Here is a 53,996-nt window from a genome sequence, read left to right on the forward strand (position 1 = left end):
GCAAGGGCGAGGGTGACCTGGCGGCCATCAAGGAGGCGCCGATAGAAACGCGCCTGGCGTGACGGGAGGATCGTAGAAGCTTGCGGCTTCGGCGCGGGCCCTGGGTGAGGAATTGCCTCGACCCGTTCCCAAAGGGACTCGAAATCGGCTGTCATCGTTTCTCTGGGCGGCTGGATGCTCTGACGAAGCGGAAGGGCCTGGGATGAGGCCTTAATGGAGGAACGCCAGTGGCGGGGTTGCCTCCTGTAGTTCGGCTGCCCCTGCGATCAGCATGACTTCCGAACTAACCAGCGTGCGAAAGCTGACAAGTTCCTCATACAAGGCTCCAGCTCGGAGGAACGCCCGTTCCCATGCGGCGTCGTTGTTCCCGGCGCTTCTGAGACGGGAGAACGTGGTCACTATCTCGTCCCGCAACTCCTCAGTCCGTGTTTCTAACATGTGGGTTTCGGCGCCCATGTCTTCGGCCGCCTCGATTTGCTCATCGATTTCGTCGAGGATGCCGATTTGAAGCCCCCAGAGCGTTTCGATCTCATTCATCAGGATGTCGGATGAGAGCGGAGCAATGTGAAGGTCTGTCACGGGAGGGAGGGTATTCATCGAATTTTCCTATTAACCGCGGCAGTTAGTGACATGACTTAGTGTCAACTGCACTGTCGTGCTGTTGGATTCCAGTAAGCCACTCCTTAAGCGCTTTGGCACGCTCGGGCGCTTGCCGAGCAATTTCCGCTTCAATGCAATCAACGAGCCGAAGATATTTCGCGCCTAAGAGGTTTGCGTGGTTTACGACCAATCCAGCAAGAGAGTTTGGACCGCTCGCTGCTTGGAGGCGGTTGTGCAATGTTGTGATCTCCTCCCGTGTCCAGTCGAAGTCCGACCTGTCGAAGGGAGCTTTAAGGTTCAACTCCTCCATCATGGCGTACAACGCCTCGTTTCGGGCAAGCATTTCGCTCAAGGTTTGGTTGATCTCAGCTATTCTTGAGCCGAGAGGCCGATTGCTTTCAGGTGAGTTGATCATTTTCTTCTCGCTTCGAATTGTGAAGGGTTGTGAGACTAAATACGTCTAGGGAAGCGCCTCGCGGGCTACGGATGCGAAGCACCGCCGCATGCTATTGAGCACCTTCAGCAGCTCTTTCCCGGTCTTCGTCGTATAACTTCGATAATGGGCTTCGAGGCCATCCATTAATTGGGTGTACAACTGGCTGATCGCAGCAGCCATCTCTTTGCCTGCAGCGATGTCCGGCATCGGATTATCCGCAGCGAGTGCGCCTTGCTGGAGGACTAAGAACTCTCGGCGAAGCCGCGTTAGCTTTGATCGTCTGAAGGGACGTTGAACTTTCAACTTCTTCATTGAATCAAAACCGTCCTCGGTCATCTCCAGCATTGCCGAAAGGACAGCCGTGAGGTTGTCGACTTTCTTCCGGATCGAGGCACGAACTCTGGGGGAGGGACTCAAGGCTGATCTCTTGTTCGTTGAGGCGCAACGTTATAATTTCGCATAAGATACGTTATGGAACCTGTTCGGAGATTCCGCATGCGATTTCAATATGTTGGGCCGGCCCATCTGCGTTACCTACAGGTCGATTTTCACCAGCGAGGCCTTGGACATGACGCGGTAGACGCCATCGGCCATTTTCTCTGGGTCGGCTCGCCACTCGTCGATCGGGATGCGGCAGAGCTGCCATCCAGCGTCCTTGATGCGAGCAATGTCCGAAGCCTCTTGCAGAGGCGAATGAAGTCCCGTGATGTAGAAGCTTATGACGTACCGCTGTGGGTCATCTTTTTCGAATCCAGCCAAGAAGCGCGGGAACTTGTGAACGAAGTACCGTTCGAACTTAAGCCGCTTCTGCATCAGGCGGAAAGCTACCTCGAGATCATCACTAGGATCGTTAGCTTCGAGGGGAAGAATGGCTGGATCGATAACCGAGCCGTTTTGACATTCTTTCCAGTAACGCCTCAGTGCCCGGGCGCCATCACTGTTGGCATCGTCTAGCAACTCCAAGTCGAATGAATGGTAGACAACTGTCTTCCATTTCGAGCGGGTCGCAAGCACGTTGACTCGGTTCGCAGCCCCAGGCTGTGAGAGTACGCCAAGATTGGCGATGAATCGTTGCTTCCGGTCTCGGCCATAAGTTGTTGAAACTAGAACAATGTCGCGCTCATCGCCTTGGACATTCTCAAGAGCTTTGACGAAGTGCCTCTCGTGCCCGTTTGTTCCGGCTAGGTCGAGCTCGGATAGGCCCTGTCCTTCCAGCGCTTCCGGAAGCTGGGTAAGGATAAGATCGCGCTGATTTTCATTCAGCGTGATAATGCCCACAGAGCGAGGCGTGCCCCCCAGTGGATTTCTCCTTCGGAAGTTGTTCTCCTTCGCGATCTCTAGTGCATCCGAGATCAAGGCATTTGCTTCAACAACGTTATCGCCGGCTCCGCCTCGGTCGTAGATCGCGTCGGGTACGAATTTAAAGGTAGTTCCGAGGGATCCGTTGCGCAGTGGAGACGGAATGATATCGAGCTGGCCTCCATAGTAGTTCTTGTTCGAGAAGAGGATGAGGCTCTCGTGCTTGGAGCGGTAATGCTGTTTGAGGACCCGTGACGGCATGTTTGAGGCGACGGCGTGATCCAGGAGACTACGGATCATGGTTGCCGAAACTTGGGTCTGGCCGACACGTGCGAACAGGTTGCTCGGCGCCATCTGCTGTGAGTCACCAATAACGATGATCTGGTCCGCCAACGCGGCGACGACAGCGGAATGAGCTAGCCTCATCTGAGATGCCTCATCAACGATCAGGGTGTCGAATGAGACGCCAGGAGGAATTTTCAGGGCTGCGACTGCTGGGGTTGCGACGGCGAACTGAGCTTCGGGTCCCAATGGTGTTCCTCCCTCAGTGAGAAGGACTGGGCCCACAACGTTTTGAGCGTTCTTCGGCCAGCGATCGGCAATGACTTCCAATGCGGCGGTTTTCTCGGCCGAGACAAGGACGCGCTTCCCGTCATTAAGCAGATTAGCAACGACGTTGACGATAGTTTGCGACTTGCCTGCTCCGGGCGGGCCCTGAAGGACGAAGGACTCCCCTGCCCTGGCGGCAGTGACGGCCTCGTCCTGGCTTAAGTCGGCATCGACGATATGCAGGTTTGATGTTTCGAGATGATTTCTCGGGCTCGCTGCATGTAGGCCTGCAAGAATACGAAGTGCACCAACTTCGGCCAAGTGCGGCCGAGCGGAAAGATCCACGGCTCGGTGCATCGCCGCGCTTTTGCCAGCATAGAGGTTAAGGTTCACACGCGCCTTATACCCCAGAACTGCTATGCCACCGGCTTTTACTGGTTCGACCGTGTGGGCCTTCACTGCCAATGCGCGAGAGGGAAGTTTTGTTGGGTCGATCCCAACCGTACATCCAAACGAAGCTGCGAAGAGTGGAAATGTCTCGTTCGGCTCTAAAGGTCCAGCCTGAGCAATCGTGAGGTCGTTTGCGACCGTTACTGGCATGGTAAACAAAGGAGCCATTCGGATCTCACCATCGGCGTCCTTCCACTCGATTGCTCCTATGCCCAGCCGGCGGGTTTCGATGCCTTGTTCGCTGGCGACGATCTCCGCATCGGCTATCAACGATATGATCGAGCGGCGAAGCTCCGCCGCTGAGCGTTGGGACTCTCGAGCCAGCGGCAGTTGGTCAGATCCGATTTTCCAGCGAGTCTCTTGCTGTGAGAGTAGTGAGACCAACGAGTCTGGATCAACGGCGAGGTCAATCGAACGCCCACGTGAGCTCGCGGCCGGAAGCGAAATCATCTTATTTCGCAATCCGAGATCCGTCAGGGCCCGGTAGGCGTCGGTGATAAATGTCACAACGGGATCTGCGGGAGAAGCGAGTTCTGCCTGTTGCATCGGCGTGAAAGGCCCCTGAATTTCGTTTCTGAAATCAGAAATGATTTGCGTACTTTCCACCTTTTATAGCAGACCCTCGCCCAGTTGGCACGGTGTCTCCGCGATTTGGCGACCGCTGAGTTAAGGGTAAACAAATCATGGATGATCCTGATTTGTTCACGCTATTCACAGGACTGACTCCTGTTCAAAGGGATCCTATTCCTCGCCTCCGACGTTCGCCTTATGTTCCGCGAAACTGGAGTGAATCGGCCGCGTAGTGCCGATCCTCCTGTCGGGATTGCTTTGTCTGAAGGTTGGCGCAGGGGGTTTGAATGAGGCGGATGGTGTCCGTGTATCTTCCGACCTGGTCAACAGATCGGGTCAGGCGGCATGGTGGCCCTCCTCCCGACGAGCCTCTGGTCACGGCCGTATCAATCGGATCAGCCCGGCGGATCGGGTGCGCCTGCCCCAAGGCATTGGAGTTGGGTCTCGGTCCAGGACTTCCCATTGCCCAGGCACAAGCCCGTGTTCCGAACCTCCATGTGGTTGATGCCACGCCAGAGGAGGACAGGGCCGCATTGGAGCGGTTGGCACGGTGGGCGATCGCCTTTTCACCGGTCGTCGCCCTCGATCCGCCGGACGGAGTTTGGATCGACATCGCGGGTGTGGCCCATCTCTTTGGCAGCGAGGAGAAGCTGCTTGAGCACCTCTTGGGTCGTCTGTCGGGTCAGGGGATCAACGCGAAGGCTGCGATTGCCGATGCGCCGGGGACTGCATGGGCAGCCGCCCGCTTTCGAGGCGGAGGGATTATTCCAGTGGGCCGAAGTGTCGAGGCCGTAGCAACCTTGCCGGTCGCCGCCTTGAGGATCCCTTCCCAGACCGTGGCCACGATGCAAAAGCTTGGGGTCGATCGTGTCGGTCAGCTTGCGGCCATGCCCCGGGCGCCGATGGTTCGCCGCTTCGGGAAAGACGTGGCGCTCAGGCTCGACCAGGCGCTGGGTCATGCCTTTGAACCGATCAACCCGCTGATCCCGCACGAAACGGCAATGGCGAGCCGCGCCTTTGCGGAGCCGATTGGCCGGCTGGAGCATCTTCAGCAGGTGGTCAGGCATTTGGCCGAGGACCTGTGCGGCCAGCTTGTCAAACGAGGTCAGGGTGTGCGGCGATTGGATTTGATCCTCCGCCGGGTCGACCAGAAGGGGGCCTCGCTGCGGGTTGGCACGGCCAAAGCGACCCGGGAGTACGCCCACCTTGCGAAACTCTTTGATGAGCGACTGGAAACAATCGATCCAGGCTTCGGCATTGAGGAGATGGTTCTTGTGGCGAGCAAGGTCGAGCCATTCGCCGAAGCGCAGGTGGAGGCCAGGGGCATCGATGCCGCTGAAACGCAGGATGTGGACCTGAGCCGTCTTGTTGACCGGCTCAGCGCGAAAGTGGGCAGCGCCCGCGTCTATCGCCTGGCCCCTGTTCAGACCCTGGTGCCTGAGCGGATGGTAAAGCGGATCTCACCGCTCGCTCCGCCGACTGGGGAAGTCTGGCCCGAAAACTTGCCGCGACCGCCCCGTCTGCTCGATCCGCCGGAGCACGTGGTGGCGACGGCACTTGTCCCGGATCACCCCCCTGCCCTCATCGTCTGGCGCAAGGTCCGGCATAAGGTGATCCATGCTGATGGTCCGGAACGGATCGCGCCGGAGTGGTGGGCCGGAGATAAGGATGGCCCCTCTCGGGACTATTATCGCATCGAAACCGATCGGGGCGGCCGGTTCTGGATCTTCCGCGATGCCCCTATGGCCGAGGGCGGTCGCTGGTGGATGCATGGGTTCTTCGGCTGATGTACGCCGAGTTGCAGGTCACCAGCCACTTCAGCTTTTTGCGAGGAGCCTCCAGTCCGGCCGAATTGTTCGAGCAGGCGAAGCTCCTTGGGATCACCGCGCTGGGAATTGTCGATCGCAACTCGCTTGCCGGGATCGTGAGGGCGTATGAGGCCTCACGGGAAACGGGTCTCCGGCTTGTCGTGGGTTGCCGACTGGATCTGACAGACGGGACCTCGCTGCTGGTTTATCCGACGGATCGTGCCGCTTATTCGCGCCTCTGCAGGCTGCTGAGCGTCGGCAAGAGCCGGGCCGGCAAGGGGCGATGCCTTCTCACCTGGGAGGATGTCACCGCGTGGCAGGAGGGGCTTTTGGCCATTCTCCTCGGCGACGATGCGGATGAAGAGCTTAAATCGAACCTCGCGCGGCTGAAGGCGACCTTCGGGGATCGAGCCTATATGGCTCTCATCCGCCGTTTTGCGCCCAACGAGCACGCGCGCCTGTATTATGTGGAGCAAGCGGCCCAGGCGGCGAAGGTGCCGACGGTTGCCATGGGTGACGTACTCTACCATCACCCCTCCCGCCGTCGCCTGCAGGATGTGGTGTCCTGCATCCGCCAGCGGTGCACCATCGATGAAGCCGGGTTTCGGCTGGATCGCCATGCCGATCGATTCCTCAAGGATCCGGCAGAGATGCAGCGCCTCTTCGAGCGTCATCCAGAGGCGTTCTGGCGTATCGGTGAAATCCTGGACCAATGCACCTTCTCCCTGGACGAGCTGCGGTACCAATATCCCTCGGAGACGGACCCCGGCGAGACCGCCCAGGAGAAACTCGAGCGCTTAACCTGGGAGGGTGCGGCCAAGCGCTATCCGGAGGGTGTCCCTGACGTAGTGGCGGCGACCTGCCGTCATGAGCTCCATCTGATCGAGGAGTTGGGGTATGCCCCTTACTTCCTGACGGTCCATGCGATCGTGAGCTTTGCGAAGTCTCGGGGGATCTTGTGTCAGGGGCGGGGCTCGGCTGCGAACTCCGCCGTCTGCTACGTCCTCGGCATCACCTCCATCAATCCCACCGAACACGATCTGCTCTTTGAGCGGTTCGTGTCTCAGGAGCGCCGGGAGCCACCGGACATCGACGTGGATTTCGAGCATGAGCGTCGTGAGGAGGTGATCCAGTGGATCTATGACACCTATGGCCGGCACCGTGCGGCCCTGACGGGCGTCGTGATTACCTACCGCGCCCGTGGCGCCGTCCGTGAGGTCGGCAAGGTGCTGGGCGTGCCGGAGGATGTCACGGCAGGATTATCCGGTCTTGTCTGGGGTTGGGGCAACGAGGGTGTGACTGACAAGGAGGCGAAGGAGCTCAATCTCAATTTGAGCGACCCGCGTCTTCGGATGACCCTGGAACTCGCCTCCGAGCTGATCGGAGCGCCGCGCCATCTCTCCCAGCACCCGGGCGGCTTTGTCCTGACGCAGGAACGTCTTGATGACTTGGTGCCGATTGAACCGGCAGCGATGGAAAACCGCCAGGTGATCGAATGGGACAAGAACGACATCGATACCCTGAAGTTCATGAAGGTCGATGTGCTGGGGCTGGGAATGCTCGGCTGCATGCGCCGTGCTTTTGATCTCCTGCGGGAGCACAAGCAGGTTGAGCACGATCTGTCGTCGATCCCGCTCGATGATCAAAAAACCTATGAGATGATCCAGAAGGCGGACACGGTCGGCGTGTTCCAGATCGAGAGCCGCGCCCAGATGGCGATGCTGCCACGGGTTAAGCCAGCGAACTTCTATGACATCGTTATCCAGGTGGCGATCGTCCGTCCCGGGCCGATCCAGGGCGATATGGTGCACCCATACCTGCGCCGACGGGAGGGCCGCGAAAAGCCGGAATATCCTCGCCCGGAATTGCAGCGTGTTCTGGAGAAAACCCTGGGCGTGCCCCTGTTTCAGGAACAGGCGATGCGGGTTGCCATTGAGTGTGCCGGATTCACCCCTTCCGAGGCTGATCAGCTTCGGCGAGCTATGGCGACGTTCAAGCTGACGGCCGGCGTGACTAAGTTTAGGGATAAGCTGGTCCAGGGAATGATCACCCGAGGCTATGATGCGGAATTTGCCGAACGGACTTTCAAGCAGCTTGAAGGCTTCGGATCCTACGGCTTTCCGGAGAGCCACGCGGCATCGTTTGCCAAGATCGCCTATGCCTCCTCTTGGATGAAGCGGCACCATCCGGACGTGTTCTGCTGCGCGATCTTGAATGCCCAGCCGATGGGCTTCTATGCTCCTGCCCAACTGGTACGGGATGCAAGGGCTCATGGGGTCGAGATCAGGCCCGTCGACGTCAATTACTCCCGTTGGGACTGTACCTTGGAGCCGACGCGCAACCGGCACCGCTTTGCGGTGCGCCTGGGGCTGCGCATGGTGAGAGGGCTCGCTAATGCCGACGGCGGCATGATCCCGATTGCAAGGGGCGAAACACCCTATAGCTCGATCGAGGAGCTTTGGCGGCGTGCTGAAATCCCGGTGTCAGCCCTTGAGCGCCTGGCCGAGGCTGATGCGCTTGGCTCCCTTGGGGTAAGTCGCCGCGATGCCTTGTGGACAATCCGGGGGCTGTCGGACGAGGTCATGCCCCTGTTTGCCGCGGCCGACGAACGGGACCGGGTCATCCGGTCCGAGAGTACCGAACCCTCAGTGGCACTCACTCCGATGACGGAAGGCCGGGAGGTGGTGGAGGACTATCGCTCGAAAGGTCTGACCCTGCGGCAGCATCCCCTCGCCTTCCTGCGCGGTGAGTTACGGGAGCGAAGGATTCATAGCTGCGCCACCCTACGTCGCGTCCGAGACGGCCAGCGGCTCACAATTGCGGGTCTGGTCCTGGTGCGCCAGAAGCCGGGATCGGCGAAGGGCGTGATGTTCATGACCATCGAGGATGAGACTGATGTGGCCAACATCATCGTCTGGCCGTCCCTTTTCGAGAAGCAGCGCCGTTTGATCCTCTCATCCGGCATGATGGCGGTGCGGGGACGCTATCAGCGTGAGGGCGGAGTAACCCACCTGATCGCCGAGCATCTCATCGACCTGTCAGACCTGTTGCGCAGCGTCGGCGACCGGGATGATCCCTTCAGCATGCGCCATGGACGCGGCGACGAGGCGAAAATCGGTACCCGCGACCGCCTCCGGGAGGGCGCAAGGGAGATCGTTGATGCGCGGGAGGCAGAATTGCCGGAGCAAATTGTGGAGGCTCCGGTCATCAGGGTTGCAACGCGGGATTTCCACTAAAACCGCAATGAGGGAGCGGCGGCGGGTTTTGCCGCCACTCCCGAAGCCCCGCCGGTCACCAGGCCAAGGGCTTAGGACTGCTTATCCACGGCCTCGTAGAAGGCTTGGATCTGTTCAGCAACCTCGACCCGGAATGGACCACCCCAGTCTTGAACCCATTTCGGGGCATTCTGGGTGTAGCGAAGATCGTCCGTGTTGTGCTGATCGTCCTCGAGCTCCATCGCCTTCTGGCGTCCCATGGCTACGATCTCGGCCGTTATGTCCCAGACAGTGTCACCTTCCGGATCAACCGCCATTGCATAATCCCCCACCCATGCCTGAGGGGTAAACTCTGCAGTGACCTTCGGGCCCGAAGCCGGCATCATCAGACGGGCAAGCTTGATCTTCCATTCATCGAAGTCAGCGGCGTTCTGGACGATCCAGTCGAAGGGGATCAGGACCTGCAGTGTATGGCTGGTCTCGTCCGGCTCGTCTTCCTCGACGATGACGTGACCGCCGATCGCCTGCAGGCGGGGTTGGATCTCTTCGGCATATGACTTGAGCTTCGCGAGCACCGTAATACGGTCTCCCTCGCCTTCCTGGCCATAGCCGACCTCAATGGTGGGGCACGCGAACTTCCGGCCTTCATAGAGGCAGCTATAGGCCATGTGTGGCCAGTAGCCGTTCGGAAGCGCGATACCGTCCTCGCCCACGAACGCGCTTTCCTTCTGGGTCAATGGATAGAAGAAGCCGTCGTCGTCGAGGCTCCATTGAAGTCCAAGTTTTTGGAGAAGACGCGGTCCACCGTGGGCCGACTCGCAGCACCCGTTGGTCGTATATAAGAGGCCTCCGGCATACGTATCAGGCTCGTCCGAGACCCATTTGTGAACGGGTGGCAGACCGTTGGCATCTTCAGGCTCATCGCCTTGTTCCTCTGCCTCTTCGATCTTTGACGCAACCCAATCCCAATATCCGCGGCGGGTATCGCCGTTCTCGACCTCGTACTTCCAATCCTCGGACGGATAGTCGGGGTGATCGTCCCAAACACTATCGATCCCGGCGATCAATGCCGGAGCATTGGAGTGAGTAGTACTCGGGAGTGACTGGGGTGCGACGCCCGCCGAACCCCGCGTTTCGCTTCTGGGCTTCTTCGACTCCGACACTGCGCTCGGGACAACACCAAGGAGTTCACGAAGGAGCGGCAGCGGCACTCTCAGCGTGTCGGTTGACGTGTTGAGGTATTCTTCGTGCGGTGCGTCGAAGTATCGGCGGATGATCTCCTTGTCGGAGAGCTTGGTAAGATCGTCACCAGCGTCTGCCGCGTTGCCGGGTCGGAACGTCCAGTCATTGAACAGACTGGACCGGCAGTAATCGGCGACTTCCGCGTCGAGGGCCTCTTGTGTTGCCATCACATAGAGGTTGTCTCCATGCTTATGGCTGACCTCTCCAATGAAGAGCGGAATTTCCACGGTGTCGGAGGCGCCGATGCCGTCCAGGCTTGCCTGTAGCGGCAGGATCTCATCGTCCAGAAGGCGCGACAGGTTGAGAAGGTGTCCGTAAGGTGTGGGACCGAAGATCTCGGCGCGCTCCTCGGCAACCACTTGGTCGACGAAGGCCTGGTCTACCGCATAGGCGGAGTTGGCAAGGGGATCACGAACCACGATGATTGTCTCCCCCGACGGCAGGGCGACTTCCCCGATGGGCTCGGCCATCGGCGGATTGAGATCGCCCGCCTTGCCAGCAGCGGTGAGTTCGTTCTGGTTGTGGTAGCCGAACGCGGCGGCAGCGACTTCCAGGGTTTGATGACGCTTGCAGGGGATGCCGCGGGCCTTGAGGACTTTCTCAAGACGATCAAGATGAACGGATAGCGATTTCATAAGCTGTCTCCTTCAGGGCAGCCGGCATGCTCTATCGAGACGGGGGTTCCATTGACCGCGAGCCGGCCGCCGCAGGATGCAGCAGGGGTTAATCGCAGGGTGACGTTGGACAGGATTCGCCTGCGGCCGAGAGCAGGCCACGAGAGACAAGGTCTCTTTGGAACCGGCGGGCTTACCTGAGGCCCTTAAGGGGTCGAAGGCCCCTTCGGCACGGCCGCTATGGCCGTGGCGGAGAGGTCATCACCATTGTTTTGGGGTTTGGTCCATCTTTGGACCGATAGACAATCCTAGTTCAGGGGGTAGCCTATCTGCATGAAATTTGGGGGTGCAGAATGCCGAAATTCTTAAAGGACGGAGAAATCCTGAAGGCCGTTAAGGAGATCATCGATGGCGGCAATAAGTGTCGGCTTGCGGTCGCCTATTGGGGCTGGGGTGCAGCGGAGAAAATCGGAATTGGTAAAGCGAAAGGCCCGAGGGTCGATATAATCTGCGATCCATGGAGTGGAGCTTGCAATAAGGAACAGCTTCTAGCCTTGGCAAAGAACCCAAAGGTGAGATTGAGGCATCTGCGGGATCTCCACGCAAAAGTCTATTTGACCTCCAAAGGAGCCGTGATTGGCTCCGCAAACGCATCGACGAAAGGTCTTGGCAAATCCGACGGGCAAACCATCAATCATGAGGCGGCGATAAAATTCGGAGCCAATGAAGACCGAAAGGATTTAAGTGACTGGTTTGAGAGCAAGTGGAAGTTGGCCCGACGCCTTACCGAAAAGCAGATTGTAAAACTTCCCGTCCTTCCAAAGCCACCTGTAGCAAGCATCAAGCAGCCGCAGCGGACGGTTATGGAAGTAATGGGAACGGACCGGGATTGGTTTCGTCAAAACCGCGTTCGGCTAATGGCGTACGATCCAGATGAAGCCAGTGATGCAGCGGTAGCCTTATACAAGAAGACCGCGGATGAAGTTTATGACCCAGCCACACGAAAGGAATACGAGGATAACTACTACTACCCAATTTTCGAAGCCGTACCAGGCTGGAAGATCGATCCTTCTGATATTGTGATTTGCTTCGCGTTCGATGGAAAAACCAAGGAAGTTGAATTCGACGGGATCTGGACTCTGAAAGACGAAGATCCGCGTGTCGAGGGAACGACAAAGATCTTGTTCTTGGATGGTCACACAGCTGTGGAGGATCTAAAGTTTCCACGATCGGAGATCGCCGCGCTACGAGCAAAGGTGAAACGCTACTTAAAAGCAAATAACTACAAGGAGGACCGCTATGGCGACCTCATTGATATGAATCTGGCAGATTTTTGGGAAAGTCCGCTGCTGGATGACCCTTGGCTCAGGAAGCTGGATCCGATGGCCAAGAGGAGGATCCTTAACTTCGCAGCCAAGCAAATGCCAAAGGTCGAGAGCATCTTCGTAGGCAAGATCGGGGAAGGTCAGCAACCAAACTTCCGGCTTCATTTCAAATCTGAACCGCCAAAGGATTATAACGGCAAAACTTTCAAATCGGGGAAGTTTGACGAGCTAAAGGGTGGCATCAAGAATCCTAAGAATCTCGTTGAGCTCCGGCAATCTTGAATGGGAGAGATATGTGAGCCGTATCTTGAGTTTGGCGATGTTGATGTTAGTCGCCTTGGCACCAAAGGCATTTGCCGAAACGTCTTGGCAGCGAGATACCCGTCGCCTATGTACCTCGACACAGCAACAGGCCTGTTGGATCAAACCTGGCGCGGCGCTCTGCGATAAGGACCAGATGCGTTGTGACAAGCTGCCGGATCAGGCTCCGGCTCGGATCATCGGGCATAGCGGGGGTCGCTGGAATGTCCAGACAGCTTATGGCACTGGTTGGGTATCAGAGCGCATGATCATGATGGACTGCCGCTTCATGGCGCCGCCGCACCGGTGCGCAGGAGATGTCCGGTAGCCAGCAGAAGCTTTTCATCATCAGAATCCGGCGATAGGCGGCGCAACCTTCCTCCTCTGTGCGCCGCCTTGACGAAGTGGTTCTCTAGGACGGCTATGCGGCTGCTTCGCCTTCTGGCGATCTTCCGGGGCGAGGAGCGCTGGCCAAGTGCTGCTCAATGAGCTTGCGCGCTTCTGTGTCCGTGATTTGATTCACTGCCGCGACCTCCTTGATCATGAAGTCCAGAGCGCTCTCGAAGATCTGCCGCTCGCTATAGGATGCCTCTTCCTGCTGCGGCCCTCGGTTTAGATCCCGCAGAACCTCGGCGATCGCTGTCAACTGGCCTGTTCCGATGCGCTCTTGGAAATCTGCAGCACGGCGGTTCCACATTCCGCGCTTTGCGCGAGCCTTTCCACTCAGGATCTCAAGTGCCTGGCTGACAACGGCCGGCTCAGACAGCTTTCTCAAGCCGCTGCTTTTCGCCTTAGCCAGAGGAAGGCGAACGGTGAGTTTGCCAGCGTCGAACCCGATTACGAGGAGTTCAAGCTTGAACCCAGCGACCTCTTGCTCCTCAATTCCTGTGATCGCACCGACGCCGTGACCCGGATACACGACCGCTTCGCCAGTCTGGAAGGTCAGAGGATTATTCTTCGTCGTCATTCAGATCAGATCTCCTTGAGACACAGATCATTTCTCGGTCGAACTAATCTGTGCCGCAGACGTCGAATTCACTACGCTCATACGGCGAGTGTAAATGGTTTGAACTCGATATCTTTTGTGCGGTTCCCGCATATCGGATTCCCACCGTGGCTGCGCAAGGGGGACTTTCAACGATGGTTTACGCTGGCTACGCTCGGTCGGCTGTAGCGTCGTCTCATCTCTAAATGCCGCTGCTTAAAAGCAGTCCTGGAACGATAAGGCGGTTTGGTTAACGGGCTGTTTACGAGAGGGGCAAAGGCCTCAATCCAGAATAGGGCGGCTTGAGCCCTGCCCGCTGGCGCGCTAGGCGGCGGAGTTCCTGACAACCGGCATTCAGACTAGCTCCTGGCGGGTTGATGTGCTTGTACGGGTCCCAGAACGCTTATCTGCCTTCCGGTGAACGGTCGATGCCAGCAATAATCTCCAATTGTCCGATCGTACTGGCCGCCCGGAGAATTTTCTCGATAGGATGTTCCGGCGGTGATTTCCTGCGCTTACCCGGCATGTTGTTCTCCTGATCGGCATTGAAACTACGGAAAATTTGCAGATAATCGCCTCGGTCTCACAACCGGAGAGAACTGGCGTGCAGAGGATGACGGCAATCATGAGTGAGGGCATTCCCGGCCCCGTCATGCCCGTCGTGCGCCCGAAATCCACTCGTCTCGCTCGAATAGTGGCGCCGCGCGCCTGGTGAAGCGACCCCGCTGAAGATTCTCGGGGCGCATGCGCCCCGCCCGCGGCGTCCCGCCCAGCCATGACCCTGTCCGCCCTCTTGTCAGGCGCGGATCAGCGCACCTTCGAGAGAGCGAGCGATGACCATTTTCTACACGAGCGACACCCATTTCCGGCACAAGGCCGTTCTGCACTTTGACCGCCGCCCCTTCATCACCGCCGAGGAGATGGAGGAGGAGATCATCCGTCGCTGGAACCAGCGCGTCCGGCCCACCGACACCGTTTGGCACCTGGGCGATTTCGTGTGGGGCAAAGGCCAGCATGCCGCAGCCATCCTTGGCCGCCTCAACGGCCAGAAGCATTTCGTGTGGGGAAATCACGATCATTCCACTGTGAAGCGCTTGCCGGAATGGGTTTCGTCCCAGGCTTACGCGGAGATCCGGGACGGTCAGGACTTTGTCGTCCTGAGCCATTACGGGCACCGGGTCTGGAATAAGGCTCATTATGGAGCCTTCCATCTGTACGGTCACTCGCACGGGTCCCTGCCGCCGCAGGGGCGCTCCCACGATGTGGGGACGAACGTCTGGGACTATCGGCCCGTGACGCTGCCGGAGGTAAAAGAGCGTTTGGCTGGTCTGGGCCTGCTGGAGAGCTATGGCGTCCATCATGGGCAGGAAACGAGGCCCGTTGGGTAAACGGGCTTTAGGCGATTGGCGGCGCGCCCCTTCCCTCCTGGCGCCGCCAATCGAAGCTGTCAGGCAGCCAAGGCCATTTCTGGGTGGGAAGCGACTTCGGCCTCTTCGTCATCGAAGGCGAAGGCCAACACGCGTTCATCATGAAGCTGCTGCCAGTCGATTTCTCCCGCCTCGAGCAACTCTCGCATCTGCTCACGGGCATGATGAAGCCGTGCCTCAAGAGGGCTCAAAGGTAGCGGCATCCTCAGATCCAGGAGGGCTGGCGGATGGCGGTTCTCGCCGGCCGGAGCCTGCAGGGCATCCAGCTGCTTTAGGTACCAATCGGTCATGGTCTGGGCGAGGAACTGGTTGGTCTTGCTGATCCCGGCTTCCCGCGCCTCAATCCGAGCTTTGGTGCCATAGGCCTGCGAGTCCACGGTGGCGACGCGGGGATGCTGGCGCAGCTCGGCCGCCCCGACTCCTTTGAGGCCGAAGAGGTGAAGCTGGATGGGTGTCCCGCGCAGTTCGCGATCCAGTGTCTCGATCACCTGCAGGATGCCTTGGGGACCGTGGAGGTGCCGCCGGCACATGGATCCGACCCCGACGATCGGAAACCCGGAGAGATCCGGTATGCGCTCCAGGCAGCGGACGTAATCTTCAGGCATCCAGCCCTGCAATACAGGCATCAGGCGGCTGAGGATTCCTCGCTCTCTGGCGCCGCGGATACAGGCGCGGTTGAGATCCACGGTGCCGGAGATCCTGTCCAGGACCAGATCACGGTTTCGGGCGATCTCCGGCTCGACGCAGAGGTCCATTGAGGCGAACCACTGCCACGGGTATGCAGCGCCAAGGTCGAGATACTGATCGACCGTCCAGGCGAAGCCCCGGTATCGGCTCGCGGCGACGAAGCCTGCGCTATCAAGATATGCTTCTAAGCCGTTGAGATGTTTGAGGTTGCTGGTTCTGAATCCGTGCCAGACGGGGATGTCGCTGGCATCCTTCTTCCAGACCGACAGGGCGTTGGCACTGATTAGGACCGGTGCATTCAGGGATCGGGCAGCATCGATCAGCGGCCCTCTCATCACATGAGGGAGGCCGAGCAGAAACTTGAGCATGGGTTCTTTGTCCGGAATGGCGGGGATTGTCAGTCCGCAACGGGCAAAGAAAAAAGGACCGGCGAAACTCACCGATCCTTTCGAAACTTCAATGATTTAAGGGAGGGATCTGAACCACTACCTTAATGGTGCTGGTGCCTCTGACGGCGCATATGCCATTCATTCAGAACAACCGCGCCGATGCCGATCGCCGCGACAAGAGCGGGGGCAATCACGAAGGCTAGTAACTCTGTTCCGTTCATGGCTTCAACCACCTCAGGACATATCTTCCCAGTAAATGTAGTAGGATCGCGACGGATAGCCAACCCAGAAGACCGATAGTTAGTTTCTTGGTCTCCATCAATTCCGCGAAACCGTTCAGGTTGTAGACGGCTGCAGCGATCGGACCGGCGACCCCGACAGTCAGGCAGGTGGTGGAAGCTCGATCCAGAGCATTGACCAGGTATTTGATTCGTTCGTTCTCGACGTGCTTCAACTCAAGCTGCCTCCCTCCGGGAATCTTTTGAGGATCCGGTTGAGCTTCTTGGGGTTTGTCGTCCCTTTGGCTCATAGGGAGGGCTCTGCCGAGTTCTTAGGCGACCTTGGTTCCGCTGCGGGATTTGATGGCTTCGAGCGCAGCATCGGCGCTCTGTTGCAGCCGAAGCTCGGCCAACTGCTGGCGAAGACTCAGGTACAGCGGCCGAAAAGCTGGGCCGTTTTGCTCTACGATGTCGGCAAGAATATTGACGGCCTTGAGGAGTTTCTCCTCGGTGATGGGTCCACGGTCGTGGTTGGGCAAAGCCGTCATAGTGCGTACTCCTTACAAACGAGGAGGCACACTGCCGCGATCATCTTGATACAAGGTTAAGCTTGCCCAGGGCTTGTGGAAGCGACTGAGCTGCCACGACCAATCTTACGGCGCCACCCTCGCACAATGCTGCTGCGGTAAGCGAAGCGCAGGGAAAGGGGGCTCCCATGTGTAAGAGACAGATTGAAAGGCGGCCAGCACCGGCGAAGCCATGCAATGACAATGAGCCACGTGCCATCAGCTTTTTGGCGCGGCGGCCAATCGCCTACCGTACGGGCATCCTGGCGGCAGCTTTGGAGCGGACGGAACGTGTCAGGCTGGATGTTCTGGCTGCTGGTGTGGTGACGATCCAGGGACAAGGTCCAAGGCCGAAAAAAGAGAAGCGCCCATCGTCTCAGCGGGCGCTTTAAGGATTCCGGCCGTAGGGGCAACTAGACCGGTTCGGGTTACTCAATCAGGTTCGCTCGCCGTCGTCTGTCGGGAAAAAAACAATTCTCGCAAAAAGTTATGCCGGGCATATCGCGACTAAGCGGCTCATAAAATTGCCACGGTTGAACGGCCAAGGTTCGCGTGTGCGGTTTCAGCCTCCTTGAGCCGCATACGCCCTGGCTGAGGATCCACCCGATTTCCTTGGCCGGGGCTCCAACCGCCCTCAGCCGGAGGTCTGGCAAGACCCCTCGGTGAGGGCGTTTTGCTGTACTCCCAGCGATAAGGCTCCGTTAACCATCCTCGCGGACGATAGCTTGCCTGATCAAGACTGGGGGAAATGGCATGAATGTCGTGGTTTTCGCGTCCCGCAAGGGCGGTTCTGGAAAAAGCACCCTAGCCGCGCATCTGGGGAGCTATATGGCCGAGAATGCTCGCCCGACGCTCCTGATTGACGCGGATCCGCAGGGGTCTCTGGCCCTTTGGAACCGGGTTCGGGGCTCACAGGATCTTCCGCTCCACGTTGGCACCAAGCATCTCGCGGCCACCTTGGCGAAGGCGCGCCGTGCCGGGGCTGAATGGGTTCTGATCGACACGCCGCCGAATGCGGAAGCCCCTGTGGCCGAGGCGATCTGGCATGCGGATCTTGTCGTGATCCCAATGCGTCCGGGGCTGTTTGATGTCGATGCCGTCCAGGCCACGATCCAGATGTGCCGTGAACTCAAGAAGCCTTATGCGGTGGTGATCAACGCCGCGCCAGCCAAGAACGGCTCGGAAGATCCGACGGTGATGGACGCACGGGGCGCGATGCAGGCGCTCGACGTTCCGACGTGGAGTGGTCAGATCACGCATCGCCCCGAACTGTCGCTTTCCCTGGCTCATGGAGCCGGCGTGAGCAAGTTCAGCGCCGGGTCGCCTGGATCGGAGGAGATCGGCAGCCTTTGGCGGGCGCTCACAAGGAGCTTCGAGGCGATGAAGGCGATGTCGGGCAACCAGGCTCAATCGGCCTGACCCGCACGAGCGAGCCAGAATCCTTGGCCATGGAAGCCTCGGTCGGGTGGGCAGGCTTACAGCTTCTCAGGGAACCGGAGGTAGGCGTCGGGGTCGATCCCGTTCTCCTTCATCGCGTCCTTGAACCCGGCGAGGTACATGATGTCGCCGGCGGTCATCGGCGAGCCGTCCGGCTTCTTGAGCGAGGTCGGCTTGAGGAAGACAGAATCGGGATGCGCCTTGTGCATGTGTCCGAGCTCACTCTGCAGGCCGCGGCGCATGGCGTGCTCCTGCATCAGTTCCCATTTCAGGTCGCCAATGTGCCGACGCAGGGTGGCGAGGGCCTCCTCGTACTGATCTACCGTCGCTTCCATCCTTTTCGCCGCTCCCCAAGCGAGCGCGTAGGCCATGTTGTCGTCCATCGGTCGTCCTTCAGGTTTGGGAAAATCCATAACGCGCGGTGGGGGAGGCTCAAAATCTAAATCGCTCCTAGTGGTAAATCTGGGCTTTGCACGCGCATAGAACGCAAAACTGAGCCGCAAAAATTCGCATTATGGGAACCACGGAACGATGCCGGGCAAAAGCTTCAGTTCTCAATGATGGCGGTGATCAGGTTTAAAGCCTGAACGGCAGAGGCGACGACTCCTGCGGCTTCGTCAAAGGTCCGTGTATCCCTTGCGCCTCTGGGCGTCGGCCCACAGCTCCAGGGCGCGGGTGGCCTGGGCTTCCTCGGGGTAGATATCGACCTTCTCCTGGCCCTTGGAGCCAACGGCTCCCCAATTCCGCACCAGCCGGATGGTGCCAAACAGGTCGCGTTCGATCATCAGGCTGAAGAAGCGAGCCCTGCCCTGCTCCGGGTCGCGCCGGTAAAGCACCAGGTGGTGCTTTATGGGCGAGCGGGCATCAGACATCCGGGCCGAAGTCCCTTAGGAGGAGCGGCTATTTTGGAGCGCACGCTCCATTTCGTCCATCATGGCCGCCTCGAGCTCGCCGAGATCGACCGTGGCAACTTGGCCCCTGCGGGTCACTGGCGCGGCAGGAGAGTTGGTCACCGGCACCTGCTTGGCTGTGGGGCGGGCTACCGGGATACGAGCCTGAACTGGGAACCGGTTCTCGAGGGTGTCGAGCAGGCCGCTGAGCGCCTCGTCGGACAGTGGAACCTCTGGAGCCTCGTTGAGCCCACTCAAGGCCAAAGACTGGTTCGTGTAGCGGTCATCGCCCGTGACCTCAGGACCGAACCAGGGGAGTGGCCGGAACCCCCTCGCCTCGCCGTCCGTATCGAATTCGACCGTAACGACCTGAAATGAGCGTGGCCGGAAGGTCTGGTCCACCAGGGCGGCGCGATCCCCGATCTGAAGCCTGGTGCGGGCGTAGTCGACCTCGCCGGCACAGACATCGAGGAGCGCGTGGGCGTGAGCCACCGGAACTTCGGTCTGTTCCTCCGTCTCCCCATGAGGGCCAGCCGCTCTTAGGATGAGGAAAGCTCTATCCTCTTCGAGCCGGACCCAGGAGGTGCGGTCCGATTGTGCCGGGAAGAAGCCTTCGACCTGGCGAAGACCTCCTCTCTCCCGCTGAATGAGGCGGGCAAGAGACGGGGCGAGGAGAAATCGGCGGCGAATGGTCATGGAATTTAGGGAATGAAAGGATTTGAGGAGATTTGGTTCTCGTAATCACGGGGCAAGGGCGAGGCAACCCCTGAAACCCGCAGGATAGTCCCCGGTCAGCCGCATACCCCCGCCCGAGACCTCTCCTTTTCGCTGATCTTCTGCCGAGTCAGATACTCCCGTCCGTAGAGGAAGAGCGGCTCAGCCTTCTCACCCCGCATGTCCGACCAGGCGGTGACGCTGGCGAACGGGACCATGTGGTACTGGCACGAGGAGCCAGATCGAGGCTCGAAGAGGACCAGTTGGTCCTCGGGACCCTCAGCAATGGCTCCCGTAAGGGAATGACGCGAGTTCAGATGGAGGGTCACGACACGGTCGAGCGGTAGTTCCTTGAGACCGGCCAGAGGGTCGGCCCCGGCAGTCGCGGCTGGCTTGAGGGCCTCATCGGCCGGTTTGTCGAGCCGGCTTCGAAGCTCCTCAACGAGGTCGAGGCCCGAACAGCCGATCTCAGTGGCATCCCGCAGGCAGAGGACATCTGGCGCCTCGGTGTCCGAGAGCGAGACCCTCTCGGTATTCGCCAGAATGGCGAAGTAGCTTTGGATTTCATTGAGCAGTTCGGCGACCGTCTTAAGTGTGGTCGGCGTAGCGGGGTTATCCATCGGCAGGGTTCCTCGTGAACGGGCGGGTGCGTCAGGCGGCGATCTGCTGGCCGATCTTGTCGATCAGGTCGTTGGCCCGGGCGATGATCCGGGTCCGGATGTCGCGCTCATTCTCGGCGTACTGATCCGGGTGGTAGATCAGTGTCACGGCGCGCCGAAGCTTGGTGAGTTGATCCTTGGCTTTGATGGGCTGGGCCCGGATGAAGGTTTCCGTGACGGACCAGAGGCGATCTTCCTGAAGATCGGTGGGCTTGGCCGCGGGCTCGGGGGCCATCGGACGCGCCTTTTGGTGCGAGGCCTCGACGGTGCAGGAGAGTTCCAGCGAGGAGATGTCGCCGACGGCGAGGTCGGCGACCGGCACCGGGACCGTGAGCTTGTCTGATCCGAAGTAGACCACCAGGGTCATCGACTTCGTGAAATCGCGCTCCTTTCCGGCAAACGCGCTGCCGTAATAGGTCGTGCCATCTTGGGCGGTTGCGCGGAGCTTGCGGTATATGCCGCCATTCGTGGCCTGGAAGACCGCATCGGTCAGGTGGATGTCCAGCTTGTCGACCCGGACGTCGGCTCTGGTGCCCTCATCCTGGCGATTGACCGTAAGGAAGCCGAGGTGAAATCGGCTGTTGTCGTTATGTGCGCGGCGCATCGTCATGGCGGGACCACCATTCATCGGAAGAACTGGAAAGGAAGGGGTGACGGTTGGGCGCTAGTGACTGGCGTCAGGCAAAGAGGACGTGAGAGTGCCCGTCCTCGAAGGCCTCCAGCGCAAGGTCGCGATCATCCTCAACGAGGTCTGAGGCGACCGACGGCTTCTCGAGGGTCTGCCACTGAGGACCTTCGGCTTGGGCCTCGTACCGGTCGTACCACCGTTCCACGGCCATCGGGATAGCGGGAACCATGGAGACGCGATTGTCCCAGCGGCCGCCGTCGCAATCGATGCCACCATAAACGATGGCGACTTTGCCGCTTTCCTGCAGCTGCCCGATCCTCGTTTTGAGATCGGCCCGTCGGGCGAGGAAATTCACCTTGTTACGATTCAGTTCGCGGACCAGACGACGGATGAGGCTGCGGTACTTGCGCGTGAGCTGCATCGAGATCTCCCTTCACCCTTTCCGGGGATTTGACCAACTGTCGGGTTCACCCAATGTCCGAGTTAAAGCGAGAATTCTGTTGGTTTCGTATGCCCAGCTTAGCCGCAACGGCTTCTTCCGGCAGGCGTTATCCCTTCGTCGGGAGGGGCAATCTCCTCAACGTGTAGGCCGCGGCTTGATCCTCACCGGAGGAGGAAATCATGTTTGACATTGCTGGCTCGGACCTCCTGCCAGACTGGCCGCGCCTGCTGACGTTTGCGGTTGCCAGTTTCGCCCTCAATGTCACGCCAGGCGCCGACATGACGTTTGTCGCCACATCAGCGGCCCGAGGCGGAGCTAAGGGTGGGATAGCCGCAGCGCTTGGCGCCGGCGCAGGCTCGATGGTCCATCTGCTGGCGGCAGTTCTGGGCCTGTCGGCGATCATCGCGTCGTCCCAGACAGCCTTCACCATCCTGAAATGGGTGGGTGCAGCGTACCTGATCTATATCGCCTTTACCCTGATCCGCAGCGGGCCTACCCACTCACACGACGTGGAGGTGCCCCGCTCCACTGCGGCCGTGTTCCGCTCAGGAGCAATGGTGAACCTCCTGAACCCGAAGGTGGGCTTGTTCTTCCTCGCGTTCTTGCCCCAGTTCATTGACCCTGTGCATGGAGTGGCTGCGATCCAGACCTTTCTTCTGGGTCTGTGGTGCAACGTCGGTGGGACGAGCGTGAACCTTCTTGTAGCGCTTGTAACCGCGCGTGCCGCCACTCGCCTGGCCAGCGTCGGATGGATCCGTCAAGCGGCACGTTGGATAACGGCAACAATCATGGGCGGATTGGCCGTGAAGCTCGTCACGTCCGACAATCGGTAGCCGTTAAACTCCAGCAGCGGATAATGTGAGCTCTGCATGAAAACGGGCGGTCGCGATGACCGCCCTTGTCGCCCTCAAGCCGCTTCCGCCTGGACCGGTGTGTCACGCTCAACGGTCACAACCGGAGAGCCGCCATTCTTCAGGCTCACCATCACCCTCAACACGATGGTCTCCTCCTCTCCTTCGACGTCGCTCATGAGCGAATACGCCTTGTCTTGGACAGCCGACTGAACCTCCCGCTGGAAGTGGGAGCGCGACGTTCCAGTGATCTTCGCAATCAGCGTAGCGAACGATGCGCTGTGGTTGTCCTCCTGGAGGGAATAGTCCCCGCCCTCATCATTGTACCAGGGGACTCCCCGGAGCATGCGGGTCTGGACTTCGTCCTCACGACCCTTGGCGATGATCAGATAAGGGTCGTAGGTATCCCAGTCGGGATTGAAGTAGATCGCTGCGATGGGAGCCGAGAGGGTTCTGTCATCTCCCTGCGGGTCTTCAATCGTAAACATCAGGGCAAGGTCTTCCACGACCGTGTTGTAGAGATCGTCGATCTTGACCGTGGCATCGCCAATCGCACCGCCGACCTCGGTATATTCGAGGGCGTAGCCGGACTCTCCATCGTCGAGGGGCACGTGGATTTCGTCGCCCTCGGCTTTGATCACAAGGGTGTTGCCGACCACATGCGGAACGACCCCCTTTCCAAGCGCTTGGTCGATGTCTCGGTCCTCGAACATGACCCGCGTCACGGGTGCACAGCCATCGCTCCCGACGATGTTCTCCAGCATCGACTGCAGGTAGCCACTTTCCTGGACGTGGTAGGAATCGAGGGTCACGCTGACGATCTCATGGCGCTCCAAGCGGTCGCCATCGGCCGCTATCAAGCCGCCGTCGACAGGCATCCAGCTGGTGCCTGCGAGATTGGAGACGACGCAGGAGGGGCGCGGAAGGGGATAGGGCGAGGTCCCGCGCAAGGGGTGGTCGGCCGGAAGACCGTTGACGATGGCCGGGTTCGAGATCATCCGGCAATAGAGCTGCTCGACCGTCTTCCAGATCAGGTCCAGACCCTCATCCTGGATCAGGACATCGCGTTCGGGCAGTTTGAGCTTCAGGCGGCTCGTATCGTGCACATCGATCAGGACGATCGTGCAGAAGCTGGTCTCAACGAACGCCTTCTTCTCGGTGCTCAACTCGACCGTCTTCTCTGCGGCCGGGATCTGATGCCGGGCCTGGGTGTCGCTCAGGCTGATGACCTTGCCGAAGAAGTTGATCTTGGTTTTGTCCATCCGCCAGAACTCGCCGCGAACGCGGGCTAGCTTGATGGTCACGCCATGGATCGTCTCGGAGGTAACAGCGGTGATCTGGCCTTTGTGGTCCTCCAGGGTGTGATCAAGGAAGATCCTGGGCAGGACCACCGTCGGCACCTCCTGAGGAAAGCCTTCAAGAGTGGCGGTCAGTCCGGAATAGCGGATGCAGCGCTCGATGATCTCGCCGAGGCGTTTACCCTCATGCTCCTCCAGGGCTTTGAGCGGGATGAATGCTCGGATCCGGATGGAGAGTCCGTCCTGATGGGGAAAACCACGGGTGAGTGCGGCGGTCGTGCCGCCCGTGAAGGCCTCCTTCGGCACCTGCATCTCCCAGTCATGGGAGCGTACGACGACGTCGTACTTAGAGAGCGCGAAGAAGCCCAAACCCGCTGGCACCTCAAAGGTCTCCGTCGCATCGTCGTTTTTGCTACCGCCCGCCATCAGCAGGATGTGGGCGTTATCGGCCGTCAGTCCGTGCCCATCGTCGGCGATAACGAGATCGCCGCCTTCGAGGGTGAACCGGACGGATTTCGCCCTGGCGCGGCGGGAGTTCTGAATCATCTCGTCGATGATGCAGTCTTGGGAGTGGCTGAAGAACTGATCCGCCCGGGTGATGAGCTTGCGGCCGAGGGTGGCTTCAACGGAAGTGGTGGTGAGCGTGTTCATTGCAATTGCCTTGGAATATCGAGGGGAGTTAGCCGGCGAGGTTGAGCAGAGCGGAAACGGCATTGTCGTTGCGATGCTCGTCATCGGCTTTGAGGATCCTGGCGACGGCCGGAAAGATCTTTACGATGTCCTGATAGGTGACGCAGTCGTTGAAAGCCTGGACGAAGGCTGGAACCTGGGCGAACTCCGCCATCACCGCCGGGCAGATCTCCTCTTCCAGAATTCTGACATGTTCCTTGAGGCTGGCTTGATACGTCTCGACCCCGGAGGCCTCGGTCGACAGGGCCCAGGAAAGGGATGCGACGGGGAGGAAGGAGGCGCTTCCGCCCCGCCCTCCTTCGTGAACACGCTTGAAGTTGAGGATTTCGCCGGCCATCGGCTGACGGTTCATCGCTCCTTCCGGTAGTTGGAAGGTCAGAAACCCCGGGCGGGAGCAGTGGTCGATCCATACACCCCAGACGCTGCGATAGGTGTGAGCGATTTCCACGTATCCGAGCAGGTGGCTTGCCAGCGCTCCGATCTCCAACTCGGAGGTATTCTCAGTTAGGCCCGCAAGAGTGAATTCCTCAAAAGCCTTGTAGCGCTCAGAAGCGATGGTCCCGATCTGGTAGGCGCAATGAACAATGTCGCTCAGAAGGCGAGAGCGACGCTCGTATAGGGGTTTGCAGGCCTGGGCATTGATCAGTGAAACCGCGTGCAAAAGCGCGCGGGTGCGATGCCCGTTCCTGAGCTTGAAATCATGTGTCATGGGATCCTCCGGTCAACTTTGTGCCGGTAAGGGTGGGTTGCGGTTCGATCGACCCTGCGTCGAGCCCGCGCCGTCGAGATTCTTCTCTTGGGGATTGAGAAATGCCGACTGGCAGATGAGCAGAATTGGAAAAGAAAAAGGCTGACCCGAACTCAATCGGGACCAGCCTCTTGAACGCTTGAGGGGGAAGAGTGTTAGGCTGCTGCAGGAACCTGGTCGAGGAAACCCACGACCTCCTTCAGGCGCCCATTGTCCAGAGTGGCAAAGTCGGTGCCCTTGATCGGCCCGTCCACCCCTTCTGGCCCGAGCTGCCACGAGAACCGGACGTTGCTGCCATGGCCGTCGGGCTGACCGACCAGCGCGAAGCGAAAGCCGGGGAAGCGCTCGTGCACGGCGCTGATGAGGGCGCCGATCTGGTTGTGGCCGCTGCCCTGCATCAGTGGGTCGATGTAAGTACCATCGTCGGTCCAGAGATCGGCCAGCAGCGCCTGCCGACGGTTGGCATTCGTCTCATTCCAGAGAGCGATGTAGCGGTTGGCGATTGAGGTGGCGTCGGTCATGAGATGTCTCCTGATGGTGGGCTGGGGTAATCCCGGCATGAGGACCATGGAGGAGACGCAGCATCGGGTCGATTACGCCTGAGGTAATGCTTTACGTGGCAGTCACGAGGATGTCATCGGCCGCCGTTTCCGGAGAATGGCCGGTCTCGTAATAGTCCCGAGCATCGCCATAGCGGGCTTCGGGGAGCTTTCGCTTGGCCAACTCTCCGTTCAGAGCCAGCCACCACGGCGAGAATTCGGTGTTGGCCTTGGTCGATGCCATTTCGAGAAGGCGAAGGCTGGTGTTGGTGAAGTAGGTCACTGATCCTCCTTGGGAGCGATAACGAAGGGTGTGAACATGCCCATGCGCGCTCAAACTCCGGGCGGAGTGAACGTTTGGCGCATCAGGTGAGATCGGGAGCAGAGCGTATGCTCGGCAGTCTGCGAGACGCAGAGCAACGCCTTGGCAGAGGTGCTGTCTTGGAAACCTCGACCAAGGCGTTCGTGGTCCAAGGGAATGACACCACAGTGGGGAGATAGGCAGCGGTTGCAATTCCGTCAACGCTGCTCAAACGAAAACGCCCTGACAGAGATAGCCGTGCGGAGCTCACTGTCAGGGCGAATTGTTGTGATGCCGGTTGCAACACCACGGCAAGATAATACGCCAAGTGCCTCGTCGGTTCAACATCAGGCTGTGCATAAGCAGAATTGCCCCGGCAGGAGGCTGAGCACCAGACCTCCCACCAGGGCGCGTGCGATGTGTTCCGGCATCGCACGTTCTTTGTAGATGCACGCACGACGCACCACTGTGTGGCGGCGCACATCATCAGTTCCGAGCGGGATCACTGGACCGCACCGTCGAAACATCACTCGGCTCGGCTGCGGTCGACACCAACATCACGCAGCATATGCGGGTTGAGTTCGTTACGCAGCGCCTGCTTGAGTTCGTGGCGCAGGAGATGATCGAGTTCGGCTGTTGCTAGAGGTCGCTTGTGATCGTTCGCAGGCCTACGCGGCACGCGAAGGAGTTCAAAGCGGAAGGCGAACCCTACCAAGGGCAGAGGGAAGACGGTCGGTTTCATGGGAGCCACCAGCAGCATAGGTCATGACGAGGAAAGCGGCGCGTTGGTACGTGCAAAGTCGCATAGACATGTAACGCCTCCTCTGGCTGTGGCTGTGAACCGAGCGGAAGATCCGCGGGGCAGCTTCAATACCAGAATTCGTCTCTCGATTCTACCCCTGAGACGCACAATTGTTAATTTCGCCTGCGTGATTACTGCAGGGCGACGGGTTCAAGCGGTAATAGGTGGATACCGATGTGCTGTTTGCGGGCGCGATTAGTCCCTGACCCTTCAGTTCATACATCGTGCTAATGCCGATGCCGCGAACTGTCCGGCCGGAGGCGGTCCTGAGGCGTGCCTTAAACTGCTCACGCTTTGTGAAGCTGTTGGTCTCAAGGGCGTAACGGAACTCCCCACCCCGTCTCAGCACATCGAGGGCTTTCCGTGCGAGGGTGGAGAGCGCGGGACATTCTGTCATGATTGCCTCTAATCTATGCGAGAAGCCCCAGCGCGGCGCATCGAATGCGCCAGAGCTCAGTTGCTTGGCAGGCGTGGCCGGCCTGACCGAACAGGTCCTGCAGGCCGCTGGCGCTCGTCAGAACCGGCAGGAGGTGCGGGTTCTCGGCGACGTATTCATCCCAGAGCACCGAGTAGAGCGCCCTCACCTCGTCGGCATTCACGGCACGCTTGCCTTTGGCTTCGCGCCAGGCCAAGCCGGTCGAACCGTCCTGGAAACGCTTTGCGGCCTGATAGATCTCTTCAATGGACTTGTTTCCACGGCCCTTGAGCCGGGCCGCGAAGGCACTGAAGCGGCGATCTCCGCGGCTGGAGCATTCGAGGAAAGGGGCCGTGCCATGCTGAATCATTTTTGGGGATCCTTAACTGCCTTTGCCCGTCGAAGAATCCAGAACTCCGTCCTTACTGGGTATCTGCCGTTTCAGGCTTAGGAGCCGGAGCCTCATTGTGGCGGTTTGCCCATGCCAGTTTGACGGGATCGCGCCATCCGAGTTTCGCGTCCGGCCGATCCGTGCGATGGCAGACGACAGCAACACCCTCGAGGATTGCGGTCGCGATGTAGACACCTGGAGGAGCGGCCCTGATAATCACCTCCCGGTCGCGCATGCCAGGACTTCCCAATTCGTCCTCGTGTACCCAGACTTCCTTGCCGATCCACTCGGCCGGAGCTTTCCACCACCCGCGCTGGAAGAGGATGGTACCGTCGTTCCGGACCCGCCGAAGGCCGCCGAGGAGGTAGCCGTCGGGCGCCTTGATGTCGTGGGGCCGGGTCATGATGCGACGGCGACTACTCCCGTCTCAGCGCGGTACTCGTCGCGATCATCTGCCGGGAATTCGAATATCGACAGCTTGTTGTGGTTCGTCTTCAGCATCTCGTCCGTGACCTCGAAGTTCAGAACCTTCTCGAAGTCGCTGCGGTTCTTGTGCAGCCCGGCGACCTTCATCACGCAATCCGGAATCTCGGAGTAGTAGGATTCCGCCGACTTGAACCAGCTTGGCGACTCGTGGCCGGCGGCTTCTCGGATGGCGCTGTCGGCGATCATGAAGCTCCGGAGGCGCTGAACGGCAACGATGATATTCAGCGTGTCGTAGTTGAGCCTGCGCATACGCAATCCTTTCTGGGGACATGAATGGAATAGTTCATGTCTAAACATGAACAGCGTGTTTAGAATTTCAGACCCAAAACGGCGCAATTGAAGATAAGGGGAAGTACGTAGAGAAATTATTCAGCTAAGATTTAGCGGTAAGCTTAATGTCTTCTTCACGTCTATGACGAATTTTTGCCCCGCCTGATTTATGCGCGTCAGGGGGCGTGCGCTTCTCGCGGCGATGCGAGCGGGCCAACGAAAGACGATGAGACTCCTCAATAATCTGAAGATCCTTACGAAGATCGCCATTCCGGTCGTGGTCTTTGTTGCGATTGCTATTGGCCTAATCGTGATGGCCGTGTCAGGCCTTGATGACATGGCTGCGGACACCCAGCGCATTGTCGACAGTGACGCCAAGCGCCTGAGCATGGTTCAGAGCGTTAATACGCAGATCAATGAGGCGTCGATTCAGGAAAAAAGCATGATCCTGACGCCCAAGAATCTACCGGAGCGCGTCAAAAGCGTGGATAACGCTTTTAAGACCGCAACCAAGAAGGCAACGGACGATCTTAATTGGATTGTAGATTCTTCGAGCTCTGCGGAATTCCGTAAGCTCAATGAGAATCTACGGGATGCCACTCTCAACTACTTCAAATTGCTGGAACAGAGCCTTGCTGCCTCCATGGCAGGCAACGACGGCAAGGCTACCGAGATTACGAATGGCTCCGCGCGTGATCTGCGCCGTGCTCTGCGGGATCAGATTACCATGAGCGTCGAGGGTATCGCTCTCGAACTGAACCAAGCCAAAGACCAAGCGAATGACGATGCCTTGAGCACCAGATGGTGGCTGATCGGTTCTGCCGCGGGCGGCATTGCAGTGGCTATCGGCCTGATCTGCTCGATTGTCCTCTTGGGCGTGGCCCGTCCACTGGGATCGATGACAGGAGCGATGGGTCGCTTGGCCGGAGGGGAGCTTGATATTCCTGTGACCGGCACTGAGCGCAAAGACGAAGTCGGGGCACTCGCCCGCTCGCTGCAGGTGTTCAAGGACAACGCCATCGAGGCGCGCCGCCTGGCGGCGGAGCAGGCGGCCGAGGATGAGGCCAAGATGCGCCGGGCCCAGGTCCTTGATCAGCTGACCAAGGACTTCGAGCGCAATGTCTCGGCCATGACCCAGGGGCTGGCCTCGGCTGCGACCGAAATGGAGGCGACCGCCCAAACCATGACGTCCATCGCCGACCAGACCAACAACCAGACGGTCAGCGCCGCCTCGGCGGCCGAGCAGACCTCGGCCAATGTGCAGACGGTGGCTGCGGCCACGGAGGAGTTGTCGATCTCGATCCGGGAAATCGCCTCCCAGGTGACCCAATCCTCGCGGATTGCCGAGCGCGCGGTTCAGGACGCCCAGCGTACCGATACGATCGTTCAGCAGCTTGCTGCCACGGCCGAGAGGATTGGCAATGTTATTGCCTTGATCAACTCGGTGGCAGGCCAGACCAACCTGCTGGCGCTCAACGCCACCATTGAGGCTGCGCGTGCCGGTGAAGCGGGTAAGGGCTTTGCGGTTGTGGCTTCCGAGGTGAAGGAGCTTGCCAACCAGACGGCGAAGGCCACGGACGAGATCTCGCAGCAGATCGCGTCGGTGCAGCAGGCGACCCGCGAGGCGGTCCAGGCGATCCAGACGATCACCCAGACCATCGGGGAGATGTCCCAGATCTCGACTTCGATCGCGGCCGCCATGGAAGAGCAAGGCGCAGCCACGGGCGAGATCGCCCGTAACGTCCAGGAGGCTGCTCGTGGCACCGAGCATGTGACCGGGAACATCGGCGATGTGCGCCGGGGTGCCGGCGAGACCGGGGCGGCGGCCTCTCAGGTCCTGAGTGCTGCTCAGGAACTGGCTCGCCATTCCAACAGCCTCGGCGACGAAGTCGGCCAGTTCCTCCGGGGCGTGAAGGCAGCTTAAGGCAAGCTTTCGGAGCTATATGGCGAATTCCGGCGAACCCCAGTTCGTCGGGCGGCCCGCTCCCGCGGTGAGCTGAAAACGGAAGGCGCCCCTACTGGGAGGGGCGCCTTTCTTTTTGTGGCAAGCGAACCGCCGCTACACTGGACCGATAGCGACTACCCCGAAGGTGACCCCTCCGAGAGACTTCGGGGTGCCGTTGACCGGCGGGTAGACCAAGTGACCAACGCCATAGCAGACGTCGGAAGTGTCGACCCCTGCGGCGCCATAGCACTCACGGGTGATCTGGATCGTGTACCGGGGGCAGCCTTCGTGCACGACCTCGCCTATGGCGACTACTTTGCCCTCAATGAAATCCACTCTGTTCGAGGCGGTAATCCGGGTATCCATCCCATAGACGCGGCCATCATTGAGCAACGTCGCTAGATTGAAGGTGCGGACCGTGGCTCCGACCTGGATCGGGTTTCCGAAGATGTCCTGATCCGGCTTGGCGTATTCCTCGATGACTTCCGGTGTCGAGAAGAGAGAAACTGCGCTCATGATGTCCTCCGGGGATCTGGTTTCAGCCGATTGCCCTGTCGAGGGCGTTTCTCAAGGCGAGGTACTCGGGAGGATCGGAATCTGCGATGCCGGTCTCCTCAATCCAAGGGAGCGCCCGCCGGATCGCATGGGCCATCCTGGGAGCTGCACTTAGCACCTGGGCGTAGGCCGCGCTGTCGTCCGTCGGAATGTGTCCGTCGTCTTCGCGGTTGGTGACGCTCGCTAACCCGCTTGAGGGCTCAAGGACGAGGCGGAAGTCGATGGCCCGGATTGGGGTTTCGATGATCCTGTTGTAGGCCTCTTCGCCGAACCGGGGCGTCAATCCTCTCGGCGGGGCGGAAGGACCTGGCTTCCAGACATTGTGGCCACAGGTTTCCGCCATGAGGGTCAGGGAGGCGACGTGGTTGACGACATTTTCGCCGGCATTGTAAGCCGACAGGAAGTTGGCAAGAGCAGCTGTGATGTCGTCCTTAGAGTACGGCTCCTGCTCCAAGTGGATGACCGGGATCAGGATCATCGACTTACGGAGATCGACCAGGTTCGTGAACGAGCAACCTTCATTGATGGCAACCGCCATTTTGCACTGAAATTCGGCGCACTCATCATCCACCGCGTAGACTGCATCGGTCCAGGTCGGAGGTGTTCCGCCGTTCGTATATTCCCCCTCGACCTTGTAGCGGACAGGCGTCCCGGCCTTACGGAATGCCGTAATGCGGCGGGTCTCGGCGTCGGCATCGAAGGCAGAGTTCAGCTCGCGGGCTTTGGCGACCGCTGGGAGGAAGTTATCGATCATCGGGCGCCGAGCTGGAACATCCAACTTGACATGGACGGGAGCGTCGCCGCCCTCGAAAAGGACCACGTATTCGCGGATGGCGGTTTCTTGTGCTGCGGGTGTCATGGGAACCCTTTGAGGTGGAATTCAGGACGGGGCCCGAAACAAGTCAGGCTGCGACGGCGGGAGCCGGGATACGGGCGATCGGAGAAAGATCCATCGGCGTGCCTTCCTCCCCGGAGGGCGCTTGTGCCTGCGGAACAGCCGGCGTGACGGACAGGAGCTTAGCCACCTTCGCGAGGCGGTGCTGAACCTCTTCGGGAAGGCTCCCCTTCACCTTGTCGATCTCAGGCAGGAGTTCCGCGACGGCCTCTTCCAGCGAATACGGGGGAACAGGGTCGCCATGACGCCAGATGTCCTCACCGGAGCTGAGAACGACCCGCTCCACCTCGAAGTGTCCTGCAACCGATGAGGTGTCGTAGGCCTCCTGGAGTTCGAGAACAAATTGACGAACGAGGTGGCCGCCGAGGCGTCGTTCGTCGCGGACTACGGCATCCGGCAGGTTCAAAATGGGAAGATCATCACTCAATTGGCGTTCAAAGCGCACGTCAATGAAATAGCTGGTCATAGCGATCAGTCCTTCGCTGCAGGTGCGGCTTCTGGAGTGTGGATGGGGACAAGGGCGGTCAGAACCGCGAGCTCGTCGATCAAGTCAGAGATTGGCTCGCCACGTTCATGGGCGGCTATGAGGGTGCGAGCGCTGCTGACGAGTTCCGGGAGGCTGACAGGGTGATCGCTGCAGCGGACAACCTCGACGGATTCCAGAGCCTCGGAAAAGAGTTCCGGATCGAAAAAGGCGCTCCCTTTCAGGGTTCCTGCTTGGAGAGCGATCCCCCAGCGAGCGGCGAAGTCGGCTTCGTCGGTGTCAACAGCGATAACCGGGCCGCTGAAGACTGCCTCGTCGTTCTCACCGACATAACCTTCGTAGGCGAACCTAACGGGTTGACCTGGTTTCCGGATAGAAACGACGTGGTACTCAGCGGCCCTGGCGTCGACCATATTCAGGTACTCGCTATCCGAATTGAAGCTGTCGTAGTCGACGACTCCGGCAGCACATCGCTTTTGAGCGGCCTGGAGAATGTCCCCGGCATCGTCCCGCATCGGAGTATCCGGGCGGCTTTCGACCTCTATGGTAACCGTCTGCTCAAGGCCGTCGGGTCCGCACATCATGGCGATGTACGATCTGATAATGCGGTTCATGCGGGATCTCACGTTGGGCCGGCACATTCGCCGAAGGCACCTGCGGGCAGCTTCCACTGGCCAGGAGGCAGGATCATGGGCTCGTCGAAGCTTTCGGACAGGCAGCGTTCCATGGAGGCCTCCGAGGCAGCTTCATAGGGAGTGCCTTTGGCCGCGCGTTCTAGGACGGTCAGAGTCCGATGGATCGTGCAGCCGAATTCCTGTTCGTAGGCAGCAACTGGCGCGAGTTTCTCGGGAGCGAAGGCTTGGATCGTCGCGGCTTGGTTGGCTGACATGAAGATACAATTCATGCACGAAACTCTGCCGAAACCAGCATCATAGGCAGGATGAGGCCGGACGCTAAACTTCTCGATGATGGCCCAAACCTGCTCTTCCTTCCAGCCGTGGATTGGACGCCAATGATCCACATGGCGCATCCGGCGGGTGCCGTTTCGACGATCAGTCCTGTGCGGCTCGAAAGTCAGGTATTTCGACCGGGCTGCGGATTCTTGGGCCCTTTCTCCAGTGACAAACAGGGTTCGTTTTCCGAGAAAGCGATCTTGATTGGTGATCGCCATCGAAGAAATGTCCACCTTGAGGCTGCTCGAACACCACCTCACGGAGAGGTCGGCGCTGACCTGCGGGAACTTCCGGCGGGTACCAAATTTTCCGCCCTGTCCCCCACCACTTCTGAGGCCGTTGGGCGTTTCAAAATGTGTAGGCGCGGTGCGGCTGTTCTCACGCAGCATTTCGCGCTCGAAGCCGCCTTCGCGCCAGGAGAAGTAGAGTTTGAGCCCAAACGCCTTGGCAACGGCTTCGCAGTACGCGCGAGTAACCGGCCAGTCCATCAAAGACGATCCCTCGCGGCCATCGATATCATGATGCCATAGTTCGACTCTCTCAAGAGGAACGCCGGCTTCGATAAGATTTTCAATGATTACGCAAAGGCAGGCCAGCGAATCTTTCCCGCCGGAAAACGCTATGAGTACGTAGTCGTATGAGGTGAAGTCTGGACGAGCGAGAGCCGTGCTGTCTTCGAAAACCTCAATCGGCGGCGGGAGTTCAGGAAACGAAAACAGAGCAAGCTGTTCCACGGGATCTACTCCTGGCCTGAAGACGCGGACCCGTCCTCGTCATCATTGAGGACGTCATCGAAGAACGTGCCGTCGTTGCCGATCGCGAGGAGCTCGTCACGGACCTCGTCGTCAGGAATGTGCTCGACCGAGCCGACGATTTCGCAGCCGATCCAATCACCCTCATCAATCTCGCGGAGGGCTTTTTCAGCCCTGGAGTGCTGCGCCCAATGAGCGTCGGCAGCAGGCATCAAGGCGACAACCTGGTAGACGATTTTCACGATCTTCGTCTCAGGAAGTGCGGCTGTTGGCGCCAGGATAGCGGGTTGAGGGGATGAGCGGCCTCTGATCACGTGGCCGAGGATGTTGGCGTGAGATTTTGCGATCTCGTCCGATCTATCGTGGAACGTGATGTGAAAGGTGCCCCGGATCGATGGCGCATCCCGATCATCTCCGAAGAAGAAGATCGGCTTCTCCCAGTGGTTACCGGGGGTCGTCCACTCCCAGCCTGAGGCGTCCTTAACCTCATAGCCAAAATCGAACGTGCTGCATTCTTCGTCAGCCGCAAGGCGACGCTTCTCATCAAGAGCGTTCATGGAATAGTCCTGAGATGGGGGAAAGATTAGGCAGCCAGCGGCAACGGCGCAGCGCCGGAGATCTCGCGGTCGAGAATCTCGCGCTGGAAGGCTTCTTGCATTTCGTCGCTGGCGACGGATGAGGCGAAGATCGCGCCAGACCTCAAGAGTATCTTAGGGTCGGTGAACTTGCTGGTGCGGTAGTCCCAGACCTTGAGTTCCCCGCTCGTTGTGCGGGTTGGGATGAACGCCAGAATGCGATCACTGCCGTCTAGAACAGTCAGTTCCTTGACAGTGCCGAACGATGCATGGATCTCGTCGAGGGCGTCGCGGACAGAACGCAGCCGGCGGAATTGTCCGCGGCAGTTGAGGTTGTCGGTGAAAATGCAAGTAGTCATGGCCGCGTGCCTTTTCCTTGGATCCAAATTTTGGGGTTTAGCCTTGGACGTTTGACGTCTTCGGGCTCAAAGATCCGGGAACAGGAATCCGGCGCAGCAGCCCTGCCCTGATGTCGAGATAGCCATTCTCGAGGGGCGGGGCGTTTCTCAAGACCCACGTTTGGGTCTCCTCACTCTGCAGGACTTCCTGAATGGTTTCGAGCGAGTGATCTGGACCGGCGGAGACCACATAGAGGTTGTGATTGATTGGGAGGATGCCTAGCTCCAGCAGGGTGGTCCGGATCTTTCGCCCGATGCGGGGGATCAGGAGTGCCGGACGATCGAGAGGTAGGGTGATCGCCTCAGGCGGCATCCACCAACGTGCCTTTTGGCCTCGCTTGGGCATCCGGGCAATCGTTGCCTGCAGATGGTCCCTTCCAGCACCCGTCGGCTCCCGATCCTTGTGAGTGCGAATGGCGTAGCGGGTCGCCAGTCTTAACGCATCGGTGGCAGGATCGATGTCATCGCTGTCCACCGCAGGCAGAAGATCGGCATCGGCAAGGCGTCCGACCTGGTGGGCGTCGATCGTGAAGATGCCATGCGGCCCCAGCCATGGCGCGAGGCGGACAGTGGCGATATCGGCGAGGGTCGGCCCATCATGCTGATCCAGGGCGCCATCGGGCGAAACAGGTTGCTTGCCAAGAGGGATTCGGGCCTGTGCTGAGGGAATGAGCACGACTTCGACAGGGTGGATACGGGGAGGTGTCCCTTTCCGGCGGGTCTTCGGCATGTAGAAGCTGGAGCGAGGATCGAGCCGGGAGATGTGGTCGATGCCCTACCTTGTTCCCGAGCTGCTTGCGCAGGTTGGCAGCCGTGTCGTTCACCCAGATCCGGTCACTGGTGACGAAACCGATGATGCCGTCGGGCGGCATGTTGTAGACGCATCGGTCGAGGAAAGCATGCAGGAGGTCGCCTCGGGCGAAATCCGGTAGGATGGGCCGGTAGAGATCCTTTAGCACCTCAGGCAGATGGCCGTAGCGCAGGTAAGGGGGATTGCCTGCACAGAAACGGAAGGTGCTAGGCACAGGACCTCCGGTGAGGAAGTCCCCATGGTGAACGATGGCCTGGGCGGCTTTGTGGGCGGAAGCGACCGACCAGCCATTGCAAATGAGGTGGAATTGCACCCGCTCCCGGGCAGATCGCATGGCACCGGGATGAAGCTCCCAGCCCTGAACCCGGGCGACCTCCCGGAAATCATCGGGCGCGAGGTCAAGGCGGCTCAGAGCGCGGACCATGAACATGCCGTCGCCGGCGCTGGGATCTACGAGCCCGCCGTCGGCATCTGGCCAGCCGATCCGGTCAAGGAGAACGTCGACCACGGGCTCTGCTGTGTAAAGGGCTGTTGCGGCATGGAGAGCTTCAATAGCGGCGGAGAGATCACCAGCCGCGTCAAACAGATCGAGCATTGTGGATGTTGCCTCATCATCGGGCTGTGCTATGTATCCGCAGGCTTGGCCGATGCAGTTTTGGGGTTTACCCAAGACCTGTGTTCAAGATGTCAGGTCCGTTCCCGATCCGTTTTGGAAAGAATCTCTTATCCATTGTCCCCTACGGTGCAGGCCGATACGTGGGACATGGTTGTTTCTCAGATGAAGAAAACATCCCCATCTTTTACATTCGAAGTAAAACGCTCAAAGCTCTCAGCTCACAAACCTTCGACATTCGAGCGGTTTGTTCTGGAGCCGAAACAAAAGCTGTTCCCTCCTGCGCGCCCTCCAGCAAACCAGGAGCGGTCTGCCGCGAGCAAAACAGAGACTTCGGTCGTTGAGCGCCGAATTCTTGAAAGCCTTCCAATTGCTCCCGCTGTGCCAGAGCTTGAGCTGCCATCAGAGCAGCAGGTTGAAGAAACTGTGCAGGTGGAGGTAAAGGCACAAGCGCCCAGTCGCAGACGCAAAGCAGTAGCTTCGCCGGTAGCCTCGTCTGTCGAAGTCGAGGAAGCTCACGAGACGCCGTTGGTCAAGGTGAGCCTAGCGCCAAGGACATCGGCGGTTGTGGTCCCGTTGCCGATCTCAAAGGGAAAACGGAAAGCAGTCGCATCGGTAGACCATTTACCCCGAGGGGAGCGCTGGAAGCGACGGCTCCCTCGGGCAGCTTGGTGACAGTCAATCGAAGAAATTGTTCCACATATTTTGGAAGAGTGGAGTCGCGATTGGACTGGAGTGTCACTTGCGGAATGAAATTTAATCCTAATGCCTCGGTTCCGCTCCGAGAGTGTTCCTCGGCGGGCCTATGGTGCGATACTCCTGAAGTTACTCGCCAGGGCCGATAAGCTTCCAACGAGGAGTGGATAGGTGCGTGGCTGTTGCCAGACGCCGTTCTGCTGGGCCATCATAGGAGGATGATCCGCATCCTGCTCCCTGCCCTCCTCGCTTTTGGCCTCTCAGTTCAGCCGGGACAATCTGTCGAAGTCTCATCGCCCCCGACTCCTGCCGCCGACAACCCCGTCCGGATCGAGGATCTGGGCATTGTGCTTCCAAGCCCAATTGTGGTGCCCTCCAAGCCGGCCAAGCCCAAAGTTGAACACCCCGCGCCTTTGACGGAAGAGGAAAAGAAAGCGAAGGAACTCGCCAGCTATCAGTCCTGGTGCGGAGGTCCAAGAGATTTGGCTCAGTGCACAGACGCAATCATCTACTTGGATCGGGAGATAAGAAGACGGCAGACAATTGTTGAGAGAACCAAAAACCCGAACGCTATGGGGAACCTTGGCCTCTCAATCGCCGGCTGCCCAGAGTACTGCCGTATGCGCTACTTCCCTTCAGACACGCCCCAGGAGTGTGAATCGACAATCTCCACCTTCAAGCATATGGCGCGCACAAAGCCTTATCTTTTGAAGTCTGACTTTCGCAAATCCCTGCTCGAGAGTTGCGGGAAATTTTAGGTACAGATCACTGTCAGTCCCGGAGGGTTCTAGGGCCTGCCACCAAGCCTGAGAGTGAGGAGCCAACGGGAAATTATGACAGCCTCTTGGTTCTAATCTTAGCTTGCTGGCAGGCAATTCCGCAGCGCAATTGACGCTGATGCTGCGAATCCCTCGCGCGGAATCGGCGGAAAGACGAAGCTTCGGATGGTGACCATCGGGGCAGTGTTGATATCTGGGAAAAATTCCAAATCCACTTTAAGGCTGCTTATTCTTTTCTCGTAGTCGAGAGGCAAATCCGTAGAGAAGTATACGTTTTTGCCGTCTGTCGTGATATTGAGGCTCTCGGTCGGGATTACCATTCCGGCAAATTGAAATGAGACTGCCATCTTAGCCAGATCGCGCCAGTCGCCGGCATTGGCTCCCTTCTGCCAAATGACGAACTTTCTTTCCGTACCGCGCTTCGACGTAAAGCATGCCACTTGGGCGATACGGTTGCCATCTTGACTAATCGAACGGGCGATAACCCCACGCCCTCTGGGCAGGATCTGCCACGCGGTGAAGCTCTCCGGATCATAGATAACCTTCAGGTCGCGCGCCTCTTTTTGGGACAGAACCCTCATAGTATCGTATTCAGCCTTGGCGGCTTCGACTATCAGGCGCGCGTCAGCGCCCATTCTGACGATGTAATCGACGATCAGGCCTGTCATGACTTGTTGAAATGACAAGTCGGTTGCATCAAAGGCTTTTGCCGTGGGTTCGGAAGTGGCCTTCTCGTTATAGAACTGATGGACCCCATACCGCGTTTTCTCGCCAAAATCCCGCGAGATGCCTCCGAGAAACGCATAGGCGCAAGCGCTCATGCATATCTCTGGCACATCCTCTTGATTACCTTGGTCTCCGCCAAAATCCGCGACGGCCGGTATGGAAGACTGAGGCTTGAACGGACCTCCTCCAATGCTGGTCGAGTAACCGTTTTCCCTGAAGAGTTCACCCAGCCGCAATCCAGCGATCAGGCTTCCTCCTGGCGAGTTGAGCCGGATCGACTTTGGCCGCTCGTCAGGATTACGAAGAAGGTATGCTTCAAAATCCCGTGGAGTTTCCGGTGTGATAACGCCGTACCCGGTCAGGAACTCGACTGAGGCGCCGGCGGAAAATTTCATGAAGACCATCCGATCCGGGGAGGGTCGATATCCGGCCACCTGTTCTCTGGGAACCTCAAGACGAGGCGTGATTTTCTCGACCCGTCGGTACTCGGTCGCCAAGGATCCAATATCGGACTGAAAAACAGCCCGATATTTTGTCAGGCAGGCGGACGGCGGGTCGGGGTCGTTGCAAGCCTGTAGCCCGATGAAGTTGTCTGGAACCCGAGTGAGTTTAACCTGAGGTTTGCCTTGACCTCCCGCTATCATAGCTGCCGCTTGGTCGATCAGCGCGCTTGTCCGGGCTGGATGGCGGCCTTCAAACCGGGATGCTTCCACCACAGCCATGCAGGTTGAATACATCTGGTCCATCGCCTTGACGGCGATACGCGAGCGCTCACAAAAACCCTTGTCCTGACTACCGGTACAAATCGTTGCTCGGAGTGGTGAGCCGAAAGGAACATGCCAGCGGACGGCGCAGTCCTCGGCGTCCGGAATGCTCTGGGCCAGTGCGTGGTCTACGATAGAACAGAGTGTAACGGAAACGAGCGCTAAAGCGAGAGAGCGAAACATTTTCTTATGACTTCAAGATCGATCTAGTGCAAAGACCCGGGAGGTTGCTTAGTACCTTGCCGCTGGTTGCGCAGCAACGGGCTAGTTGTCATGATGGCTTATCCGGCCTCGGGGGAGCGATGAGCTTTAGCAAGCGAGTTATGTTCGACAGGCATCCCGAAGAGGATCACATCCGGGCTAGGATTGCCCGATCGGCGGAATCTGTCATCGAGAAATTCGCGGTCCAGGCTCGCCCGCGTCCGAGAAAACCAAAGCGCAACCTGGGCGACCGTCGCCGGGACAGCATCTGGGAGGGAGCGCTCAATGCTGTGATACATGAACTCGGAATCAAGCACATTAACGTCAATGGGGTTCCCTGCTTCAGAACGGCCGAGGATCGGGACCGTGTCCATGAAGCCGCGGTTCTACAATGGCATGCCAAGTGGGATGACGTTGAGAACAGGCGTTATCGGCCTACTCAACCTCCGCAAACGGTTCTGCCAGCCACCAACGAAGTGAAGCCGAAATCGTCTGCCCCATTCATTCTGAGTCCAATCCTGCCAGACCCGATCCCGACCGAAGATCAGTTGAAGCTTTTTTCCGTCGCCAGTACTGGAGATCCACGGCTTGACCGCTTTAAGGCCGAAACGAAGTGGAGGGATGTTCTTATCGAGCGGGACGAAAACGCATTCTTAGTGCCGTTCGTGAGCTGGATACGACCAGCCATTGATTATAATGCATATCTCAAGACGCCGCTGTGGAAAGGCATCAAGAGGAAGGTCCTCGCGAAAGCGGGCCGGAAGTGTGCCTGCTGCCTACAACGTGCGACTGAAGTTCACCACCGGGATTATAGGCCGCGTGTTCTTGCCGGGGAGGACCTTTCCCCGCTTGTCCCTATCTGCAGATCATGTCACGACCTGATTGAGAATGAGAGGAACAAGGGCTGGCACAGTGGCGAGTCCAAGTTGGCTGAACTGGTCAACACAGAGAACCAGCGCCTTGCCGGCGCTGGCGGTCAGCAGTGATAGGTCGACTGTAGCATGGTTCGTCTCTAACAGGATTGGCGCTGAATGAGGGGAAGTGGATCTGTTAGGCGACGCCTGCACAAAGGCAATAGCTTGGCCGTTACGACCTTTTTCGCAGTTGCTTATGGTCTACAGGGCCGTACTCTCGCTCCCAGAAAAAAGGCCGCTCGAAAGCGGCCCGAAGTTTAGGGAGGAAACGCCCAAGAAGGGCGAGCAGGACGGCAACGCCAATCGCCGTGCTGCAATGCACAATATAGTTCGTGCCTAAACGATAGGCAAGATCATCTGGGCAGCATCGCTGCCCATTTTTGTTTCATGGATGCTGTCCGCGGGCTACGGGTTATTCGCCGGATTCCAGGCGGATCTGAGGATTGCCTATCCTGACAGGGCGATCTGTACCGCACTTGAAGGTGTGAGCCGTGTTATCGGCAATCTCGGCCGCCTGTTGATTGGCATTCTTCGAGCGGGCATTGATATAGCCGATGTGGCAAGCCTCCCTGCCGTTGACCTTGGTCACGACCAGAACCTGGCTTGGGTTGTCGTCAGCATCACGGGTAAAGTGCCGGAGAATCCCTGCGAAGGGCTTGCCATCCCGAACGCGCCATTCAATCTTTTTGCCAATCATATCGCCAGAGACTTGGAATCCAGGCTCGAGTTCGGTGTTGGTGCTGTCGCCAAAGCGAACGGCTGCAATAAGACCGGTGTCCATGAATTGAGCCCTCCGTCCACCGGGCGCCGAGCAGCTCCAATGGCTGAACTCGGACTCGCTCGCTATCTGCTTGCAGGTTCTTCCTTGAGTATCCGAGTAAACCGCGGTGACGGCTCCTGAGGGCGGAGGCGATGCCTCAGCAACCTTGTCGGGCTTCACAGCAGCAGGTCCAGCCTTATCAAGGCGAACGAGCTTGGTGCATTCCTTTGCATACCTGCCCTTGGAGGCTACATTGAACTGGATCCCAACCTTCGGGATGAATGCCGCATAGTTTTTGTCGTTAAGACCATTTGAGGCGTCGACGAGGGCGGTGATGGTTGTGCAAACAGTGTCCTCGACAATCCGTGACCCGCCTCCATGAGTGATTTTAACCCTGACTGGGCAGGTGCCCCAGTCCACAGCGGAGGTCGAAGAGTTCGGCCCGTTATCGCAGACCATGTCCCAAGCGCGATAGACGGAAGCCAGGACCGTTGTATCACCGTCCTTGAACTCCTTGGCGAAAACGTATCCTGGGACCAGCCCGGAAGTGGCGGGATTACCCTTTCGCTCGGCATTGGCCTTGTCGAGCAAGTCCTTCCACATCTCGACAGCCGGATTGGAATAGATCCCGGGTTCGCTCAGATCGAGAGGATGCATGACGTCCTCCGCATTCTGGGCGTAGGCCGGGACGGAGCAGCCCATGAATGTTATGGCAGCTGCAAAGGCGAGCTTTAGGTTCATGGAAGGACACTTCATTTCAAATCCCTCCTGCCTTGAGCGATCTGATCGTTTCGATCAGTTCACGTTCATGACGCTCCCGGCTAATCCGGGACAGGACCTTCCAGGCGTGGAGGATCGATGCGAGCCAGCAGACGAAGGCTACAAGGCCCACCACGCCGACTGTTGCGAGGAATCCTCCCATGAAGAGGAGGCCGATCAACAGCACAAACGGGAGGAACATGATGAGCGCAACCGATACGAACAGCATCCCGGCCAGGGAGTCGACCAGGCCGGAGAACATACTGATGATCGGAAGTACGAGCAGCCATGAGACGCCGTAAAGGAGGGCGTTGCCGAGGGCGGGTCCCCATTTGTGGGCAAGAACGAGGGCAAGAGGGGGACAGAAGAACGCGATGGCGTGGAGCATAGACTGAACTCAGACGAATTGAATGTGCCGATTTTAGACTATTAAATCGGCTTTGCGACAGCTTCCCTCAGGGAAACCCACAACGCGGTTAATCCGAACTACGAGCGGGACTCGAGTTGGGAGGCCTTTTCCTCAAGCTCCGCGACACGTGAATGATGCCCCGCAAGCTCATCTCTGGCTTTGGCGAGCTGTTCCTCATAACTGGCGATCTGCCGCTCCACATGCTGGATCGACTTCTTCTGATCCTTGATTTCGTTCCGGACGATCAGGGCCATATTGGCGGGAACCGAAGCCCACGCGGCGACTGCCGCCCGAACGGCATCCTGAACCTTCTTTGGTGAAGTGACAGTGTCTGAATAGACGCCGTTCCTGAGAAGGTTGTGGCTCTGGATGTCCTTGAACCGGCTTTCCTCGAAGGTCGCGTAGGTCATGAACTCGTAGTGCTGATCATCAACGGCAAACTTACCTTCGACGCTTTTCACGTTGCCGATCCGAAAGCATCCACCGACCAGAATAGGTCCGTACGGCGTGTCGACCTGGGCCACCTCCCATTCGAGCGGGTCCTTCGGCTTTGAAACCTCCTCCTTTGGCTCCGGCCAGAGTGGCTTCATGCCGACGGCGAATTCGCCTGGCGGCCAGATGGTCCCGTTGTAAGCGACCTTACCAACAATCTGGCCGTTCTCACGGATCTCGCCGCCGGTCCAATTGCCGCCACCGAGGTCATTTTCCTCGATGTAATCCCGGCAGGCTTTTGAGGCTGCTGCGAAATCCTCGACAGAAACGACCTTCCGAACGGTACCGGGGAGCCGGCGCGACGGATCCTGGCCCCGATCCGGGTTGCCGCAATTATCCAGGACTACGGTGTAGCGAGCTTCAACTTTCTTGGGTTTCTTGGTCATTGGACTGGTTCATTCCGTGGCGGCGATGAGTTCGGTTTTCAGGAAGGGAGCAGTGTCGCCTGCCGTGGCGGCGGCCTCGTCCATCCAGGACAGGCGTTCGCAGACCCGCTTGAGCGACAGGCCTGCGGCATGAGCCTCCTCGACGGTCTTCAGGATCAAGCTCGCTGCGAGCTCACGGATCGGGCGGGGAAGCCGGGCATCGAGTTGGGTGCAATAGCTGCTGTCGGGCACGTCCTCCCATTCGCCGTTTTCACCCTCCTGGGAGACGTCAAAACGGAGGATGGGACGATCATTGGGGTCGGCGGGCCGATAATCCCCATCCTCACCCTCCCCGATCCATTCCAGACTGGCCCGGAAGGACTCGCCCGTGGCGACGATTTCGGTCGCCAGGGTGCCCATGTTGACGGGCACCTCGCCGCTGTGAAACTCGGCGTCCTCCGGCTCATACCGGATGAGCTTGCGTCCGAGCTGTCCGATTTCGGAGCAGGAAGAGACATAGGTGGCGTCGGCCGCGATGATCATCTTCGCGTCGGGCTCCTCGCCCCTGTATGATCGGACCACGACATTGCCCTGATCAATCTCAATGTCGACCACGCGGTCAGAGCCGTCCGGCGCCTTAAGGGTCAGGGTCAAGCCGTGATAGGCAGAATGCGAAGCCTGAACGAGCCAGTCTTCCGTCTGGCGTCCGACCAGGTCCTCGGCGCTGTCTTCAGCAATGCGCCAGTCCCGAATTTCGGTCTGGCACAGGATAGTGTCGTTCTCGGTCATAGCAATTCTCTTGGCTAGGAATGATCAGATTTGAGAGTGCTTCAGGCGAACAGGGCGTATTGCCCGTTGTCGATGCGTGGGAGGCCAAGTCTGCCGATCGTCTGGCGAATTTTCTCGCGGAAGTGAGGGTTCCCCTTAGCTTTGGGATGGTCCTCGAGCGCTGCGTAAATGTCTTTTAGCTTCGCCATGCCACCGAGATTCTTGATTGCGTCGCAGACCACCTCGCGCCAATGCGGCATGGGCTGCTCGAAGTTGAGCACCATGTGCAGCAACACCGGACGGGTCAGGCCAACGAAGGCACCCTCAAGGCCGCTCTGGATCAACCGCTCCACATCTTCCTCGCCGTAGGCGACGAGAACGCTGGGAGCTCCGGAGTTGGCTTCGGCTCTCCGGCCGTCGGGGTAATGGAAGTGAAGACGGCCCCGGAGGAAGAGGATGCCGGATGCGTAGGGCCAGACGAACTCGTGATAGGCCTCGGTTTCGGTACGGGCGAAGATCAGCGCGGTGCCCTTGTTGTGACGGCTCATCTTCTTGAGCCAATCGGTCATGGCGCGGCCATAGGGCGGGTTGAGCCACACCCTGCCATCCCAGGGCAGTCTCAAGCCGTACTGCTCCGGCCAGGTGTAATGGTTCCGGGCGGTGTCCCAGGGGCGGGGCATCGGAGCAGCGCACGGGTCCAAGTCAAATGAGGACGAGGAGCCGAGCGCCTGGATGATGCTGGGCGGGGTCAACCACGTCTCGGTAATGGCCGCCGCCGAGTGGTGACCGCCCATTCCTTTATTCAGCGTCATGGAAACCTCAGGCAAAGAGATCGGCCTGCTGGGGCCGAGTTGCGACAGCGGGGTTGATCGAATGGCCGGCCTTGAGGCCTGCGATGAGAGAATCTTGAGAACTTGCGCTTACCTGACGTTCAGCCCTGATTTCCTTGAAATCCGCGCAGACGATTTCAGTGCGGGGTGACGTTCCGCGCCAGAGGTGGTCGTAACCGGAGGTGTCCAGCCCGCAGTTTGGCTGGAGTGAGATCCCGGTCGATTTCACGAAAGCCTCGTACTTCTGCGAGGTCGCGTGCCTGAACGTCTGGGTTCCGCTCATCTGGAAGGGAGCCGAGCCCTGCGGGACGATGAAGACACCGTAATCAGCCATATCTGATGCCAGATCGATGACCGCATATTCGAAGTGGCTGCCCTTGTACCGGGGTGCCTTCGTATCCGTCCGGATCGCTCCGAACGGCGGATTGCCGATGGCGCAATCGAACGTGCCGAGATCGAGCTTCGAGAGATCAAGAACGTCGGCGTGGATCCACCGAGCCTCGGGGAGGATCTTGCGGCCGACCTCGACGTAGTCCTTATTGATCTCGATACAAGTGAGGTCCAGCGGTTGGCGGGAGATGTCGGCCGCAGCTTTGATCACGTATGACAGCCGGCCGATCCCAGCGCAGAGGTCAATGATCTTCCGTCCTGTGACCTCGACAGCGAAATCGCGGGCGAGTTCCAGGGGCGTGAAGAACGCGCCGGCAACCGAGTTTAGGTGGCGTGCGCCCTCGTGCCAGTGTTCCAGAACGAACTCCCGTTCGGCCACGGTGAGGATATCCTTTTCGAGAAGCCTCTCCGCCTCCTGGTGGCGTGCGGCTTCTTCCTTAGAGAGCTTGGGCATCGGCGGACGCTCCGGTTGATAATCGGGACGAGCGAAGCTGACGCGCGGCTAATTGCTGCGCGGCTAGCCGGTGGTGCGGAGGGGTTCGGGGCTAGGCGAGGAAGAGAGTTGTCTGGCCGACACGCTCTGGCCGCGCCTCTTGCGGGGCTGCCCGTTCCTTGGCCTCCTCGATGCGTCGCTCTAGCAGGCGAGCGCCGACGGTGGCCTCGTAATGCTTGCGGCTCCCGCGGAGAGTAAGGCGGAGAATGATAAGGCCGTTGGGCCGGATCTCGGAGATCTGAGCTGTCGTGAAAATGCGATGGCCGAACTTGAGACATTCGAACTTCTGGTACAGCGCAAAGCCGTTATCAGCGATTGCCTTGAGGTCGCCGGCAATCTCACGCTCTGCCTCGACGGCATGGCGCATCGTGTAGATCTCGTACCCGAGCACATTGCGTTGAGCGTCTGCGAAGGGGAGCGGGCGATCATAGGTATCGTGGGCGACGCCGGTCGCCAGCTTTCCTGTCCCATCGCTGAACATCAGCGTGTAGCATCCGCCGCCATCCCACTCCTTGCGGATGATCGCCCAGGATCCGCGGGGAAGAGCTGTGACGCGAGCTTCCAGATCCCGAAGTTCCTGAAACGAGGGGTTGGTGAAGGTGCCGATCAGATTCTCGACCGCCTCGTCGAATGGAAGGATCTGCGGAATAATCCGCTCCTGCAGGTCACGCTCATAGAAGACGCCGGCGTCGAGCGCCTCCTCGACGAACAGCTTGAGCTTCTGGTTTCGAAGCTGGGATTCGGGCGACGTCATGGGTGATCCTCAGCTGCTGATCGACGGGATGGTCGCCGCGGTGTAGCAGGCGGCGATACGCTGGCAGGCCTGCTTGGCGGCCTCCACATCCGGCCACTCGATTTCCTCGGCCGGATGCTTCTTCTCGCGTTGGGCGTATCCCTCGACCCTGAAGGTGTTGGCACCGCCCTTGCGCTTCTTCACCTCGCGATAGGTGGCGTAGATGTGCTGGTTGCTCTGATCGAGCAGGCCCATGCGGCTGGAGTCCTTGCGAATCCAGATCAGTCCCATGGAGATCTCCTGTTCTAAGCGGCAGGCTGGATGGAAAGCTTGTATTCGATGACGTCCTTGAACGATCCGTCCTTGCTGGCGTCGATCGTCACGACATCGCCCGAGAACCGGTACTCGGCGGCTTTGCCGAACCAGAGCCAGTTGTCGCCCGTGAACTGGACCGCATTGGTCTGGAGCTTTTTGACCTGGCGGGTGCCATAGGCCTGGGGCCGGGTCTCGGGCGTCTGCCCATTCCTCGTCATGACATCGTTCCGGAGGGTCTCGATGGTGGCGCCGGGCCGGGCGAGGAAGCGCTTAAAGTCGGCGAGGCTGCGGATATTCACGTCTGTCATTGTGACCTCATGACAGGCAAAAGCGCCGCTCGACGGTTATCGAACGGCGCTCATGCTCTTCGTTGGGGTTTTTAGTTACACTAATTCAATGAGTGGCTTCGGGACTCAGAGTATGGTCCGGGATCAACCGCCCGAGCGACGAGGTTCCATTTCCGACCCATAGCGAAAGTTGAACTTCAACCGCGAGCCATAGGCCTAGGTCTTTTCGAGCGTAGGGCATAGGCTCGCCCCATGGGACGACTGACCTTCACCATCAACCTCACCCTGGACGGCTGCGTCGACCACCAGGAGGGGATCGCCGACGACGAGACGCACGCGTTCTTCACCCGCCTTATGGACGAAAGCGGGGCGATGCTGTGGGGCCGTGTCACCTACGAGATGATGGAGAGCTACTGGCCGGCGGTCGCTCGCGGCAACGTGGAGGCGCCGCCGGCCATACGCGAGTGGGCGGTCAAACTGGAGGTCAAGCCGAAATACGTCGTGTCGTCGACGCGAAGGGACTTCCTGTGGACCAACAGCCACCACATCGCCGAGGATCTGCGAACAGGCGTTCAGACGCTCAAGGACGCGACTCCGGCGGGCGTGCTCCTTTGTAGCGGCAAACTCGCGACCGAGCTGGACCGGCTGGACCTGATCGACGAGTACAAGCTCCTCGTCCATCCCAGGATCGCCGGCCACGGCCCGACCCTGTACCAGGGCGGGCTGCCCAGCACGCGGCGGCTCGAGTTGGTCTCGGCGACGCAGCTCCGCAATGGCGTAGTCGCCATGCACTACCGGCGCGAACGCTGACTTCGCGCAACCTTTCGCGGACACCTTGAGGATTTGCGCGTCGCGGGAACGCCGGCGGCACCTGGAGTTTGCGCCGGCGACCGAGGGACGGTGTTGGGCTTTGGCAGAATTTCGAGGATGCAAAGGGTGAATTGACGCTTCCCACGAGGTTCTCCTAAGACCGGAGCATGAAGCTCCTTGAAGAGACAGGGATAATCTATGTTTGAACCGTGGATAGGCGACCGTTGGGCATGTCAGGATAACCCTTTGGGTGGAATGCGTCTCATGGTCCTTGGGGAGTCACATCATTGCGATAAGCGCCCCATTGGCAGCTTGGCGCCTGAGATGACCCGAGACGTCGTCACGGCGTATGTGAACGGCTCTCTCTACAGGAGATCAAAGAACTTCTTTACGAAAGTGGCAAAGCTCGTTGCCCGAAAGCCTGTAGAGCAAGTGACGCAGGCTGAGATGATCGCAATTTGGAACTCGGTCATTTTCTATAACTATGTCCCGCGTATCGCGGCCAATGGTCCGGGGCAGCGTCCGCCAAGAGAGCTTTGGTATGGTGAGGCGCCAAACCTCTTTATAGAAATCATCAAGAAAAAGGAGGTGGAAGCAATCCTGGTATGTGGCGATGACCTTTGGAACCATCTCCCGCCAGGTCTTGAAGGTGCACCGTCCTATATTCTCAATGCGGCCGATCGGCCGACGAGAATGTATCCGATCACAGGCCCATACCAAGCCGTCGCGGCACATATGCACCATCCGTCAACCGGAGGCGGCTGGGCCTATGCCCGCTGGCGGCCTGTTGTTGACTTTCTGTTTGCTGAGGTTTCACGCCAGCGAGCCGTCCAAGGCACAGCTCCAGCGCTTCCCGCATCCGTTCTAACAATTCGATGATCCGTCGTTTCGCGTCCCGGAGAAAGCATGAGGTTGAAACCGCTCGTCGGAATCTTCTGGGGAGTGCGGTGGTCAGGAGCCATTGTACTGATTTTCGACAAGACCGACCTTGATGCCGCAGAACCATACGGGGAGTTCTTGACCCACCCGAAGGGGCACTATGAATTTTGGGAAGAACTGCGGAAAGAAGGCGTAGGGCCTCTGAAACGAAGAGGATGGCCCGCCATGCTCCTGTCCTATGAATATGAACAGTGGCCACGTGGCAGAATAGTGTACAACACCAAAACGAACTTCTTCACGCTCTACGCTGACCGAAAACTCCAGAGCGGAGCCATCATCCAGCGGATCATAAGCGAGTTCGGTTTGGCATCTGAAAATTGCGCGGTACAATCAGATCCGCATTACCGCAGTACTGAAACTCTCTAGCGTTTGACCTCCTCAGACGATGTCCACCGCGGAACGTACGGGTTTAGCTGGCGCTTCAACCTGCGAGGCTGTCAACGAGCCTGGCTAAAATCAATACTCTTAGGGCATGACTCGGTGCCAGGCTTTCGACAGGCAATCCCATGCTGCTCAATCCGCAGGATCATTTTTCCTCCCGACGGCTTAAAGCTGTAGCCTCGGACGGTATCCTCGAACTTCGGAGTCCACTGATTGCGGCCGGTCGAGATGAGGACCTGAAGCGTGCAGCCCCCACTGCCACAGAACATCGTTGCAGACCCGTCACATTCAATATGTCCGTAGTCAACGATCCAGTCGTTGGCACCATCGCCGTTTAGATCGAGGTCATTACGGGTGAACCCGGGCTTCGCCTTGAAGGTATCGCAAGCTGCGGTGTTCGAGTTGATGGCGGCCGCTACGGAGGCCGGGTAGGAGGGTGCCTGGCCTGAAGACGTGGCTGGCGGGTTGCCAGATGCTTCGACGAGGTATCTAGCGTTTGCCCAGCCTTCAACAGGTCCGTAACGAACCCGACACCAGAATGGTCCAGGGTTTACATCGGAGTCGGGGAGGATTCGCCCGTCGCGAACGGCCGCACAGCCTTCGTTTCGAAGCATCTTGCCATTGTGCGGGACCCGACCGACCTTTGCCGCGCTGGCAGTGGGCCGTTCTCGCAGGAACAGAACGTCATTTGGACTGACCCCGCGGACGTCGAAAAAGTCTGGTCCGTCGGCGGTTGCAAAGGCCGCTCCAGCCGAGATGACGGAGAAGGCAATGGACAGAGATATGAGACGCATCCGGTAGACCTTGTCGCAAGCGGCCCGTGCATCCAGATCGAGCGCCGGGTCCGACACCCTTATAGCAGGTTGACGTATCGCATGGGGACGGGACTGGTGATCACACGGTCAACCTTAGTCTGAGTCACACGGCCGGCAATAGGATCAGCCAACGTACGTGTAACCTTCGAAGCGCTTGGCGACGATTGGGTCATAGCCCATCCGCATCCTCAGCTTCTTGCGCAGCTTGCTGATGTGCCCCTCGACAACAGTCTCCGAGACATCTGCCCGGCAATCCTGATAGACCGCATGAAACACTTGGGCTTTGCTGACAGAGCGGCCACGGTTCCTGACGAAGTATTCCAGGATGTTGAGCTCACGACGGGGCAAAGTCAGCGGCAGGCCGTCGATCTCCGCATCCTGACCATTGAAGTAGACACGCAGGCGATCGCTGGACGTCGCAGTCTGGCTCTCGCGATGACGCCGCCAGATCGCCTCCGAACGAGCAAGGATTTCCTTAACGTGGATGGGACGGCGCACGACATCGTCAATGCCAGCGGTCAGTAGCTCCAGGGTTCGCTCAAGCGACCGGCTTTCGCTGAAGGCAATTATCGGGGCAGGCGTACGCTTGCGCAGAGTCTGGGCAAAAGCGATGCGGTCACTGGATTCTTCAATCAGGAATCCGCGCGCCTGATCGAGATTTGCTTTGGAAGGGTCGTCAAGCCAGGAGTTGTAATCATCCGAAAACATCCCGACTGAGGGAACGCCTTCGCCGATGAACTCAGACACATAAGCAGCCGCAGCCGCTTGCTGCGAAGCAACGACGATAAACATTGGATAATGCCCCAACCCAGAATCTGCTTCGAACGCTTGGTCGTCTATTCTCGGCTCCCAAAAGCCACGTACTCAGCTTCGGGTCCGTTCGTGTTCTTTTAGGCTAAGTAGGTCGCCATAAGACTTGCAACGCGAGAGCCTCGGGTGTTTGCTGGGGCGCATGCAACACCATGATCACTCTCCCGAGACGTGGCTCGACGAGGCGGATCGCACGCGGCTTACTGCCGCGCTGGCTGGCGCCCGCGAGGCCCGGGTGTATCGCCGCCTCGAGGCGCTGCTGCTGGTGGCCGAGGGGCATCCCGTGGCCGAGGCGGCCCGCCGCTGCCGGGTCAACCGCTCCAGTGTGCACCGCTGGCTGGTGCAGTACCGGGCCGAGCATGAGACCACGGCCCTGAACGACCGGCCGCGCAGCGGGCGCCCTCGCCGTCAGCCGAGGCTCACGCCGCAGCGCCTGGCAGCGGCCCTGGCGCGCGATCCCCGCCGCTGCGGCTATCAGGCCACGAGCTGGACGGTGCCGCTGCTGGCCCATGACCTGGCCGCGAAGGGCCTTGCCGTCAGCCCGCGCACGCTGCGGCGCCGCCTGCACGAGGCGGGCTATCGCTGGAAGCGGCCGCGCTATGTCTATGTCGCGCGCGCGGCGCATCTGCCGCAGAAAAAGGGGGCCTGATCCGGCGTCTGAAGGCCGGCTGGCACAGGGGGGATCGGCTGCTGTGCCTCGACTGGACGCTGCTGCGGCTGTTTCCGCCGCTGCGCGCGACGTGGGCGCTCAAGGGCACCCAGGCCCTCGTGCCGATCAGCGGGCGCAATGCCAAGCGGGTGCTGTTTGGGGCGATCGACTTGCAAAGCGCGCGCCGGGTGGTGCTGGTCCGCACCCGCGCCGGTCAGGCCGATGCTCAGGCGTTCCTGCGCGCGTTGCGGCGTCGGTACCGTGGCGCCGGCTGGCTCTGGCTGCTGACGGACCGGGCCAGCGCCCACACCGCGCCGCAGACCCAAGCCCTGGCCGCCCGGCTGCGCATCCGCTTCGTGTGGCTGCCGCGGCAGGCACCCGAACTGAGCCCGATGGATCAGCTCTGGCGCGAGCTCAAGCGGCTGATTGCGGCCAACCGGCAGGCCGCGTCCATCGATGATCTGGCCGCCGAGGCCGCTGAGTGGGTTCTGAGGCTGACGCCGCAACAAGCGTTCCGCAAGGCCGGCATGCTGTCCAAACGTTTCTGGCTCAAAAAGCTGTTGCAGAACTTTTGGCCACCTACTTAGACGCTACTATTGATCTTCACGCGACAGGTGTAACATAGGGCGGTGTCACGTCATCGTGAGGAGGTGCGCGATGGAAGGCAACGTTTGGCGTCCGACCCATTTGACGTCGGAGCAGATGGAGGAGCGTCGCCTGGTGGCCGCGACGCTGTTGCGCGAGGGACAGCTCTCGCAGGCCGAGATCGCCCGGCATGTGGGGGTAAGTCGCGCCAGCGTCTGCCGCTGGGCCGCACCCCTCGCCCAGGAGGGCCCGCGCGGCCTGGAGGCGCGCCCCAACCTCGGGCCGCCCGCGCGCCTCGATGAGAAAGCCTGGACCCGCTTGAGCCGGCTCCTCGACCGAGGGGCCATCGCGGCCGGCTTTGCCACCGAACGATGGACGCTCAACCGCATCGCGGCCGTGATCGAACGCGAGTTCGGGGTGCATTATCATCCGCGCTATCTGGAACGGCCGCTCAAGGCGCATGGCTTCAGCGTGCAGCGTCCTGCCACAAGGGCGAGGGAGCGCGATGAGCTGGTGATCGCGGTCTGGCCCAAGCGGGACTGGGTGGCGTTGAAAAAAGGCACGTCGGGAGCATCGGACGCTGGTCCTCTGGGACGAGACCGGCCACAGCTTCCGGATCCGGCCGGGCACGACCTGGGCGCGGTGCGGGCTGACCCCGGTGCTCCGTCGGGTGAGCAAGCGACGCGAGGTGTCGAGCATCGTGGCGATTACACCGGACGGACAGCTGTATGCGCGCCATTTCCGCACCTCCATCTCGAGCCGCTGTGTCATTCAGGCCCTGCGGTATGTCCGCCGCAAGATCGGCACGCCGCTGCTGGTGGTGTGGGATCGGCTCAACGCGCACCGCTCCCGAGCAACCGCGGCCTTCATTGCGGCCCACCCGCAGGAGTATGCGGTGGCCTATCTGCCAGCCTATGCCCCCGAGTTGAATCCGGAAGAGCAGTGCAATGCCCTCGTCAAGCGTGCCATGGCAAACGCTCTGCCCGACTCAATCAACGACCTGCATCGGCTCGCCCGTCGTGAGTTCGGCCGGCTGAAGCGTCACCCTGAGATGATCGTCCGCTTCTTCCGCCACGCAGGCCTCTCCGTTACCGGCATCGCGTGAAGATCATTAGTTCGCAGGCATTGGCGATCCGACGAATCGCTTGAGCCTTGTGTGAAGATGTCGTCAGGGCGGGTGAGGGTCAATCATGAACACTCTTTTAGTTCGTGACTGACCCGCAGGTGTTGCATCTAAATGACAGTGCGCCGTGATCCAAGGCGTAAAGTTAACAAATACTTAACAGATACGCTTATCACGGCGTCTGACCGACATAAGTCAGATCAAATCAAAGCTGCCAAATCCCATGCCCTCAATGTTGACTGTCGATAGACAGGCGTTGCCCTACATCCTTCTCTCTCTCGAGAGTAAGGTCGATGTAAGGCCGGTTTTGGAATCCCAGTTCGTGGATCGCGGCATTCAAGTCAGCAATGTCCTTGATTGCTTCGATACCCTTGCTGTCCGTTAGGACAATCCGAAGAAACCGGATGCTCTGGTTGCTGAAGATGTTAGCCACATGGCTTCGGCGCTGGATTTCCTGGTGGAAGATACCGAGCCGCTTTTCCACGTCGTCGGAGAGCTTGGTTGCATCGGGGCCGGAGTATAGCACCTGGTCGCCGTTAACCTGGAGAAAAACAAACTTTCCTTCATCGCCAGTATACGGGACCAGAAGGAGCGACTGGACCGTTTTATTGAGGAGGCCCTCCTGCCATCCGAGGTCGAGCCCCTTAGCGCGCACAGAGATCCGGTTCACGCCTTGCTCGTTGAATTTCACGCGGATCTGTCCGGAACCTTTCCGCTGAGATCGAGGGTTGATGCCTGCCAAGCCAAGATCGGTGAAACAGACATTATCGCCGCACTCCGTTGCTCCCGGCTGTGCCATAACCTCTTCACGGCTCATGTTCTTCCGAACCTGCCCAATGAGCGGTGGATCCCAGTCTGCGGGTTTCTCGAAACTGCATTCGGTGACAGCGGTTAGGCCGTCTGTCTTTGGCGAGAGAAGGAAACGTTCGAGGTCTGCCTGCTTACCGGTAAGATCCTGGAAGCCATTCGGCGATGGACTGA

General features: G+C 59.3%; 61 protein-coding genes and 2 pseudogenes (1 of these 63 running past the window's edge). 18 read left to right on the forward strand and 45 right to left on the reverse strand.

Translation table 11 applies throughout. From position 1 onward, the window contains the following. Positions 1 to 210: 210 nt before the first annotated feature. The 4 genes from NF876_RS01600 to NF876_RS01615 all read right to left on the reverse strand — a co-directional run bounded on the left by NF876_RS01600 (position 211) and on the right by NF876_RS01615 (position 3,940). Entirely contained in the window at positions 211 to 597 is a 387-nt protein-coding gene (locus NF876_RS01600) for a hypothetical protein (protein ID WP_262267261.1), read from the reverse strand. A 25-nt stretch (positions 598 to 622) separates the two neighbouring features. After that, on the reverse strand, positions 623 to 1,015 hold the full coding sequence (locus NF876_RS01605; RefSeq protein ID WP_262267262.1) for a hypothetical protein: 393 nt from the start codon (positions 1,013 to 1,015) through the stop codon (positions 623 to 625). Positions 1,016 to 1,060: 45 nt separating this feature from the next. After that, entirely contained in the window at positions 1,061 to 1,453 is a 393-nt protein-coding gene (locus tag NF876_RS01610; protein WP_262267263.1) for a hypothetical protein, read from the reverse strand. A 117-nt stretch (positions 1,454 to 1,570) separates the two neighbouring features. After that, the gene (locus NF876_RS01615) at positions 1,571 to 3,940 is read right to left on the reverse strand and encodes an AAA domain-containing protein (RefSeq protein WP_262267264.1); all 2,370 of its coding nucleotides are present in this window, start codon (positions 3,938 to 3,940) and stop codon (positions 1,571 to 1,573) included. A 260-nt stretch (positions 3,941 to 4,200) separates the two neighbouring features. Between NF876_RS01615 and NF876_RS01620 the strand changes: the two genes are divergently transcribed. Both NF876_RS01620 and NF876_RS01625 read left to right on the forward strand, forming a co-directional pair. Then, positions 4,201 to 5,691: a Y-family DNA polymerase gene (locus NF876_RS01620; protein ID WP_262267362.1), complete on the forward strand. Its 1,491-nt coding sequence runs from the start codon at positions 4,201 to 4,203 to the stop codon at positions 5,689 to 5,691. Continuing rightward, positions 5,691 to 8,948, forward strand: coding sequence for an error-prone DNA polymerase (locus tag NF876_RS01625; RefSeq protein WP_262267363.1), 3,258 nt, complete (start codon positions 5,691 to 5,693; stop codon positions 8,946 to 8,948). The genes NF876_RS01620 and NF876_RS01625 overlap by 1 nt, the downstream gene beginning before the upstream one ends. A gap of 71 nt (positions 8,949 to 9,019) precedes the next feature. Here NF876_RS01625 and NF876_RS01630 read toward each other — a convergent pair whose 3' ends face one another. Further along, entirely contained in the window at positions 9,020 to 10,804 is a 1,785-nt protein-coding gene (locus NF876_RS01630; RefSeq protein ID WP_262267265.1) for a hypothetical protein, read from the reverse strand. A 332-nt stretch (positions 10,805 to 11,136) separates the two neighbouring features. Here NF876_RS01630 and NF876_RS01635 point away from each other — a divergent pair, with 332 nt between their 5' ends. Continuing rightward, the gene (locus NF876_RS01635) at positions 11,137 to 12,390 is read left to right on the forward strand and encodes a phospholipase D family protein (protein WP_262267266.1); all 1,254 of its coding nucleotides are present in this window, start codon (positions 11,137 to 11,139) and stop codon (positions 12,388 to 12,390) included. A 439-nt stretch (positions 12,391 to 12,829) separates the two neighbouring features. On the opposite strand, the gene NF876_RS01640 is transcribed toward NF876_RS01635, so the two are convergent. Further along, a complete protein-coding gene (locus NF876_RS01640) occupies positions 12,830 to 13,375 on the reverse strand; it encodes a CarD family transcriptional regulator (RefSeq protein WP_262267267.1) in 546 nt (181 codons plus the stop codon). An 851-nt stretch (positions 13,376 to 14,226) separates the two neighbouring features. On the opposite strand from NF876_RS01640, the gene NF876_RS01645 reads away from it, so the two are divergent. Further along, a complete protein-coding gene (locus NF876_RS01645; RefSeq protein WP_262267268.1) occupies positions 14,227 to 14,781 on the forward strand; it encodes a metallophosphoesterase family protein in 555 nt (184 codons plus the stop codon). Positions 14,782 to 14,840: 59 nt separating this feature from the next. Here NF876_RS01645 and NF876_RS01650 read toward each other — a convergent pair whose 3' ends face one another. From NF876_RS01650 to NF876_RS01660, 3 genes are all read right to left on the reverse strand, one after another. Further along, positions 14,841 to 15,875: a deazapurine DNA modification protein DpdA family protein gene (locus NF876_RS01650; protein WP_262267269.1), complete on the reverse strand. Its 1,035-nt coding sequence runs from the start codon at positions 15,873 to 15,875 to the stop codon at positions 14,841 to 14,843. A 238-nt stretch (positions 15,876 to 16,113) separates the two neighbouring features. Then, positions 16,114 to 16,425 (reverse strand): hypothetical protein, encoded by a 312-nt coding sequence (locus tag NF876_RS01655; RefSeq protein WP_262267270.1) that lies wholly within the window; start codon positions 16,423 to 16,425, stop codon positions 16,114 to 16,116. Positions 16,426 to 16,446: 21 nt separating this feature from the next. Then, positions 16,447 to 16,662, reverse strand: coding sequence for a hypothetical protein (locus NF876_RS01660; RefSeq protein WP_262267271.1), 216 nt, complete (start codon positions 16,660 to 16,662; stop codon positions 16,447 to 16,449). A gap of 771 nt (positions 16,663 to 17,433) precedes the next feature. Between NF876_RS01660 and NF876_RS01665 the strand changes: the two genes are divergently transcribed. After that, positions 17,434 to 18,099 (forward strand): AAA family ATPase, encoded by a 666-nt coding sequence (locus NF876_RS01665; protein ID WP_262267272.1) that lies wholly within the window; start codon positions 17,434 to 17,436, stop codon positions 18,097 to 18,099. A 56-nt stretch (positions 18,100 to 18,155) separates the two neighbouring features. Here NF876_RS01665 and NF876_RS01670 read toward each other — a convergent pair whose 3' ends face one another. The 6 genes from NF876_RS01670 to NF876_RS01695 form a co-directional block, all read right to left on the reverse strand. Continuing rightward, positions 18,156 to 18,500: a hypothetical protein gene (locus NF876_RS01670; RefSeq protein ID WP_262267273.1), complete on the reverse strand. Its 345-nt coding sequence runs from the start codon at positions 18,498 to 18,500 to the stop codon at positions 18,156 to 18,158. Between the two features lie 234 nt (positions 18,501 to 18,734). Then, complete coding sequence (locus NF876_RS01675; protein WP_262267274.1) at positions 18,735 to 18,989, reverse strand: WGR domain-containing protein; 255 nt, start codon at positions 18,987 to 18,989, stop codon at positions 18,735 to 18,737. Positions 18,990 to 19,004: 15 nt separating this feature from the next. Beyond that, positions 19,005 to 19,499, reverse strand: coding sequence for a CYTH domain-containing protein (locus NF876_RS01680; protein ID WP_262267275.1), 495 nt, complete (start codon positions 19,497 to 19,499; stop codon positions 19,005 to 19,007). Between the two features lie 299 nt (positions 19,500 to 19,798). Continuing rightward, positions 19,799 to 20,341, reverse strand: coding sequence for a hypothetical protein (locus NF876_RS01685; RefSeq protein ID WP_262267276.1), 543 nt, complete (start codon positions 20,339 to 20,341; stop codon positions 19,799 to 19,801). A 31-nt stretch (positions 20,342 to 20,372) separates the two neighbouring features. Beyond that, positions 20,373 to 20,990 carry a hypothetical protein gene (locus tag NF876_RS01690; protein ID WP_262267277.1) on the reverse strand — a complete coding sequence of 206 codons (618 nt, stop codon included), beginning with the start codon at positions 20,988 to 20,990 and terminating at the stop codon, positions 20,373 to 20,375. A 67-nt stretch (positions 20,991 to 21,057) separates the two neighbouring features. After that, the gene (locus NF876_RS01695) at positions 21,058 to 21,429 is read right to left on the reverse strand and encodes a hypothetical protein (protein ID WP_262267278.1); all 372 of its coding nucleotides are present in this window, start codon (positions 21,427 to 21,429) and stop codon (positions 21,058 to 21,060) included. 200 nt (positions 21,430 to 21,629) lie between these two features. On the opposite strand from NF876_RS01695, the gene NF876_RS01700 reads away from it, so the two are divergent. Further along, positions 21,630 to 22,283 carry a LysE family translocator gene (locus NF876_RS01700; RefSeq protein ID WP_262267279.1) on the forward strand — a complete coding sequence of 218 codons (654 nt, stop codon included), beginning with the start codon at positions 21,630 to 21,632 and terminating at the stop codon, positions 22,281 to 22,283. Between the two features lie 74 nt (positions 22,284 to 22,357). Here NF876_RS01700 and NF876_RS01705 read toward each other — a convergent pair whose 3' ends face one another. The 8 genes from NF876_RS01705 to NF876_RS01740 form a co-directional block, all read right to left on the reverse strand. After that, positions 22,358 to 24,250, reverse strand: coding sequence for a hypothetical protein (locus NF876_RS01705; RefSeq protein ID WP_262267280.1), 1,893 nt, complete (start codon positions 24,248 to 24,250; stop codon positions 22,358 to 22,360). A gap of 28 nt (positions 24,251 to 24,278) precedes the next feature. After that, the gene (locus NF876_RS01710) at positions 24,279 to 24,998 is read right to left on the reverse strand and encodes a hypothetical protein (RefSeq protein ID WP_262267281.1); all 720 of its coding nucleotides are present in this window, start codon (positions 24,996 to 24,998) and stop codon (positions 24,279 to 24,281) included. Between the two features lie 194 nt (positions 24,999 to 25,192). Continuing rightward, on the reverse strand, positions 25,193 to 25,558 hold the full coding sequence (locus tag NF876_RS01715; RefSeq protein WP_262267282.1) for a nuclear transport factor 2 family protein: 366 nt from the start codon (positions 25,556 to 25,558) through the stop codon (positions 25,193 to 25,195). Between the two features lie 91 nt (positions 25,559 to 25,649). After that, positions 25,650 to 25,859: a hypothetical protein gene (locus tag NF876_RS01720; RefSeq protein ID WP_262267283.1), complete on the reverse strand. Its 210-nt coding sequence runs from the start codon at positions 25,857 to 25,859 to the stop codon at positions 25,650 to 25,652. A gap of 544 nt (positions 25,860 to 26,403) precedes the next feature. Next, positions 26,404 to 26,619, reverse strand: a complete 216-nt coding sequence (locus NF876_RS01725; RefSeq protein WP_262267284.1) for a hypothetical protein — start codon at positions 26,617 to 26,619, stop codon at positions 26,404 to 26,406. Between the two features lie 470 nt (positions 26,620 to 27,089). Further along, positions 27,090 to 27,464: a hypothetical protein gene (locus NF876_RS01730; protein WP_262267285.1), complete on the reverse strand. Its 375-nt coding sequence runs from the start codon at positions 27,462 to 27,464 to the stop codon at positions 27,090 to 27,092. 52 nt (positions 27,465 to 27,516) lie between these two features. After that, a complete protein-coding gene (locus NF876_RS01735) occupies positions 27,517 to 27,888 on the reverse strand; it encodes a hypothetical protein (protein WP_262267286.1) in 372 nt (123 codons plus the stop codon). Continuing rightward, positions 27,885 to 28,220: a hypothetical protein gene (locus NF876_RS01740; protein ID WP_262267287.1), complete on the reverse strand. Its 336-nt coding sequence runs from the start codon at positions 28,218 to 28,220 to the stop codon at positions 27,885 to 27,887. The genes NF876_RS01735 and NF876_RS01740 overlap by 4 nt, the downstream gene beginning before the upstream one ends. Positions 28,221 to 28,467: 247 nt before the next feature. Here NF876_RS01740 and NF876_RS01745 point away from each other — a divergent pair, with 247 nt between their 5' ends. Continuing rightward, positions 28,468 to 30,165 (forward strand): methyl-accepting chemotaxis protein, encoded by a 1,698-nt coding sequence (locus NF876_RS01745; protein WP_262267288.1) that lies wholly within the window; start codon positions 28,468 to 28,470, stop codon positions 30,163 to 30,165. 135 nt (positions 30,166 to 30,300) lie between these two features. On the opposite strand, the gene NF876_RS01750 is transcribed toward NF876_RS01745, so the two are convergent. The 8 genes from NF876_RS01750 to NF876_RS01785 are packed head-to-tail and all read right to left on the reverse strand — an operon-like array spanning position 30,301 to position 35,528. Then, entirely contained in the window at positions 30,301 to 30,702 is a 402-nt protein-coding gene (locus NF876_RS01750; RefSeq protein ID WP_262267289.1) for a hypothetical protein, read from the reverse strand. A 22-nt stretch (positions 30,703 to 30,724) separates the two neighbouring features. Beyond that, positions 30,725 to 31,600 carry a hypothetical protein gene (locus tag NF876_RS01755; RefSeq protein WP_262267290.1) on the reverse strand — a complete coding sequence of 292 codons (876 nt, stop codon included), beginning with the start codon at positions 31,598 to 31,600 and terminating at the stop codon, positions 30,725 to 30,727. A 43-nt stretch (positions 31,601 to 31,643) separates the two neighbouring features. Then, positions 31,644 to 32,102, reverse strand: a complete 459-nt coding sequence (locus NF876_RS01760) for a hypothetical protein (RefSeq protein WP_262267291.1) — start codon at positions 32,100 to 32,102, stop codon at positions 31,644 to 31,646. 5 nt (positions 32,103 to 32,107) lie between these two features. After that, a complete protein-coding gene (locus NF876_RS01765) occupies positions 32,108 to 32,734 on the reverse strand; it encodes a hypothetical protein (protein WP_262267292.1) in 627 nt (208 codons plus the stop codon). A gap of 8 nt (positions 32,735 to 32,742) precedes the next feature. Beyond that, positions 32,743 to 33,807 (reverse strand): phosphoadenosine phosphosulfate reductase domain-containing protein, encoded by a 1,065-nt coding sequence (locus NF876_RS01770; RefSeq protein ID WP_262267293.1) that lies wholly within the window; start codon positions 33,805 to 33,807, stop codon positions 32,743 to 32,745. A gap of 5 nt (positions 33,808 to 33,812) precedes the next feature. Continuing rightward, positions 33,813 to 34,382 carry a hypothetical protein gene (locus NF876_RS01775; RefSeq protein WP_262267294.1) on the reverse strand — a complete coding sequence of 190 codons (570 nt, stop codon included), beginning with the start codon at positions 34,380 to 34,382 and terminating at the stop codon, positions 33,813 to 33,815. 26 nt (positions 34,383 to 34,408) lie between these two features. Further along, positions 34,409 to 34,759, reverse strand: a complete 351-nt coding sequence (locus NF876_RS01780) for a hypothetical protein (RefSeq protein ID WP_262267295.1) — start codon at positions 34,757 to 34,759, stop codon at positions 34,409 to 34,411. A 37-nt stretch (positions 34,760 to 34,796) separates the two neighbouring features. Continuing rightward, entirely contained in the window at positions 34,797 to 35,528 is a 732-nt protein-coding gene (locus NF876_RS01785) for a hypothetical protein (protein ID WP_262267296.1), read from the reverse strand. A 40-nt stretch (positions 35,529 to 35,568) separates the two neighbouring features. On the opposite strand from NF876_RS01785, the gene NF876_RS01790 reads away from it, so the two are divergent. Beyond that, positions 35,569 to 35,730 (forward strand): hypothetical protein, encoded by a 162-nt coding sequence (locus tag NF876_RS01790; protein ID WP_262267297.1) that lies wholly within the window; start codon positions 35,569 to 35,571, stop codon positions 35,728 to 35,730. On the opposite strand, the pseudogene NF876_RS43330 reads toward NF876_RS01790, so the two are convergent. Then, positions 35,650 to 35,943, reverse strand: a pseudogene (locus tag NF876_RS43330) (Eco57I restriction-modification methylase domain-containing protein); the annotation flags it as partial. The gene NF876_RS01790 and the pseudogene NF876_RS43330 sit on opposite strands and share 81 nt — an antisense overlap. Between NF876_RS43330 and NF876_RS01795 the strand changes: the two are divergent. Both NF876_RS01795 and NF876_RS01800 read left to right on the forward strand, forming a co-directional pair. Then, complete coding sequence (locus NF876_RS01795) at positions 35,848 to 36,897, forward strand: hypothetical protein (protein WP_262267298.1); 1,050 nt, start codon at positions 35,848 to 35,850, stop codon at positions 36,895 to 36,897. The pseudogene NF876_RS43330 and the gene NF876_RS01795 sit on opposite strands and share 96 nt — an antisense overlap. A 239-nt stretch (positions 36,898 to 37,136) precedes the next feature. Next, positions 37,137 to 37,676: a hypothetical protein gene (locus NF876_RS01800; RefSeq protein ID WP_262267299.1), complete on the forward strand. Its 540-nt coding sequence runs from the start codon at positions 37,137 to 37,139 to the stop codon at positions 37,674 to 37,676. A 98-nt stretch (positions 37,677 to 37,774) separates the two neighbouring features. On the opposite strand, the gene NF876_RS01805 is transcribed toward NF876_RS01800, so the two are convergent. After that, positions 37,775 to 39,370 carry a COG3904 family protein gene (locus NF876_RS01805; protein WP_262267300.1) on the reverse strand — a complete coding sequence of 532 codons (1,596 nt, stop codon included), beginning with the start codon at positions 39,368 to 39,370 and terminating at the stop codon, positions 37,775 to 37,777. A gap of 140 nt (positions 39,371 to 39,510) precedes the next feature. Here NF876_RS01805 and NF876_RS01810 point away from each other — a divergent pair, with 140 nt between their 5' ends. Then, positions 39,511 to 40,374 (forward strand): HNH endonuclease, encoded by an 864-nt coding sequence (locus NF876_RS01810; RefSeq protein WP_262267301.1) that lies wholly within the window; start codon positions 39,511 to 39,513, stop codon positions 40,372 to 40,374. 340 nt (positions 40,375 to 40,714) lie between these two features. On the opposite strand, the gene NF876_RS01815 is transcribed toward NF876_RS01810, so the two are convergent. From NF876_RS01815 to NF876_RS01855, 9 genes are all read right to left on the reverse strand, one after another. Next, positions 40,715 to 41,803: a hypothetical protein gene (locus tag NF876_RS01815; RefSeq protein ID WP_262267302.1), complete on the reverse strand. Its 1,089-nt coding sequence runs from the start codon at positions 41,801 to 41,803 to the stop codon at positions 40,715 to 40,717. A gap of 16 nt (positions 41,804 to 41,819) precedes the next feature. After that, a complete protein-coding gene (locus NF876_RS01820) occupies positions 41,820 to 42,209 on the reverse strand; it encodes a hypothetical protein (protein WP_262267303.1) in 390 nt (129 codons plus the stop codon). A 98-nt stretch (positions 42,210 to 42,307) separates the two neighbouring features. After that, positions 42,308 to 43,108, reverse strand: a complete 801-nt coding sequence (locus tag NF876_RS01825) for a hypothetical protein (protein WP_262267304.1) — start codon at positions 43,106 to 43,108, stop codon at positions 42,308 to 42,310. Positions 43,109 to 43,117: 9 nt separating this feature from the next. After that, positions 43,118 to 43,876 (reverse strand): hypothetical protein, encoded by a 759-nt coding sequence (locus NF876_RS01830; protein WP_262267305.1) that lies wholly within the window; start codon positions 43,874 to 43,876, stop codon positions 43,118 to 43,120. A 41-nt stretch (positions 43,877 to 43,917) separates the two neighbouring features. Then, positions 43,918 to 44,667: a DNA N-6-adenine-methyltransferase gene (locus NF876_RS01835; protein ID WP_262267306.1), complete on the reverse strand. Its 750-nt coding sequence runs from the start codon at positions 44,665 to 44,667 to the stop codon at positions 43,918 to 43,920. 7 nt (positions 44,668 to 44,674) lie between these two features. Further along, positions 44,675 to 45,529: a class I SAM-dependent methyltransferase gene (locus NF876_RS01840; RefSeq protein ID WP_262267307.1), complete on the reverse strand. Its 855-nt coding sequence runs from the start codon at positions 45,527 to 45,529 to the stop codon at positions 44,675 to 44,677. A gap of 91 nt (positions 45,530 to 45,620) precedes the next feature. Next, complete coding sequence (locus NF876_RS01845) at positions 45,621 to 46,322, reverse strand: hypothetical protein (protein ID WP_262267308.1); 702 nt, start codon at positions 46,320 to 46,322, stop codon at positions 45,621 to 45,623. 9 nt (positions 46,323 to 46,331) lie between these two features. Next, entirely contained in the window at positions 46,332 to 46,592 is a 261-nt protein-coding gene (locus tag NF876_RS01850; protein ID WP_262267309.1) for a hypothetical protein, read from the reverse strand. Positions 46,593 to 46,606: 14 nt separating this feature from the next. Further along, the gene (locus tag NF876_RS01855) at positions 46,607 to 46,924 is read right to left on the reverse strand and encodes a hypothetical protein (RefSeq protein WP_262267310.1); all 318 of its coding nucleotides are present in this window, start codon (positions 46,922 to 46,924) and stop codon (positions 46,607 to 46,609) included. Positions 46,925 to 47,155: 231 nt separating this feature from the next. On the opposite strand from NF876_RS01855, the gene NF876_RS01860 reads away from it, so the two are divergent. From NF876_RS01860 to NF876_RS01870, 3 genes are all read left to right on the forward strand, one after another. Further along, entirely contained in the window at positions 47,156 to 47,713 is a 558-nt protein-coding gene (locus NF876_RS01860; RefSeq protein ID WP_262267311.1) for a dihydrofolate reductase family protein, read from the forward strand. Positions 47,714 to 48,037: 324 nt separating this feature from the next. Beyond that, entirely contained in the window at positions 48,038 to 48,592 is a 555-nt protein-coding gene (locus NF876_RS01865) for an RsbRD N-terminal domain-containing protein (RefSeq protein ID WP_262267312.1), read from the forward strand. A gap of 27 nt (positions 48,593 to 48,619) precedes the next feature. Next, complete coding sequence (locus tag NF876_RS01870; protein ID WP_262267313.1) at positions 48,620 to 49,018, forward strand: hypothetical protein; 399 nt, start codon at positions 48,620 to 48,622, stop codon at positions 49,016 to 49,018. A 71-nt stretch (positions 49,019 to 49,089) separates the two neighbouring features. On the opposite strand, the gene NF876_RS01875 is transcribed toward NF876_RS01870, so the two are convergent. Then, positions 49,090 to 49,884, reverse strand: a complete 795-nt coding sequence (locus tag NF876_RS01875) for an SH3 domain-containing protein (RefSeq protein ID WP_262267314.1) — start codon at positions 49,882 to 49,884, stop codon at positions 49,090 to 49,092. Positions 49,885 to 49,971: 87 nt separating this feature from the next. Continuing rightward, on the reverse strand, positions 49,972 to 50,640 hold the full coding sequence (locus tag NF876_RS01880) for a response regulator transcription factor (protein WP_262267315.1): 669 nt from the start codon (positions 50,638 to 50,640) through the stop codon (positions 49,972 to 49,974). 160 nt (positions 50,641 to 50,800) lie between these two features. On the opposite strand from NF876_RS01880, the gene NF876_RS01885 reads away from it, so the two are divergent. The 4 genes and pseudogenes from NF876_RS01885 to NF876_RS01900 all read left to right on the forward strand — a co-directional run bounded on the left by NF876_RS01885 (position 50,801) and on the right by NF876_RS01900 (position 52,997). After that, positions 50,801 to 51,307: a helix-turn-helix domain-containing protein gene (locus NF876_RS01885; protein WP_262267316.1), complete on the forward strand. Its 507-nt coding sequence runs from the start codon at positions 50,801 to 50,803 to the stop codon at positions 51,305 to 51,307. Between the two features lie 41 nt (positions 51,308 to 51,348). Then, complete coding sequence (locus NF876_RS01890; protein WP_262267364.1) at positions 51,349 to 51,894, forward strand: transposase; 546 nt, start codon at positions 51,349 to 51,351, stop codon at positions 51,892 to 51,894. Between the two features lie 115 nt (positions 51,895 to 52,009). Continuing rightward, positions 52,010 to 52,366: pseudogene (locus NF876_RS43335) on the forward strand (winged helix-turn-helix domain-containing protein); the annotation flags it as partial. A gap of 106 nt (positions 52,367 to 52,472) precedes the next feature. Further along, positions 52,473 to 52,997: a transposase gene (locus NF876_RS01900; protein WP_262267365.1), complete on the forward strand. Its 525-nt coding sequence runs from the start codon at positions 52,473 to 52,475 to the stop codon at positions 52,995 to 52,997. A gap of 247 nt (positions 52,998 to 53,244) precedes the next feature. Here the strand turns inward: NF876_RS01900 and NF876_RS01905 are convergent, their stop codons facing one another. After that, a protein-coding gene (locus tag NF876_RS01905; protein ID WP_262267318.1) for a hypothetical protein crosses the window boundary here: on the reverse strand, positions 53,245 to 53,996 show its 3' portion. The gene runs 403 nt beyond the window's last position; only the last 752 of its 1,155 coding nucleotides appear in the window; its start codon lies off the right edge, out of view — the gene reads right to left on this strand; the stop codon is at positions 53,245 to 53,247.

The sequence above is a fragment of the Microvirga yunnanensis genome (assembly GCF_025460875.1).

What these genes read in the sequence shown, in the direction of transcription:
- NF876_RS01705 (WP_262267280.1), bottom strand. Translation starts at nt 24,250, where the DNA reads ATGAACACGCTCACCACCACTTCCGTTGAAGCCACCCTCGGCCGCAAG.
- NF876_RS01600 (WP_262267261.1), bottom strand. Translation starts at nt 597, where the DNA reads ATGAATACCCTCCCTCCCGTGACAGACCTTCACATTGCTCCGCTCTCA.
- NF876_RS01860 (WP_262267311.1), top strand. Translation starts at nt 47,156, where the DNA reads ATGGGACGACTGACCTTCACCATCAACCTCACCCTGGACGGCTGCGTC.
- NF876_RS01765 (WP_262267292.1), bottom strand. Translation starts at nt 32,734, where the DNA reads ATGAACCGCATTATCAGATCGTACATCGCCATGATGTGCGGACCCGAC.
- NF876_RS01640 (WP_262267267.1), bottom strand. Translation starts at nt 13,375, where the DNA reads ATGACGACGAAGAATAATCCTCTGACCTTCCAGACTGGCGAAGCGGTC.
- NF876_RS01625 (WP_262267363.1), top strand. Translation starts at nt 5,691, where the DNA reads ATGTACGCCGAGTTGCAGGTCACCAGCCACTTCAGCTTTTTGCGAGGA.
- NF876_RS01855 (WP_262267310.1), bottom strand. Translation starts at nt 46,924, where the DNA reads ATGACAGACGTGAATATCCGCAGCCTCGCCGACTTTAAGCGCTTCCTC.
- NF876_RS01715 (WP_262267282.1), bottom strand. Translation starts at nt 25,558, where the DNA reads ATGACCGACGCCACCTCAATCGCCAACCGCTACATCGCTCTCTGGAAT.
- NF876_RS01865 (WP_262267312.1), top strand. Translation starts at nt 48,038, where the DNA reads ATGACCCGAGACGTCGTCACGGCGTATGTGAACGGCTCTCTCTACAGG.
- NF876_RS01760 (WP_262267291.1), bottom strand. Translation starts at nt 32,102, where the DNA reads ATGACCAGCTATTTCATTGACGTGCGCTTTGAACGCCAATTGAGTGAT.
- NF876_RS01635 (WP_262267266.1), top strand. Translation starts at nt 11,137, where the DNA reads ATGCCGAAATTCTTAAAGGACGGAGAAATCCTGAAGGCCGTTAAGGAG.
- NF876_RS01850 (WP_262267309.1), bottom strand. Translation starts at nt 46,592, where the DNA reads ATGGGACTGATCTGGATTCGCAAGGACTCCAGCCGCATGGGCCTGCTC.
- NF876_RS01675 (WP_262267274.1), bottom strand. Translation starts at nt 18,989, where the DNA reads ATGTCTGATGCCCGCTCGCCCATAAAGCACCACCTGGTGCTTTACCGG.
- NF876_RS01785 (WP_262267296.1), bottom strand. Translation starts at nt 35,528, where the DNA reads ATGCCGAAGACCCGCCGGAAAGGGACACCTCCCCGTATCCACCCTGTC.
- NF876_RS01810 (WP_262267301.1), top strand. Translation starts at nt 39,511, where the DNA reads ATGTTCGACAGGCATCCCGAAGAGGATCACATCCGGGCTAGGATTGCC.
- NF876_RS01800 (WP_262267299.1), top strand. Translation starts at nt 37,137, where the DNA reads ATGATCCGCATCCTGCTCCCTGCCCTCCTCGCTTTTGGCCTCTCAGTT.
- NF876_RS01630 (WP_262267265.1), bottom strand. Translation starts at nt 10,804, where the DNA reads ATGAAATCGCTATCCGTTCATCTTGATCGTCTTGAGAAAGTCCTCAAG.
- NF876_RS01805 (WP_262267300.1), bottom strand. Translation starts at nt 39,370, where the DNA reads ATGTTTCGCTCTCTCGCTTTAGCGCTCGTTTCCGTTACACTCTGTTCT.
- NF876_RS01645 (WP_262267268.1), top strand. Translation starts at nt 14,227, where the DNA reads ATGACCATTTTCTACACGAGCGACACCCATTTCCGGCACAAGGCCGTT.
- NF876_RS01710 (WP_262267281.1), bottom strand. Translation starts at nt 24,998, where the DNA reads ATGACACATGATTTCAAGCTCAGGAACGGGCATCGCACCCGCGCGCTT.
- NF876_RS01820 (WP_262267303.1), bottom strand. Translation starts at nt 42,209, where the DNA reads ATGCTCCACGCCATCGCGTTCTTCTGTCCCCCTCTTGCCCTCGTTCTT.
- NF876_RS01605 (WP_262267262.1), bottom strand. Translation starts at nt 1,015, where the DNA reads ATGATCAACTCACCTGAAAGCAATCGGCCTCTCGGCTCAAGAATAGCT.
- NF876_RS01745 (WP_262267288.1), top strand. Translation starts at nt 28,468, where the DNA reads ATGAGACTCCTCAATAATCTGAAGATCCTTACGAAGATCGCCATTCCG.
- NF876_RS01815 (WP_262267302.1), bottom strand. Translation starts at nt 41,803, where the DNA reads ATGAACCTAAAGCTCGCCTTTGCAGCTGCCATAACATTCATGGGCTGC.
- NF876_RS01750 (WP_262267289.1), bottom strand. Translation starts at nt 30,702, where the DNA reads ATGAGCGCAGTTTCTCTCTTCTCGACACCGGAAGTCATCGAGGAATAC.
- NF876_RS01655 (WP_262267270.1), bottom strand. Translation starts at nt 16,425, where the DNA reads ATGAGCCAAAGGGACGACAAACCCCAAGAAGCTCAACCGGATCCTCAA.
- NF876_RS01795 (WP_262267298.1), top strand. Translation starts at nt 35,848, where the DNA reads ATGGTGAACGATGGCCTGGGCGGCTTTGTGGGCGGAAGCGACCGACCA.
- NF876_RS01880 (WP_262267315.1), bottom strand. Translation starts at nt 50,640, where the DNA reads ATGTTTATCGTCGTTGCTTCGCAGCAAGCGGCTGCGGCTGCTTATGTG.
- NF876_RS01620 (WP_262267362.1), top strand. Translation starts at nt 4,201, where the DNA reads ATGGTGTCCGTGTATCTTCCGACCTGGTCAACAGATCGGGTCAGGCGG.
- NF876_RS01870 (WP_262267313.1), top strand. Translation starts at nt 48,620, where the DNA reads ATGAGGTTGAAACCGCTCGTCGGAATCTTCTGGGGAGTGCGGTGGTCA.
- NF876_RS01700 (WP_262267279.1), top strand. Translation starts at nt 21,630, where the DNA reads ATGTTTGACATTGCTGGCTCGGACCTCCTGCCAGACTGGCCGCGCCTG.
- NF876_RS01835 (WP_262267306.1), bottom strand. Translation starts at nt 44,667, where the DNA reads ATGACGCTGAATAAAGGAATGGGCGGTCACCACTCGGCGGCGGCCATT.
- NF876_RS01755 (WP_262267290.1), bottom strand. Translation starts at nt 31,600, where the DNA reads ATGACACCCGCAGCACAAGAAACCGCCATCCGCGAATACGTGGTCCTT.
- NF876_RS01740 (WP_262267287.1), bottom strand. Translation starts at nt 28,220, where the DNA reads ATGCGCAGGCTCAACTACGACACGCTGAATATCATCGTTGCCGTTCAG.
- NF876_RS01685 (WP_262267276.1), bottom strand. Translation starts at nt 20,341, where the DNA reads ATGGATAACCCCGCTACGCCGACCACACTTAAGACGGTCGCCGAACTG.
- NF876_RS01790 (WP_262267297.1), top strand. Translation starts at nt 35,569, where the DNA reads ATGCCCTACCTTGTTCCCGAGCTGCTTGCGCAGGTTGGCAGCCGTGTC.
- NF876_RS01665 (WP_262267272.1), top strand. Translation starts at nt 17,434, where the DNA reads ATGAATGTCGTGGTTTTCGCGTCCCGCAAGGGCGGTTCTGGAAAAAGC.
- NF876_RS01695 (WP_262267278.1), bottom strand. Translation starts at nt 21,429, where the DNA reads ATGCAGCTCACGCGCAAGTACCGCAGCCTCATCCGTCGTCTGGTCCGC.
- NF876_RS01725 (WP_262267284.1), bottom strand. Translation starts at nt 26,619, where the DNA reads ATGAAACCGACCGTCTTCCCTCTGCCCTTGGTAGGGTTCGCCTTCCGC.
- NF876_RS01885 (WP_262267316.1), top strand. Translation starts at nt 50,801, where the DNA reads ATGCAACACCATGATCACTCTCCCGAGACGTGGCTCGACGAGGCGGAT.
- NF876_RS01660 (WP_262267271.1), bottom strand. Translation starts at nt 16,662, where the DNA reads ATGACGGCTTTGCCCAACCACGACCGTGGACCCATCACCGAGGAGAAA.
- NF876_RS01690 (WP_262267277.1), bottom strand. Translation starts at nt 20,990, where the DNA reads ATGACGATGCGCCGCGCACATAACGACAACAGCCGATTTCACCTCGGC.
- NF876_RS01840 (WP_262267307.1), bottom strand. Translation starts at nt 45,529, where the DNA reads ATGCCCAAGCTCTCTAAGGAAGAAGCCGCACGCCACCAGGAGGCGGAG.
- NF876_RS01650 (WP_262267269.1), bottom strand. Translation starts at nt 15,875, where the DNA reads ATGCTCAAGTTTCTGCTCGGCCTCCCTCATGTGATGAGAGGGCCGCTG.
- NF876_RS01830 (WP_262267305.1), bottom strand. Translation starts at nt 43,876, where the DNA reads ATGACCGAGAACGACACTATCCTGTGCCAGACCGAAATTCGGGACTGG.
- NF876_RS01735 (WP_262267286.1), bottom strand. Translation starts at nt 27,888, where the DNA reads ATGACCCGGCCCCACGACATCAAGGCGCCCGACGGCTACCTCCTCGGC.
- NF876_RS01825 (WP_262267304.1), bottom strand. Translation starts at nt 43,108, where the DNA reads ATGACCAAGAAACCCAAGAAAGTTGAAGCTCGCTACACCGTAGTCCTG.
- NF876_RS01780 (WP_262267295.1), bottom strand. Translation starts at nt 34,759, where the DNA reads ATGACTACTTGCATTTTCACCGACAACCTCAACTGCCGCGGACAATTC.
- NF876_RS01730 (WP_262267285.1), bottom strand. Translation starts at nt 27,464, where the DNA reads ATGATTCAGCATGGCACGGCCCCTTTCCTCGAATGCTCCAGCCGCGGA.
- NF876_RS01775 (WP_262267294.1), bottom strand. Translation starts at nt 34,382, where the DNA reads ATGAACGCTCTTGATGAGAAGCGTCGCCTTGCGGCTGACGAAGAATGC.
- NF876_RS01845 (WP_262267308.1), bottom strand. Translation starts at nt 46,322, where the DNA reads ATGACGTCGCCCGAATCCCAGCTTCGAAACCAGAAGCTCAAGCTGTTC.
- NF876_RS01670 (WP_262267273.1), bottom strand. Translation starts at nt 18,500, where the DNA reads ATGGACGACAACATGGCCTACGCGCTCGCTTGGGGAGCGGCGAAAAGG.